At 44.8% G+C, this 57,671-nt stretch carries 47 protein-coding genes and 2 CRISPR repeat arrays (1 of these 49 running past the window's edge); of the genes, 35 read left to right on the forward strand and 12 right to left on the reverse strand.

Annotation, left to right across the window (positions count from 1 at the left end; translation table 11 throughout):
• Positions 1 to 279: 279 nt before the first annotated feature.
• The 6 genes from EV213_RS14760 to EV213_RS14785 all read left to right on the forward strand — a co-directional run bounded on the left by EV213_RS14760 (position 280) and on the right by EV213_RS14785 (position 5,119).
• Positions 280 to 498 (forward strand): hypothetical protein, encoded by a 219-nt coding sequence (locus EV213_RS14760; protein WP_133581330.1) that lies wholly within the window; start codon positions 280 to 282, stop codon positions 496 to 498.
• Between the two features lie 392 nt (positions 499 to 890).
• Positions 891 to 1,406, forward strand: a complete 516-nt coding sequence (locus EV213_RS14765) for a hypothetical protein (protein WP_133581331.1) — start codon at positions 891 to 893, stop codon at positions 1,404 to 1,406.
• 236 nt (positions 1,407 to 1,642) lie between these two features.
• A complete protein-coding gene (locus EV213_RS14770; protein WP_133581332.1) occupies positions 1,643 to 3,358 on the forward strand; it encodes an SEC-C metal-binding domain-containing protein in 1,716 nt (571 codons plus the stop codon).
• Positions 3,359 to 3,547: 189 nt separating this feature from the next.
• Positions 3,548 to 4,591 (forward strand): YecA family protein, encoded by a 1,044-nt coding sequence (locus EV213_RS14775; protein ID WP_133581333.1) that lies wholly within the window; start codon positions 3,548 to 3,550, stop codon positions 4,589 to 4,591.
• A gap of 46 nt (positions 4,592 to 4,637) precedes the next feature.
• Positions 4,638 to 4,844, forward strand: a complete 207-nt coding sequence (locus tag EV213_RS14780; RefSeq protein WP_133581334.1) for a hypothetical protein — start codon at positions 4,638 to 4,640, stop codon at positions 4,842 to 4,844.
• A gap of 17 nt (positions 4,845 to 4,861) precedes the next feature.
• Positions 4,862 to 5,119, forward strand: a complete 258-nt coding sequence (locus EV213_RS14785) for a hypothetical protein (protein ID WP_133581335.1) — start codon at positions 4,862 to 4,864, stop codon at positions 5,117 to 5,119.
• A 140-nt stretch (positions 5,120 to 5,259) separates the two neighbouring features.
• Here EV213_RS14785 and EV213_RS14790 read toward each other — a convergent pair whose 3' ends face one another.
• On the reverse strand, positions 5,260 to 6,627 hold the full coding sequence (locus tag EV213_RS14790) for a PTS transporter subunit EIIC (protein ID WP_133581336.1): 1,368 nt from the start codon (positions 6,625 to 6,627) through the stop codon (positions 5,260 to 5,262).
• A gap of 227 nt (positions 6,628 to 6,854) precedes the next feature.
• Between EV213_RS14790 and EV213_RS14795 the strand changes: the two genes are divergently transcribed.
• From EV213_RS14795 to EV213_RS14830, 8 genes are all read left to right on the forward strand, one after another.
• Positions 6,855 to 8,057 (forward strand): enolase C-terminal domain-like protein, encoded by a 1,203-nt coding sequence (locus EV213_RS14795; RefSeq protein ID WP_133581337.1) that lies wholly within the window; start codon positions 6,855 to 6,857, stop codon positions 8,055 to 8,057.
• A 63-nt stretch (positions 8,058 to 8,120) separates the two neighbouring features.
• A complete protein-coding gene (locus EV213_RS14800) occupies positions 8,121 to 8,339 on the forward strand; it encodes a hypothetical protein (protein ID WP_133581338.1) in 219 nt (72 codons plus the stop codon).
• A gap of 762 nt (positions 8,340 to 9,101) precedes the next feature.
• Positions 9,102 to 9,821: a GntR family transcriptional regulator gene (locus EV213_RS14805; RefSeq protein WP_133581339.1), complete on the forward strand. Its 720-nt coding sequence runs from the start codon at positions 9,102 to 9,104 to the stop codon at positions 9,819 to 9,821.
• Positions 9,822 to 10,502: 681 nt separating this feature from the next.
• A complete protein-coding gene (locus EV213_RS14810; protein WP_133581340.1) occupies positions 10,503 to 12,017 on the forward strand; it encodes an Eco57I restriction-modification methylase domain-containing protein in 1,515 nt (504 codons plus the stop codon).
• Positions 12,018 to 12,033: 16 nt separating this feature from the next.
• The gene (locus tag EV213_RS14815) at positions 12,034 to 13,140 is read left to right on the forward strand and encodes a DUF262 domain-containing protein (protein ID WP_133581341.1); all 1,107 of its coding nucleotides are present in this window, start codon (positions 12,034 to 12,036) and stop codon (positions 13,138 to 13,140) included.
• Positions 13,130 to 13,813: an MAE_28990/MAE_18760 family HEPN-like nuclease gene (locus EV213_RS14820; RefSeq protein ID WP_133581342.1), complete on the forward strand. Its 684-nt coding sequence runs from the start codon at positions 13,130 to 13,132 to the stop codon at positions 13,811 to 13,813. The genes EV213_RS14815 and EV213_RS14820 overlap by 11 nt, the downstream gene beginning before the upstream one ends.
• Before the next feature lie 208 nt (positions 13,814 to 14,021).
• Complete coding sequence (locus EV213_RS14825) at positions 14,022 to 15,077, forward strand: ABC transporter substrate-binding protein (RefSeq protein WP_243740189.1); 1,056 nt, start codon at positions 14,022 to 14,024, stop codon at positions 15,075 to 15,077.
• Positions 15,074 to 17,137, forward strand: coding sequence for an iron ABC transporter permease (locus EV213_RS14830; protein WP_133581343.1), 2,064 nt, complete (start codon positions 15,074 to 15,076; stop codon positions 17,135 to 17,137). Before EV213_RS14825 ends, EV213_RS14830 begins: the two co-directional genes overlap by 4 nt.
• A gap of 36 nt (positions 17,138 to 17,173) precedes the next feature.
• Here EV213_RS14830 and EV213_RS14835 read toward each other — a convergent pair whose 3' ends face one another.
• On the reverse strand, positions 17,174 to 17,443 hold the full coding sequence (locus tag EV213_RS14835; protein WP_133581344.1) for a YrhK family protein: 270 nt from the start codon (positions 17,441 to 17,443) through the stop codon (positions 17,174 to 17,176).
• Positions 17,444 to 17,473: 30 nt separating this feature from the next.
• Here EV213_RS14835 and EV213_RS20990 point away from each other — a divergent pair, with 30 nt between their 5' ends.
• Together EV213_RS20990 and EV213_RS21230 are read left to right on the forward strand one after the other, a co-directional pair.
• Positions 17,474 to 17,770: a hypothetical protein gene (locus tag EV213_RS20990; RefSeq protein WP_208112766.1), complete on the forward strand. Its 297-nt coding sequence runs from the start codon at positions 17,474 to 17,476 to the stop codon at positions 17,768 to 17,770.
• A gap of 131 nt (positions 17,771 to 17,901) precedes the next feature.
• The gene (locus tag EV213_RS21230) at positions 17,902 to 18,804 is read left to right on the forward strand and encodes a methyl-accepting chemotaxis protein (protein ID WP_279512769.1); all 903 of its coding nucleotides are present in this window, start codon (positions 17,902 to 17,904) and stop codon (positions 18,802 to 18,804) included.
• A 110-nt stretch (positions 18,805 to 18,914) separates the two neighbouring features.
• On the opposite strand, the gene EV213_RS14845 is transcribed toward EV213_RS21230, so the two are convergent.
• Positions 18,915 to 19,268: a TM2 domain-containing protein gene (locus EV213_RS14845; RefSeq protein ID WP_243740191.1), complete on the reverse strand. Its 354-nt coding sequence runs from the start codon at positions 19,266 to 19,268 to the stop codon at positions 18,915 to 18,917.
• Positions 19,269 to 20,155: 887 nt separating this feature from the next.
• Between EV213_RS14845 and EV213_RS14850 the strand changes: the two genes are divergently transcribed.
• The 4 genes from EV213_RS14850 to EV213_RS14865 all read left to right on the forward strand — a co-directional run bounded on the left by EV213_RS14850 (position 20,156) and on the right by EV213_RS14865 (position 23,949).
• Positions 20,156 to 20,356 carry a hypothetical protein gene (locus tag EV213_RS14850; protein WP_133581346.1) on the forward strand — a complete coding sequence of 67 codons (201 nt, stop codon included), beginning with the start codon at positions 20,156 to 20,158 and terminating at the stop codon, positions 20,354 to 20,356.
• Positions 20,338 to 20,889, forward strand: a complete 552-nt coding sequence (gene ssuE / locus EV213_RS14855; protein WP_133581347.1) for an NADPH-dependent FMN reductase — start codon at positions 20,338 to 20,340, stop codon at positions 20,887 to 20,889. The genes EV213_RS14850 and ssuE overlap by 19 nt, the downstream gene beginning before the upstream one ends.
• Before the next feature lie 340 nt (positions 20,890 to 21,229).
• On the forward strand, positions 21,230 to 21,949 hold the full coding sequence (locus EV213_RS14860) for a YebC/PmpR family DNA-binding transcriptional regulator (RefSeq protein ID WP_133581348.1): 720 nt from the start codon (positions 21,230 to 21,232) through the stop codon (positions 21,947 to 21,949).
• A gap of 218 nt (positions 21,950 to 22,167) precedes the next feature.
• Complete coding sequence (locus EV213_RS14865) at positions 22,168 to 23,949, forward strand: M3 family oligoendopeptidase (RefSeq protein ID WP_133581349.1); 1,782 nt, start codon at positions 22,168 to 22,170, stop codon at positions 23,947 to 23,949.
• Between the two features lie 628 nt (positions 23,950 to 24,577).
• Here EV213_RS14865 and EV213_RS14870 read toward each other — a convergent pair.
• Positions 24,578 to 25,567 carry a pectate lyase family protein gene (locus EV213_RS14870; protein WP_166639344.1) on the reverse strand — a complete coding sequence of 330 codons (990 nt, stop codon included), beginning with the start codon at positions 25,565 to 25,567 and terminating at the stop codon, positions 24,578 to 24,580.
• 458 nt (positions 25,568 to 26,025) lie between these two features.
• On the opposite strand from EV213_RS14870, the gene EV213_RS14875 reads away from it, so the two are divergent.
• The 13 genes from EV213_RS14875 to cas2 all read left to right on the forward strand — a co-directional run bounded on the left by EV213_RS14875 (position 26,026) and on the right by cas2 (position 44,073).
• The gene (locus tag EV213_RS14875) at positions 26,026 to 26,580 is read left to right on the forward strand and encodes a GNAT family N-acetyltransferase (RefSeq protein ID WP_243740193.1); all 555 of its coding nucleotides are present in this window, start codon (positions 26,026 to 26,028) and stop codon (positions 26,578 to 26,580) included.
• A gap of 79 nt (positions 26,581 to 26,659) precedes the next feature.
• Positions 26,660 to 27,469, forward strand: coding sequence for an alpha/beta hydrolase (locus EV213_RS14880; protein WP_133581352.1), 810 nt, complete (start codon positions 26,660 to 26,662; stop codon positions 27,467 to 27,469).
• Between the two features lie 342 nt (positions 27,470 to 27,811).
• Positions 27,812 to 28,747 carry an ABC transporter permease gene (locus tag EV213_RS14885; protein ID WP_133581412.1) on the forward strand — a complete coding sequence of 312 codons (936 nt, stop codon included), beginning with the start codon at positions 27,812 to 27,814 and terminating at the stop codon, positions 28,745 to 28,747.
• Positions 28,748 to 28,807: 60 nt separating this feature from the next.
• Positions 28,808 to 29,674, forward strand: coding sequence for a carbohydrate ABC transporter permease (locus EV213_RS14890; RefSeq protein WP_133581413.1), 867 nt, complete (start codon positions 28,808 to 28,810; stop codon positions 29,672 to 29,674).
• 12 nt (positions 29,675 to 29,686) lie between these two features.
• Positions 29,687 to 31,309 carry an extracellular solute-binding protein gene (locus tag EV213_RS14895; RefSeq protein WP_133581353.1) on the forward strand — a complete coding sequence of 541 codons (1,623 nt, stop codon included), beginning with the start codon at positions 29,687 to 29,689 and terminating at the stop codon, positions 31,307 to 31,309.
• A 404-nt stretch (positions 31,310 to 31,713) separates the two neighbouring features.
• A CRISPR array of direct repeats spans positions 31,714 to 33,786; the repeat unit is 32 nt; unit sequence GTCGCACTCCTCGTGAGTGCGTGGATTGAAAT.
• A 255-nt stretch (positions 33,787 to 34,041) separates the two neighbouring features.
• The gene (locus tag EV213_RS14900; protein WP_133581354.1) at positions 34,042 to 34,968 is read left to right on the forward strand and encodes a GNAT family N-acetyltransferase; all 927 of its coding nucleotides are present in this window, start codon (positions 34,042 to 34,044) and stop codon (positions 34,966 to 34,968) included.
• 205 nt (positions 34,969 to 35,173) lie between these two features.
• Entirely contained in the window at positions 35,174 to 37,588 is a 2,415-nt protein-coding gene (gene cas3, locus EV213_RS14905) for a CRISPR-associated helicase Cas3' (RefSeq protein WP_133581355.1), read from the forward strand.
• A 1,052-nt stretch (positions 37,589 to 38,640) separates the two neighbouring features.
• Entirely contained in the window at positions 38,641 to 39,354 is a 714-nt protein-coding gene (gene cas5c, locus EV213_RS14910; protein ID WP_133581356.1) for a type I-C CRISPR-associated protein Cas5c, read from the forward strand.
• Positions 39,355 to 41,241, forward strand: a complete 1,887-nt coding sequence (gene cas8c / locus EV213_RS14915) for a type I-C CRISPR-associated protein Cas8c/Csd1 (RefSeq protein ID WP_133581357.1) — start codon at positions 39,355 to 39,357, stop codon at positions 41,239 to 41,241.
• Positions 41,242 to 41,244: 3 nt separating this feature from the next.
• On the forward strand, positions 41,245 to 42,096 hold the full coding sequence (gene cas7c, locus EV213_RS14920) for a type I-C CRISPR-associated protein Cas7/Csd2 (protein WP_133581358.1): 852 nt from the start codon (positions 41,245 to 41,247) through the stop codon (positions 42,094 to 42,096).
• A complete protein-coding gene (cas4, locus tag EV213_RS14925) occupies positions 42,086 to 42,745 on the forward strand; it encodes a CRISPR-associated protein Cas4 (RefSeq protein WP_133581359.1) in 660 nt (219 codons plus the stop codon). Before cas7c ends, cas4 begins: the two co-directional genes overlap by 11 nt.
• Complete coding sequence (gene cas1c / locus EV213_RS14930; RefSeq protein WP_133581360.1) at positions 42,742 to 43,773, forward strand: type I-C CRISPR-associated endonuclease Cas1c; 1,032 nt, start codon at positions 42,742 to 42,744, stop codon at positions 43,771 to 43,773. Before cas4 ends, cas1c begins: the two co-directional genes overlap by 4 nt.
• Before the next feature lie 9 nt (positions 43,774 to 43,782).
• A complete protein-coding gene (gene cas2, locus EV213_RS14935) occupies positions 43,783 to 44,073 on the forward strand; it encodes a CRISPR-associated endonuclease Cas2 (RefSeq protein ID WP_133581361.1) in 291 nt (96 codons plus the stop codon).
• A 178-nt stretch (positions 44,074 to 44,251) separates the two neighbouring features.
• Positions 44,252 to 47,249: a CRISPR direct-repeat array (repeat unit 32 nt; unit sequence GTCGCACTCCATGTGAGTGCGTGGATTGAAAT).
• A gap of 367 nt (positions 47,250 to 47,616) precedes the next feature.
• On the opposite strand, the gene EV213_RS14940 is transcribed toward cas2, so the two are convergent.
• The 8 genes from EV213_RS14940 to EV213_RS14975 all read right to left on the reverse strand — a co-directional run bounded on the left by EV213_RS14940 (position 47,617) and on the right by EV213_RS14975 (position 56,868).
• Positions 47,617 to 47,928 carry a DUF7716 domain-containing protein gene (locus tag EV213_RS14940; protein ID WP_133581362.1) on the reverse strand — a complete coding sequence of 104 codons (312 nt, stop codon included), beginning with the start codon at positions 47,926 to 47,928 and terminating at the stop codon, positions 47,617 to 47,619.
• A gap of 320 nt (positions 47,929 to 48,248) precedes the next feature.
• A complete protein-coding gene (locus EV213_RS14945) occupies positions 48,249 to 49,661 on the reverse strand; it encodes an extracellular solute-binding protein (RefSeq protein WP_133581363.1) in 1,413 nt (470 codons plus the stop codon).
• 96 nt (positions 49,662 to 49,757) lie between these two features.
• Positions 49,758 to 50,603, reverse strand: coding sequence for a carbohydrate ABC transporter permease (locus EV213_RS14950; RefSeq protein WP_133581364.1), 846 nt, complete (start codon positions 50,601 to 50,603; stop codon positions 49,758 to 49,760).
• A 16-nt stretch (positions 50,604 to 50,619) separates the two neighbouring features.
• The gene (locus EV213_RS14955; RefSeq protein WP_133581365.1) at positions 50,620 to 51,531 is read right to left on the reverse strand and encodes a carbohydrate ABC transporter permease; all 912 of its coding nucleotides are present in this window, start codon (positions 51,529 to 51,531) and stop codon (positions 50,620 to 50,622) included.
• A 161-nt stretch (positions 51,532 to 51,692) separates the two neighbouring features.
• The gene (locus EV213_RS14960) at positions 51,693 to 52,682 is read right to left on the reverse strand and encodes a CehA/McbA family metallohydrolase (protein WP_133581366.1); all 990 of its coding nucleotides are present in this window, start codon (positions 52,680 to 52,682) and stop codon (positions 51,693 to 51,695) included.
• The gene (locus EV213_RS14965) at positions 52,663 to 53,145 is read right to left on the reverse strand and encodes a hypothetical protein (protein WP_133581367.1); all 483 of its coding nucleotides are present in this window, start codon (positions 53,143 to 53,145) and stop codon (positions 52,663 to 52,665) included. The genes EV213_RS14960 and EV213_RS14965 overlap by 20 nt, the downstream gene beginning before the upstream one ends.
• 1,270 nt (positions 53,146 to 54,415) lie before the next feature.
• Positions 54,416 to 55,399, reverse strand: a complete 984-nt coding sequence (locus tag EV213_RS14970; protein WP_133581368.1) for an Abi family protein — start codon at positions 55,397 to 55,399, stop codon at positions 54,416 to 54,418.
• Positions 55,400 to 55,857: 458 nt separating this feature from the next.
• Positions 55,858 to 56,868: a LacI family DNA-binding transcriptional regulator gene (locus EV213_RS14975; RefSeq protein ID WP_133581369.1), complete on the reverse strand. Its 1,011-nt coding sequence runs from the start codon at positions 56,866 to 56,868 to the stop codon at positions 55,858 to 55,860.
• Positions 56,869 to 57,009: 141 nt separating this feature from the next.
• Here EV213_RS14975 and EV213_RS14980 point away from each other — a divergent pair, with 141 nt between their 5' ends.
• Together EV213_RS14980 and EV213_RS14985 are read left to right on the forward strand one after the other, a co-directional pair.
• Positions 57,010 to 57,222: a hypothetical protein gene (locus EV213_RS14980; RefSeq protein WP_133581370.1), complete on the forward strand. Its 213-nt coding sequence runs from the start codon at positions 57,010 to 57,012 to the stop codon at positions 57,220 to 57,222.
• Between the two features lie 176 nt (positions 57,223 to 57,398).
• Positions 57,399 to 57,671: the 5' portion of a hypothetical protein gene (locus EV213_RS14985; RefSeq protein ID WP_133581371.1), read on the forward strand. Its footprint extends 1,089 nt past the window's final position; 273 of the gene's 1,362 nt are visible here — the first part of the coding sequence; its start codon is at positions 57,399 to 57,401; its stop codon lies off the right edge, out of view.

Below are 57,671 nucleotides of genomic sequence, written 5' to 3' on the forward strand. Positions count from 1 at the left end.
TCCATTGTAAAGGGTTTTTTCATTGTATAACGACTTGTTTATTGAACATTCTTTGTATTTTTAATGATCAGTACCTTTTAATGCAACGCTAGTGAGTCAATTTATGAAGTCAGTGCGGTGTCATAAATCAGAATGTTTCAACTAAAGATAAATGTAAAATCCCTAAACGACAGTGGATTTAGCAAAAGTAGGTGAAATGTGATGAGAATTCACGATGAAATGTCGTCAATTCCCATGCCCCATATTGTGAGATATCTAAAATTACAAGGGTGGGACAGGGTGAATGATTTCCCTTCTGACAAACTAGTGGTATTTGAAGGACCCGAGGACATCACAGGAAGCCGAATTCAGGCAGTCCTACCCGCAAGTCCCTCTTATAAAGATTATCCTGTGAGAGTCAAAGAGTTGATCTATGCATTAGCGGAGATTGAAGACCGTCCGGTTGAGGACATACTTGTTGATGTGGCAAAATGTATATGTGCCATTAAGCGTCAATGAATATAAACTCGCATGCGACGCGCACCGTGATAATAAACGCATTCAGATAGAGGGAATCGTTGAACGGACAGGAAACCAGTGGAAGCTCATGGGGGCAGAACACTTTCGCGTTGAATAAGAATTTTCTAGTGACCTTTTACATTCACATGATGATAGCCCTCGACATGGTGCACGTACAGATTCCCCTGCTTATATGCTCTGTTGCGCTTTTTTTCTGCAAAATGATAGGATGTTCTTACAGCTATAGTCTGTGATAATGTCTAGCTCTAGCGTTTTCGAATAATAGCATTGATCTATATCTTCTAAAGGAACTATATCGTAGAGAAACATAGTGGTGTTATTGAGTACATGCTAGCGTATTAAAATTTGAGATTAAGGGGAGGTTGGTGAAGGTGGGTAAAGAAAACAAGGATCTCACTAATGAATTCGTTGAGGATGCTATCGGTATAAAGGTGTACAGATACCTTGAGTCCCTTCAAATAGATGAAAGATTCATGGGCGTTACTAAACAGCTTACGTCATTAGAATTGACTATTCAGAAGCTGAGTGAAAGTGTAGATAAACGATTTGATGCCGTAGATAAGAGATTTGATGATGTAGATAAAAAATTTGATGCCGTAAATAAGAGATTTGACGGTGTAGATAAAAGGTTTGATGCCATGGACAAAAGATTTGATGGTGTAGATAAAAGATTTGATCACATGGATGCAAAGTTAGATAAAATCGTGCACATGTTCGAACAATTATCGTATGATATCAACGAGGTGAAAACGGACGTTAAGCATATCCAGTCAGATAATAACACCTTAAGAACTCATTTAGAGGACAACATCGCTAAAACGGATGCTGTGCACGATCATGTGTTTCGCAGGAAGAAAATCTATTTTGAAAAAGACCGAGAAAACTAGAAGCGAAAAATGGCCAGTACATGACTATCTGTCGGCAGTCAGCGACTGAAGCATTTTCATATAGACAAACCAGTGTGTACATGGTTTGTTTTTTTAAATTCTTGAGCAACTGAGGTTAGGTGAACATTGGTTTTCTTTTTGCCCTATCTTAGCATTTGCGGCAATCGATGTTCTATGCCAAACTGTTGATAGACTGGTATCTAGATAACAGACAAATTAGGTGAAGGAGTGTGCCAATGAAAGTTCAACGAAATGACCCTTGTCCCTGTGGCAGTGGGAAGAAGTATAAGAAATGTTGCTTGCTTATAAATAAAGAATTCGTATCCCCTCAAGAGGTCCAAATGCTTTATCAAGGGGTTCGCAAAGAATTCTACGATCTTTTTAATACGTACACACAGCCGATGATCCTCGAGAAAGCCGATGAATATGCTGAAGAAGAGCACATGTTTACGGATATGCTTCTCTATCAGACGCATCACGAAACCAACCAAACGTGGCTTGAGCATTATGTGGAGAGGACGATCAAACGCATCTCATCGGAGGGGCTTCGTACCCTTTATCGCCGCTGGCCGAATGTCGTTCCATCCGTTCTTCGCGTCGAGACATGGGTTACTCATGCACGTGTGATCGGGACCGATCTTTTTACTGGGGAAGAAAAAACGGTTCAGCTGAATGCCCCTGTGGAGAAGGACCAATTAGGGAGTGATGCATTGCTTCTTGCCAATCTCATTCCTTTTGGCGATGATGGGTTGTTTATGGCTTTTGCGAATGAATGGTTCTTTGACAGGGAGGATTGTGCCCCGCAATTGGAAGCGTTGGAGGAAGACGTCCGGGGACGAAAGCAGGCTGACATTGAAGACTTCTTGAAAATAAATTATTCTGAGTGGGTCCTCGACCTGTTGAATCCAGTCGCAGATGAGGACGTTATACAATGGAATGATCCGAACCATGTGAAGGTTTTAAATTTGTATACAACGTATCGTGAGGCAGTGAAGTCTCCGATTGATGGGGACGGTGTCGTTGGGACCATTTTCTGGCATCGCTATTGCCAAAAAGAAGCTCCGCGTATTCGTAAACCAGAACGGTATGCAGCGGGCCTGCTGTATTTTACTGATGAGGGGTGGCCAATCGAAGGACAATCTGTGAGCAAGCAAGAGGCGGCTGAGGCGTTTGGTGTCTCTCTGTCAGCGGTCGCTGATGTGGAACGACAATTTCGCCAGTTTATGGATGATGAACTTGAGCATTCCCCTGATCTGAAAGTGGACATTGATATAAATGAGGACTTCGTGCATCAATTGTTTGGTCCTTCCCATGAAGCAAAACCGCAAGAGGATACTGAATCGAGACGGATTGTCATGGAAGTTCTGGAGCAACAAAAAGACGAGTTTGTGGAGCAATTGGCAAGAGAAGAACAAACGGTCACGAAAGCGCTCCGGATGAAAAATAAGGGACGTTTATACCGCTTGAAGGAAACTCATCTGTGGTTTGATTTAAAACAGCTTATTGGGCATCTATTGGTCGCCATGGAACGTTTTCGGGAAGCAGAACGGCATTATCTCGAGCTTCTTGACGCTGATCAAAGCGATCCGCTGCACATCCGATTGCATTTACTGCGAATGTATTTGCTTGAAGAGACATGGCAAAAGGCTCAGTCCTTGCTAGCCGAAGGACGAATGGATCGTCTAATAAGTGAGTGGGTTGGCATCTACATTCGTTGGAATATTGAAGACTCCCCGGAGATTGATGACGATGACGTCCTCTGTCTCCACGAGAAAAACCCGCGCATTGCCGAAGAAATGCTGGATTACCCGCAACTTAAGGCGAAAACGTCACAAGATGAAGAGCAGCTTGAGTTGGCGATCGTATTTAGCCAGTGTTTTGGCATGCTGTTTGAGAATGCCCCTGGTTTGTGTGACTACCTTGACAATCTTTTGACGGAACGAGCACAGTAAAAAACCATCCTTGCTGACGGAAGAGATCCCCTTGGCAAGGATGGTTTTTTCATTTTCATTGAACGCTATTGAAAAAAGCTGACCTGTTTGCCTTACCCACCACATTAGTTGCGACAATAGCCTCTCTATGCCACACTATGGAGAGACAAGCACCTAATTGACAGAACAACCAGGTGAAGGAGCGTACCAATGAAAATTCAACGAAATGACCCATGCCCTTGTGGCAGCGGGAAGAAATATAAGAAATGTTGCTTGCTTACGAAGAAAGAATTCATTTCCCCGCAAGAAGTCTACATGCTCTACCAAGGCTTGCGAAAGGATTATATTGAGGATTTTGAAGGCTATTTGTCCTTTATCGAAAATGAAAGTCCAACGGAGCCATTGAACCCAATGCTTCTCGAGCAAACCTTTATGGAGAGGGCACTCTATCATTCATTACCTGACTCAAAACGGACATGGCTTCAAGACTACATCGAGGGCACAGTTCATCAAGTGTCTTCGAAGAAGCTTGCTGATCTTTATCGGAGCTGGGCAACGGCTGTCCCTTCGCTTCTTCGAATTGAACAAGCGCTTGACGATTCTCAGTTGAGTGGAACGGATCTTTTTACAGGAGAAAAGAAGGTTGTTTTGCTGAATACTCCAATTGCCGGGGAGACACTGACGAACGGACAACTTTTATTCGCCAATTTGATTCCGTTTGATGACGAGCGTTTTATGGCGTTTGCAAGCGAATGGTTTCTGACATTGACAGATATCGGTGCAAATCTCGACGGCTGGCGCAAGCAAGTTGCAGGCAACAATGTCGCTGAGATTGAATCCGCCTTGATCTCCAATTATAGACTGATGGTGTACGATTTATTGCTTGGCATCACTAAGCAGCCGCTTACGTGGTCCGATCAATCCCATAAAGACGTATCGAAGCTGTATATGGATCATCGCTTGCAGGCGGGAGGTGCCATTGATGCTGATGGGAAAGAAGGCGAGTTTTTCTGGAACCGTTTCTGTGAAAGTGAAGCCCCTGTCATTCGTATGCCAGAACGCTACGCAGCAGGTCTCCTTTCCTTCATTGATGAAGGGTACCCTAAGAATTTGAATCCGTTGAGCAAGAAAGAAGCGGCAGCGGTTTTTGGGGCCTCAGTCTCAGGCGTTGATGCGGTCGAACGTCAATTACGAATATTTATGGACAATGAGTTGGAGTTGCTTCATTCACCAGAAAAACAAAGCAACCGTTGAGCGCCGCTTTGAATTTGACGAAGACTTCCATGACGATGACGAACCTTTGAGCTCCCTCCGCGATAGCCTTGAAGAAGATAGCTATCATCTCCAGCGACGTGTGAAGAGAGAAGAAGAAAACAACGTCACACAGGAGCTCAAGGACAAGCATAAGGAAAACCTTTGGCATGTGAAGAACACAGAGGAATGGTTTAATCTCAAGCTGTGGCTTGGGGATGTATTCATCGAAATGAAACGTTATCAAGAGGCATGACAAAGAGGATCATTTGCATGCAAAAGAGTATTTGCTTGAGTCCAAATGGGACAAAGCAAAGAAGTTACATCGCCCCTGTGACGAGACAATGGATTGAACTCTTTCTCCTATGGAAGGAAGTCGACTCGCCAGACATTGAAGAGAATGTCATTCTTCATCTCCATAAAGAAAACAAACATGTTGCTGAGGAGTTGTTGTTTCTCCCCCAGAGTCTGATCAACACGGAACAGAACGAACAGAAGCTTGCTGAAGCGGATGAATTTGTTGACATGTAGGACGCCCTTTTTGAGACAACCCCTGGAAAAAAGAAATTTATCGCGGATGTTCTTGATTATCCAATAGAATCGTAAACAAACATGCCTTGCATAAAGGAGACATTCTCCAATGCAAGGCATGTTTGTTTTGTATAAAGACTCTATTCAAGAACCCCTTCGCGCTTGCGCATCGTCGCAAACGTAAGGGCAAATGCCACACCAATCGCAATGATGATGCCAATGACGGCATACATAAAGTACGGACCGACATAGGCAACGAGGCTGACGATACTGGATAGAATGTAGCCATAGATGCGAACGCCGAACAGTGCAATGAAGATGGAGGCAGCCATGCTTCCGACGGTACAAGCGATAAAGGCACGACGGTTTTTGATCAATACCCCAAACAGTGCAGGTTCGGTAATGCCGAGCAAGGCAGAAATGGCCGCTGAGAGAATAACGGACTTCTCTTTCTTGTCCTTCGTCTTGAAGAACACAGCCAACGTGGCCCCACAAATCGCCATGTTCGCCATAAACATCATCGGCATCAGCATGTCATAACCGTTGTCGACGAAGTTTTGCAGGGCGATTGGTGTCATCGCATGGTGCATCCCAAAGACGATGGCAATTGGACGAATGCCGCCAACGACAGCACCGGCAAGAATAGACGATACCGCAAACAGCCATTCAATAAAGGCCGCGAGTAAATCCCCAACATACGCACCTAAAGGACCGGCAACGATGAGCGCGACTGGAATTGCGATAAACAGCGTCAATGTTGGTGTGAACACCGTACGAAGAGCGTTTGGCATCCAACGATCGACATAACGTTCAATGTAGCTTAACGCCCAGACAGACAAAATAATCGGGATGACCGTTGCGGCGTAACTGAGGACGGGCACAGGCAGTCCGATAAATTGGTATTGCGCAATTTCCCCGGCCTTGGCCGCTTCCATGAGTGATGGATACATAAACCCACCGGCCACGGCGATGGCCAAATACTGATTCGTTTTGAAGATTTTGGCGGCTGATGCAGCTAGGAAGAACGGCAGGAAGTGGAAGACGGCACTGGCGATCAAGTCTAGGATAATCACCGTGTCGCTTTCCTCGTTCAGGACATTCAGCGCGATCAGACCAGCAAGAATCCCTTTGATCATCCCCGCACCAGCGATGGCTGGAACGATGGGACCAAACACGCCAGAGACGACATCTAAAAGGCGAGAAAAGAGGCCTTTTTTCTGACCAGAGGATGATGACGACGCTTTGTTGTCTTCTTCTCCTGTATCGCCAAGCTCGTCCATCAACGCGGTGTGCACCTTTTGCACATGGGTGCCGATGATGATTTGGTACTGATTGTTGTTCACTTGCTCACCCATCACGCCGTCGAGGTTTTTGATTTGCGCATGATCGATTTTGTCAAAATCATGCAGGTCGAGACGCAGACGTGTCATGCAGTGCCAAGCCTTTTTAATATTCTCTTCTCCGCCAACGTGACGGATGATGTGTTTCACCAATTCTTGTTCCTTCATGTGATCATTCCTTTGCTGCGAATTCATGACTCATCGTAGCACACGAGTGGCTGTTGTGAAAACGGTTAATAAAACCAATGAATTTGTGAAATCCTTTTATATCAAGGTTTCATTTAAAATTGGTATGGTATTATAGCGGTTTTCATAGGGATAATATGACCAAATTGACGGCATACTATTCTCTATGATTAAATGAGACCGAATCTTAATGTAAAAAGGAGTCTCACATGACCAATCCAACCATCATTACGGATGTAACCTGTGTCGTCACGAACCCGAAACGTCATAATCTTATCGTTGTGAAAGTATCGACGAATAAAGGCATTACCGGTTATGGATGCGCAACGTTTCAACAGCGCCCTTTAGCCGTTCAAACGATGGTCGAGGAATACGTAAAACCGCTCGTCGTTGGGCGATGTGCGGATGATATTGAAGATATGTGGCAAGTCATGCAAGTGAACGCTTACTGGCGGAATGGCCCTGTCATGAACAATGCGATTGCCGGCGTCGATATGGCGCTATGGGACATTAAAGGCAAGCTCGCTGACATGCCGTTGTACCAGCTGTTTGGCGGCAAATCGAAAAGCGCGATTGAAGCCTATACGCATGCGGATGGGGAAACGTTAGAGGAACTGTTTGCGAACGTCGACGCGTTGAAGGCGCGGGGCTTTCGGCATATTCGTTGTCAGATTGGCCTTTATGGAGGCAAGCAAAAGGAAATGCATTTGCCGAAGGAGCAGCGGACAGGGGCTTACTATGATCCTGATCAATACACCGCGACAATTGTCTCGATGTTTAAGGCGTTGCGCGAACGTTATGGCAATGAGCTCCATTTTCTACATGATGTCCATGAGCGTTTGACACCAAACAATGCGATTCAGTTTGCGAAGGACTTGGAGCCGTATAAACTCTTTTTCTTGGAGGATGTTTTGCCGCCAGCCCAAAATGAGTGGTTGGCGCAGCTTCGTGCCCAGTGCAGCACACCAATCGCGACAGGGGAGCTGTTTAACAACCCGGCTGAGTGGACGTCGTTGATTGTCAATCGTCAAATCGATTACATCCGCTGTCACGTATCACAGATTGGTGGCATTACGCCAGCGCTGAAATTGGCTCACTTATGCGATGCCTTTGGCGTGCAGCTCGCTTGGCATGGCCCATCGGATATGACGCCGATTGGTGTAGCCGTGAACACGCATCTGAACATTCATCTGCATAATGCGGCGATCCAAGAGATTCAGGAGGCAGATGACAATACGCGTGCGATGTTCCCAGGAAGTGTCGAGGTCGCCAACGGCTATATCGAACCAAGCGAACGCCCCGGCATTGGCGTCGAGTTTAATGAAGACATGGCCGCGGAATGGCCAGTGATATACCGCCGCCACGAGTGGACCGAATCCCGCTTGCCGAATGGGCGGATTCATACGCCGTAAAAGTGAGAAAACCCCTTAGCCGAGCTAAGGGGTTTTTGGGTGGTGAGGGAAGGGAGCTGAGAAGTGCTCAAAAAAAGGCTTGGTGCGCGCGGGGAAGAGATGCAGTGCTCGAACGGAAGTGTGGTGCGCGAAAAACGTACATTGGTGCTCGGAAATCCGGTTGGAGTGCGCGGAAATAGGCTTGGTGCGCGCGAAAATGGAGGTCGAGTGCTCGAACGGAAGTGGAGTGCGCGAAAAACGTACATTGGTGCTCGAAAATTAGGTTGGAGTGCGCGGAAATAGGCTTGGTGCGCGCGAAAATTGAGGTGCAGTGCTCGAACGGAGGTGTGGTGCGCGAAAAACGTACATTGGTGCTCGAAAATCCGGTTGGAGTGCTCGAAAAAAGGCTTGGGGCGCGCGAAAATGGAGGTCGAGTGCTCGAACGGAGGTGTAGTGCGCGAAAAACGTACATTGGTGCTCGAAAATTAGGTTGGAGTGCTCGAAAAAAGGCTTGGGGCGCGCGAAAATTGAGGTCGAGTGCTCGAACGGAAGTGTGGTGCGCGAAAAACGTACATTGGTGCTCGAAAATTAGGTTGGAGTGCGCGGAAATAGGCTTGGGGCGCGCGAAAATTGAGGTCGAGTGCTCGAACGGAAGTGTGGTGCGCGAAAAACGTACATTGGTGCTCGAAAATCCGGTTGGAGTGCGCGAAAAAAGGCTTGGGGCGCGCGAAAATTGAGGTCGAGTGCTCGAACGGAGGTGGGGTGCGCGAAAAACGTACATTGGTGCTCGAAAATTAGGTTGGAGTGCTCGAAAAAAGGCTTAGGGCGCGCGAAAATTGAGGTCGAGTGCTCGAACGGAGGTGGAGTGCGCGAAAAACGTACATTGGTGCTCGAAAATCAGGTTGGAGTGCGCGGAAATAGGCTTGGTGCGCGCGAAAAATGGGCGTGCAGTGCGCGAACCTCATGGAAAACCTCTTGAAGAAGGCCAAAAATGCTCGACTGAACCTTGGCGATGAAACGCTTTTCCAATATACTTCAATTAGATAAGAAAGGAGCGCTCAGACGATGCGGAAAAAAGAATTCATCTCGGAGGACTTGCTGAGCAAAATTTATCAAAACAAATACCGTCCTGGTGAAAAGCTTCCGCCTGAGCGTGAGCTTGCGATCCAGTACGGCGTGTCACGATACACGATTCGTGAGGCGTTAAAAAAGCTGCTAAACATTGGCTGTGTCCGCACTGTGCAAGGGGCTGGCATTTATGTCACTGGGTCAAATGAGCGAAATCCGCTCGTGTACAATTCATTGACGGAGAAGAAATTCAAGGACATTGATTCTCATATTGTGTACTTAAAACAGGTTCCTGCCTCTCCACAAATGGCGAAGCTTTTTGATTTTGTAGAAGAAGGGGAGACCCTTTGGGAGTACCAGCGTGTGCGGATTGTCGAGATGCAAAAGATGCAAATTGAAACGACTCGTTTGCCTGTGTCCTATTTTCCCCAGCTTGACACGTCGGTGATCGCTCAGTCCGTGCATGATTTCGTTCAGCAGCAAGGCTATCAGATTTCCCATTTTATGACCACGTATCGTGCGGTCAATATCTCGAAGGCACAAGCCGAGATGCTTAATTGTAAAAAAGGCGTCGCCGCCATGGAAATCCTGAACCGCGGCTTGCTCGATGACGGCCGAGTGTTTGAATACAGCGAGCTGATTAACCTTGATTATGCCTGTACGTATTTCACACCGTTTAACTCGAGCCGCCATCAGGTGCGAAAGGATGGATACTGAAAATTCAAGGGTTGTGCAGTTATTCAAAGTTAAATAGGTACACGTATTTGATAAATATCGTGATTCTAGTGAGTAATCGAACTCCTTATATAATCTCAGAGTAGGCACATTAGATATTTGAATGAGAGTTTGCTAATTGATGCGATATAAACGTGAATTGGTTTAGACAATAAGAGTGTGATACTTATAAAGAGGCTGTTGTCGGCGTTTAATATAAAAAATATAAAATAAATTGGAGGAACTTAACTAAAAAAGTGTTTGAATTTTATTTTGAGTTGATTTATTATGAAAATACAACTAAATAGGAGGTGTTATGAATGCCGAGATATAAGGCGAGAGTAAAATTCAATGTTTCTTTGAAAATTGATTTTTGTCGCGCTTTATTAATTCTTCTGTTGCTCAAACAGTTTGTATTGGGTTAGAGAAGAATTCCATCAGTCCTTAGAGATGATTCTCATAAAGGGGCTGATGTCGGCTTGAAATATAAAATATGCAACTAGTTGAGGATTGTAAACGAAACGTTACCCTCTATAATCTCCTTAAAACAACCTCCCTCATGTACATTTAACTCTTCAACACGACACAACTTCTCAAAAGTTTTAATTCCCTTTACTCCTGCCCCAACCGACATATCTTTGGTAAAATAACCTTATCCGTTGTGGATTAGGTGGTGAATTCTAGATGTCTACACTAGCGTCTTATGCTGAACGAGCAGCAGTTGTACTGAATCAAGACACATCTCGTTCGAACAAAAAAAATAAAGGTCAATATTTTTCGTCTCTTCATTTGGCGAAAAAGATGGCGGGTTTTGTTGTACTTGAAAATGGTCACTTGAAGGTCCTAGATCCCGGCAGTGGGAATGGCATTTTAATTGCGGCCCTTTGCGACCGCATTATTGAAGAGTCGCTTGCCGTCCATCTTATCGTCGATGTTTATGAATTGGATACTGCACTGACCTCTGCTCTCGATCAAACCTTGACGCTTTGTCAACAAGCGATGGAATCTCGGGGGTTATCGTTCTCCTACCGAATTTACACTGAGGATTTTATTCTTCATAACAAGCACGCCGTTTCTCAACATGTAAAATCCCTTAACTATGACCTTGTGATTAGCAATCCACCATATTTTAAAGTGAAAAAAGATCATCCTTATGTTGAGATTATGTCTGATTATGTTTTTGGGCAGGCCAATGTCTATTTCATGTTTATGGCGCTTGCTGAAAAGATGACGAGGAAGCATGGGCAAGTTCTATTTGTGACGCCTCGTAGTTATTGTTCGGGAGTGTATTTCAAGAAATTCCGACAGCTTTTTTTCGCTGCCATTGATCCACTGCAATTTCATCTTTTCACCTCACGTAAAAAGATCTTTGTTGATGAAAAAGTGTTGCAGGAAACGGTCATTTTCAGTGGGATAAAAAGAGAATCTACCATGACACCTGTCAAAATCAGTTCGTCATTCGATCCATATGACAAGCAGAAACATGCTCCAATTAGATTGTTGAAATCTGTATTGTTTCAAGAGAAAAATTTTGCGCTGAAGTTACCTACCTCTCAGAGAGAACTTGAAGTATTGAACATGTTTTCTGGCTGGACAAATTCTCTTCATGAGATGGACCTTTCAATCTCTACTGGTCCAGTGGTGACATTCAGGCATCGGGCGTATATTCAACCATTCTCGTTTACAGAAACGGCTCCACTACTCTATATGAGACATATTAAGGAGTCGATGGTTTCGTTTAATGAAACTGAATGTAATGAAGGCGTCGCACTCGACAGCGCATCAGATAAGTTGCTACTTGCTGCCTCCAATTTCATTCTCATCAAACGATTCTCAGCCAAAGAACAGAAAAAAAGAATCGTATGTTCAAGCTACATCGCTAAGCATTTCCCATACAAAAAAATAAGTATGGAAAATCATGTGAATTATATTTATAAAATGAACGGTGAACTATCTGAAGAGGAAACACTTGGTTTGGCTGCATTCCTTAGTTCAATGACCTTCGACATCTATTTTAGGATGAATAACGGAAATACGCAGGTAAATGCGTCGGATCTCCGTGCCATTCCGTTGCCAGATGAGTGGTTTTTACGTGATATTGGAGTGAAACTCTTGAACGGAGAGGTGGATTATACTGATATTGATATTCTTATTTATCGGACGTACGATAAGGTGCTTGAAGAAATAGAAGTTAAATAGAGGAGGGGACAATTCTATGGGGTTGCAGGAAGAGATTGATCAAAAAGCTAAGGAAATTCATACAGACAGTTACACGATGTCCATTGGTGAGTTAATGAGCATTTATGAATCGGAAGAAATTGACATCCATCCGGAGTTTCAACGCGTGTTTCAATGGTCGGATGACCAAAAATCAACGTTTATTGAATCAATATTGCTCGGTATTCCAATCCCTCCAATTTTTGTAGCGCAAGGAGAAGATGGCATTTGGGACGTGATAGACGGGGTACAACGTTTATCAACTATTTATGAATTTACAGGTTTATTTAAAGATGACGAAGGGATACAAGTCGCCCCTAGCACAATGACTCAAACCTCCTTACTCCCATCCCTTGAAGGAAAAGTATGGGAGGGAGAAAGCGAAAATGCTTTTACAAAAGAACAAAGGATTAATTTCAAACGAGAGAAACTTGATATAAAAATCATAAAAAAAGCAAGTGATCCTGATGCGAAGTATGAGCTTTTCCAGAGACTAAACACAGGTGGTAAAAAACTTTCACCACAAGAATCCCGTGATTGTTTAATCATTATGGAGGACAAGCCATTCTTCTATAAAATCAAACGACTTGCTGATCATGGGGCATTTCAAGAGTGCGTACCGCTGTCAGATCGTTTGAAGGACCAGAAGTTCGATGTTGAACTAGTGACCCGTTTTATCGTATACCGTTCTGATGAAATTAAAGCCATTCAAGGCAATGAAAACGTTGAGAAATTTTTGGATAAGTCGATTTTGAATATCATTCATCATTCTAAGGGTTTAGGTAGTGAAGTAGAAGCTTTCAAGAAGACGTTTGACTTTTTAAATCGTACGTTAGGAGAGAAAAGCTTCCAAAAATATTACGCTGATTCGGAAAGGTTCAAAGGAGGTTTTAAATTAGGTCCATACGAAGCTATAATCGTTGGATTAAGTGAGAACATTGATGATTATATAGCGAACTATGATGAAACGACTTTTGAACATAAAATTGTCGAAATGTACAAAAGTGAAAATTATAAAACCATTATGGGTAAAAATCTCAGACCAATTGCTCGTATGAAACAATTGATTGCCAACAGTAGGGACTTTTTTCATCATGAAGATTAAAACAACGGAGGATTTGCAATCAAAATTAGAAAAAGATCTTTCTTGGCGTAAGAAAGAATTAACGGCTTTGCGGATGGCGATTGAGGAGTCTGATTATGCAACAGTCAATATCCATATCCGTGGGGGGATGCTCTTGCTTTATGCCCATTGGGAAGGATTTATAAAGAAAGCAATAAAAGTGTACCTTATGTTTTTAAATGAGCAAAACCTTGATTGCGGACAAGTCGCGGACCATTTATTATTTTTGAAAATGAAAAGTGCTCTGCTGCAAGCATCAAAAGATGGCTCGAAGCGGCTGTTGCCCTATGTCGATGTCTTTCACGGCGTATTAACTAGAAAGTCGGGGGAGACCTTTAGAGTTCGTCCAGAACATATTAGCACGGAATCCAACTTAAACTACGGCGTGTTGATAGATCTTTTGTTTTCAATTGGCGTGAACAAAGCGCCTTTTGAACTTAGAAAAAATTTTATTGATTATAAGCTAGTTGATAAGCGAAATGGCATTGCTCATGGGGAGCATATCATGGTCGTTCGAGATGAGTCTGAGCAAAAGGAAGAGACTGAAGATTTTATCAGTATTTATGAAGTCATCCTTGACCTCATTGACACGTTTAAAGATGCACTTTTAACTGCAGCTGTTCAACGGACATACTTAGCACGTGCTGGATGTTGACGTTTTTTATGTCAATGCTCTATAAAGACAGAGCATTTGAGCCCTTTGGTCAGAAAAGGGCTTTTTCCCATGTGCAACCTTACCTTTCCCTGAAAAACCAATTGACAAAAAAACGGTTCAGAGATAAAATCAACACATGAGTGATAATGAGAACCATTATCATAATCGGTATAGACAATCTATGTATAACACACATACGGGGGAGCGAATGATGGTGAACGTGAAGCTGAAAATGTCAGTCTTTTTTATTGTTTTTATGTTGATTCTTGCGGGATGTGGTGGCGGTGCAGCCACTTCTGGTGAAAGTGAGGATCAAGGCGAAGCAACCACTACAGAGGAAACAGCTTCTGGTGATGAAGCTGAAGCGAGTGCAGACGCTACGGATGCGGCAGCGACTGGACCAATTACAATTGAGCATAACAAAGGCGAAACGACGTTGGACAAGCCAGCAGAACGTGTGGTTGTGCTGGAATGGTCATTTACGGAGAATCTCCTTGCTCTAGGCGTTCAACCTGTTGGAAATGCAGACAGTGAGGCATTTCCATTATGGGTGGCCACAGAGGAGCCACTTGGTGAGGATGTAACGGATGTTGGGACGAGAGCGGAACCAAATCTGGAGACCATCGCTTCATTGCAGCCGGATTTGATTATTTCACTCGATTCGTCGCATGATGCGGTGTACGATCAGCTAAACGCAATTGCGCCAACTCTTCAGTTTAAAGCGACAGGGTCAGACCTAAATGCGTATGACTATTCTATCGAGGTCTTTAATAAAATTGCAAAGGCTGTAGGCAAAACGGAAGCTGCAGAGACTTACTTGGCTGAGCTACAACAAACGTATGATGACGCGAAGGCGACGCTTGAAGAAGCAGGCAAGGCAGGATTGCCCTATGTGATCACTCAGGCGTTTACGAGTCAAAATAGTGCCTCACTCCGTTTGTTCAACCAAGATGCACACATCGTGCAAACGCTTGAGAACATCGGCTTGGAAAATGAATGGGTCACTGACGAATATATTGACTGGGGCTTCACGACATCTACGGTTGAAGCACTTCCGGCGATTCAGGATACGAACCTTATCTACATTGTGCAAGATGACGACAATGTGTTTGAAACGACGTTAAAAGGCAATTCGATTTGGGAAGGCTTGAATTTTGTGAAGGAAGGACGCACGTACCAAATTGATGGCTCGACATGGACCTTTGGCGGCCCAACATCCTCAAAATTTCTTGTTGAACGTGTCGTGGAGGCGCTGACACAATGAGTGTCGCTTTAGGCAAGAAATCACTGATAAAAGCCATACCTTTTCGGTTGGCAGCGATTTTCGGGGGCGGTTTATTCGCCCTCGTTCTTCTTATGTTTGCCAGTCTTTGCATCGGTGAAGCTCCAATTCAAGTCGGCACCGTCGTTGATGCCCTAATGAATCGGCAGGACACGATGGATCACAACCTGATTTGGGACATTCGTTTACCGCGAATGGTGCTTGGGCTTTTTGCTGGTGGAGCGCTTGCGGTTGCTGGGGCGTTGTTGCAAACGATCACACGTAACCCACTTGCTGCTTCCGATACGCTTGGCATCAATGCGGGGGCATACTTTATGGTCGTCCTTGGTACGATCTTTTTTCCGAGCGTTTTGCAGGCTTCCCCATTTTTGATCGCTGTGCTTGGTGGAACAGGGGCGGCAACGCTGGCGTTTGTGATGGCAGGCGGACCAACGGCCAATCCTATTCGGCTCACGTTGGCTGGCATGATCGTGTCCCTTGTCATTGCATCGCTCACGAGCGCACTGCATATTTTTTTCTCCGAACAATCCAAGTCTCTGTTTGTCTGGGGCGCAGGGTCGCTGAGTCAGATCAACTGGGACGGGGTGCTCTATGTCTGGCCTTGGATCGTTGGGGGCATTCTCCTCGTGTGGCTTTATAGTACACAGTTTGATATTTTACGAATGGATGAGGCAACGGCCCAATCTCTCGGGCAAAAGGTGAAACGGGTAAAAATGACGGGACTCGTGCTGGCGATTCTATTGGCGGCGATCGTCGTCAGTGTCGTTGGACCGATTGGTTTTGTTGGGCTCGTGGCTCCTCATTTGGTCAAGCTTGCCGGCTTACGCACGTATCGTGTCATGATACCAGCCGTTGTCCTCTGGGGGAGTGTCCTCATTACGGGTGCGGATGTGCTTGCGCGTTTCGTGCGTAGTGGAAGCATGGGCGAGCTGCCTGTAGGTGCGGTGATGGCCATTATCGGCGCGCCATGGCTGATTTGGTTTGTGATGAGAAAAATGCAAGGTCTTTTCAGCAATGTCGGCAACGTGTCGATGAGTGTCGGCTCCAAACCCCTCCGTTTGCCATTTAAACGATTGTTCATTGGAGGAGGTCTTGTCATCGTGGCGCTTATTCTCGTGAGCATGACGATAGGGGCGACCCAAGTTCCATTGATACAGCTTTGGAAAAATCTCATCGGAGCTGGGGCAGAGGATCAATTTTCGGTGCTCTTAAATCTTCGCCTACCACGAACATTGGTGGCTGCGGGGGCTGGTGTGGCGCTTGCGGTGAGCGGGGTTCTTATCCAGAGCTCCGTGCGTAACCCACTCGCTGACGCGTCCATCGTTGGGGTGACGTCTGGTGCAGGGCTTGCGGCATTGCTCGTCATGGTCGTTTGGCCGGAGTTACCATCAGCATTGCTTCCAGTCGCAGCGGTGATCGGTTCGGTCGCTGCCGCGGCGATTGTGTTTGGCTTGGCGTGGCGAAGAGGCATGCATCCGTCGGTTTTAATTTTGCTCGGTATCGCGGTGTCAGCTGTCGGTGCGGCTGGCATCCAGGTGTTGATTATCCGCGGGGCGATTTACGGCAGCTCGGGCTATGTGTGGATCACTGGCTCCACCTATGGCCGCTCTTGGGATCATGTCATGATCATTGCAGGCTTTCTCGTCGTGCTTTTGCCGATCGCGCTTATGCTAGCCAGACGGTTTGATTTGCTCGTCTTTGATGAAGACAGTGCGTCTGGCCTCGGGCTGAATGTGCAGCAGACACGGTTGTGGGCCATTCTTGTCGGTGTTCTCTTAGCTGCAGGAGCGGTCGCTTGTGTAGGCACTGTCGGTTTTCTTGGGCTGATCGCACCACATGCCGTGCGCGTGTTGATTGGACACAATACGAGGCAGTCCATTTTGCTATCGTCCTTGCTCGGCGCCTTTTTGCTCGTCATGGCCGACACAGTCGGTCGGACGGTCATGGCGCCAACGGAAATCCCTTCAGGCATATTGATTACGCTGCTTGGTGCGCCTTACTTTCTATATCTTATGGCACGTAGCCAACGACATAGTGCATAGATGCATAGAAAAACGCTCCCAGTTCGGGGGCGTTTTCTACTGTTCATTATCAGTCACTTTTTTTAAATGAATGTCATGAACGAGGCGAATCGTCGGGCGAATAAGCAGTAGTGCACTTCCGACAACGAAAAGCCAAGTGCCAGCGTCTATCAACGTGTCCTTGAAAAAGAAAAAACTACCAATAAGAAAAATAAGACCGATTAAAAAGTCATTGATCGTGTACAGCACCTTGTAACGCTTTTTGAAGAACAGCTCATACCGACCAATGCGGTGATCAAATGGATGGTTCTGTGAATGATTTGCCATGAAAAATCCCTCCATAGTAGGTTTACCCACTTGAAGGATGAGGTAATCTTTAATGGTTTGTGCCGCGAAAATCGGTCATTTGTGCGCGGAAAGTCGATGGTAGTGCGCGAAAACCTATGGTGCCCGCGCGAAAATCAAAGGTTTTTGCGCGAAGTAGAGAAAGTGCGCGAAAATCGGTCATTTGTGCGCGGAAAGTCGATGGTAGTGCGCGAAAACCTATGGTGCCCGCGCGGAAATCAAAGGTTTGTGCTCGAAAAAGAAAGAGTGCGCGAAAATCGGTCATTTGTGCGCGAAAAATGGATGGTAGTGCGCGAAAACCCAGGGTGACTGCTCGAAAATCAAAGGTTTGTGCGCGAAAACTCAATTCGTCAGTGGTTCAAAGAGTACAAATGGGCTGGATGTGGTATAGTTCATATGACCTAGGTAAAAAGTACCTTAGTCTTATAAGGAGGATGAGAATGAGCGTTACGGTGAACTGGTCAGATTCCATATTGTTAAAGGCGTTGGAAACAAATGTTGCTGTGATTCGCTTTACTGTGGATCGACGTGTAGAGCATGTGAATGATTTGTTTGCTCGAGCGATGGGGTACACCACTCAGGAAATGATAGGCATGCACCACCGTGAGCTTTGCTTTTCGGACTTTGCCTATAGCAAGGATTACGAAGTTTTTTGGCAGGAGTTGCTTGCAGGGAACAGAGTGCAGGATAAAATTAAACGCAAAGGCGCACAAGGACAACGCTTGTGGCTAGAAGCAACCTATATGCCTGTCTTGGATAACGAAGGCAACGTTGTTGGGGTGACTAAAATTGCGACCGATATTACGAAACGAGAAGAAGCGGTGAATCGCATCGCCAGCAGCCTACAACAAATGGCAGAGCAGTTGAACGAGCATGCCTCTCTCGGAAACAATCAGAGCGAGAAGCTTCTAAAAAGCTTTCAGCAGATGTCACAATACCTTGATGAGAATACATTGGCTCTTAAAATGTTAACAGCCAAAGCAGAGAGCATTCATAACGTTGTGAAAATCATTCGTGCGATTTCTTCGCAAACGAATCTGCTTGCGTTAAATGCAGCGATTGAAGCGGCAAGAGCTGGGGAGCATGGGCGAGGGTTCAATGTGGTTGCCCAAGAAGTGAAAAAGTTAGCACATCAGGTGGATGACTCCATCGTCGGTGTGCGTGACAATATAGACGACATGACGAAGGAAGTGGAGTCGCTCTCAAAAGGAGGGGCACGGGCCATTCTTCTTTCGAAACAAAGTCAGCAAGATGTTCAAGAAACCCTCTCCGTCTTCGAGACCATGTCAACGAATGCAGAGCTATTGGAAGAGCAGGCTAAGCAATTCAAGCAGATCATCTAAATGATGAATGGATATAAGATGCATTAAAAGCCCCGCAAACGATCTGCAGGGCTTTTTTCATTTAAGAAAACAGGCACCAGTATAAAGTGCCTGTTTTCTCGGTTAATGACTCAAACGGCCTTATCGCTACGAGTGGCGATAATTTTTCTTGCAATGCCTTCTTCTACTTCGCGATTGTATTTGTCAACCCATCCACTTAGTAGCAAAGCGTCGACAAACCACCAGATGCCTAGTGCGAAAAAACCAACTAAGCCAACAACAAAAATGAGTAGGATCCAGGAAGTGATGTTCAGCAAGAGCTGGCCAATTCCGACACCCGTTCTTCCCATGTAAAAATGATGAACACCTATCGAGCCTACAAAGAACCAAAGCAAGTACGCAACAACCTTGTCCTTCCCATAATTCTTTACCTCTGATTCAAGAAGCATAAGCTCTCGAGTATCCAGGTTATGCTTTGCACTCACAAAATCTCCCCCTGTTTTAACTGTAGTGATACGACGTGAGTACGCTATGGTTCTACCGAGAATTGCAAAAAGCGGCGCATCATGAGATTGCCAACAATCATGTTTGAACCAAATCGTGGTGTTTGTGACCCCAGTTTTATACCATTAAGTATATCGGCGATTTCCAGAAAAATTTAACAACACTTTCTCATATTTAGCACTTTTTTGAAGGGGGTTTTCTTGAAATCGTAGGAATAAAGGTTGATGTACAAGGAGAAATGCAGCGGCAGCCTAGCCTAAGGGACTACTTTGCTACGTTCGGGCACACAACGTCGATTTTCGGTCACTTTATGGTGATTTTCGGACACTTAGGCATGAATATCGGGCACATTGCATCGGTTTTCGGTCACACAACTACGTAATGTATTGCAAAAAATGTCGAGCATTCTTTTGAAAAAGGTGGTTGACGAATGCTAGTCCGTTATACTATTATTAATCCTATATAAAAAGTTGGTTTAAGTGCACGCTTGTACTGATCAGACCTCTGAAAGTACAGCTCCCGTCTTGAATGGGTAGCTGTGTGGGGGCGATCGGTCAGGCGTGCATTTTTTATTTCATAGGAGATAGGGGTGCTCGACATGGGACGGTTACGATGTAGGCAGGATGTGCCTGGGCACATCCTGAACGGCTGATGAGAACCATTCGCTTTTGCCTTGTTAAAGGATATGGCAACCAAGGCTTTGCGTGTAGATGAGATATCCAGCCTGATATTGTTTGATGACAAATGCTTTCTTCTTTTGAAACTTCGCCTTGTCCAGTGCTTAATGTGGAAGGCTTTCTCGCCTTGATGTGTACAAATAGAATTTCCCATACATTCATTATGGGATAAAAAAGGGAGCGAATGAACAATGATGAAAAACAGACTGCGTGAAGCGGTCGAACAGAAACGGAAACGTTTGATACAGGAGATCAGCGTTCTGGTGGATACTTCAACGGAAGGGTTGGATACGCTGACGTTAACCGACTTGGAAGTCGAATATAGAAGCGTTAAAAAACGGCAGCTTGACTCTACACGAAAGGATGACGATCAATGGCAAGCATTACATTAATATATGGAGGAAACACACGTAACTCCAGGGTTCATGGACTTGTGGACCGAGCGACGCAATTCTTTCAGACGAAGGGCATTACGTTACACACGATTTATGTGCATGAGCTGCCGGCGGAGGATTTGCTCACAGCCAATTTTGCGAACCCGGCGTTTGCTGAAGCCCATAAAAAGGTGGACCAATCTGATGGTGTCATTGTAGTGACACCAGTGTATAAATCGTCATACTCTGGCATTTTAAAAACGTATTTGGATCTACTCCCGCAAAAAGGCTTGGAAGGGAAAGCAGTGTTACCGCTCGTGGTTGGCGGTACGTTTGGTCATCTGTTAACGATCGATTATGCGTTGAAACCAGTGCTGTCCTCGCTAGGCGCGACGACTATTCTCAATGGTGTGTTTGTGCTCGACAAACAAATTGAACGCAGGGATCAGCTAGGCTTTCATATTGAGTCGGAAGCTGCTTCGCGGCTTGATGAAACCTTTACGCTCCTGCAGTTAGAGATAGAGAGAGTCTACACGCCATTGGCCCAATGACAAACGAAGATTGACCTTTGCCCTATCACGGCCCCCCGCGTGAAGGGCTTTTATGTAGTCTTTGTGTAAACAAACGGTCATATAATGTACAGGGAAATTATCAACGAGGTGATTCAACATGAAGGAGAAAGATGTGGACGACCGTATCAATGAAACAATTGAGCAAGGGCGTTCGTTCATGTTAACTAGACGCGGAAAGATGCCAACTACAGCCTACTGAAAAAACCTTGCCTCCTAATTCCTGAATATTTATTACGATCCCTTTTTTGAAAGCTCCCTCCCTTTTCATGTATACTTACACTATACAAGCTTAAGAAACATTGAAAGAGAGTGTTCAGTGATGGGACGTAAATGGAACAATATTAAAGAAAAGAAGGCGTCTAAGGATGCCAATACGAGCCGTGTGTATGCGAAGTTTGGCCGCGAGATTTATGTTGCAGCGAAAAAAGGCGAGCCCGACCCTGAGTCAAATCAGGCGTTGAAGGTTGTGCTTGAACGTGCCAAGACGTACAGCGTGCCAAAGGCCATTATTGATCGCGCGATTGAAAAGGCGAAGGGCGGCACGGAAGAAAATTTCGATGAGCTGCGCTACGAGGGCTTCGGTCCAAGTGGGTCAATGATTATCGTTGATGCCTTAACAAACAACGTAAATCGAACGGCGTCTGAAGTTCGGGCGGCGTTTACGAAGAATGGTGGCAACATGGGCGTGAGTGGTTCTGTGGCGTATTTGTTTGATGCGACAGCCGTTATTGGTGTGGAAGGTAAATCGAGTGAGGACGTGCTTGAACTATTGATGGAGGCGGACATTGATGCCCGTGACATCGTGGATGAAGATGGAGCGGTGATTATTTATGCGGCGCCGGACGAATTTCATGCGATTCAAGAGGCGTTGAAACAAAACGGTGTAGAAGAGTTTACTGTCGCAGAGCAAACAATGCTTGCTCAAACAGAAAATGCCCTTGATGCTGAGGCAGAAAAGCAGTTTGATAAACTCATTGACGCACTTGAAGATCTCGAAGATGTGCAGCAGGTGTATCATAACGTGGATTTAGAAGGATAATAGAGAGGGCATAGTGTCTTGTTTGCAAAGACGCTATGTCTTTTTTTGTCTTATTTTCGGAACATTTTTAAGGTTCGTTGAGGAAATTTTAGGGAATCAATCAGGTGAAGTATTTTCCAAACGGTTTTATCATTTTAAACAGCGTTTGTAGCTTTACGTCATCCAAAGATCAGTAAGCAGAATTGAAAAAACCACATTCAGAAAAGGAGAGGAAGAATATGACCTACGAAATGACGTGGGACATTGAGACGTTTTTTGCTGGGGGAAGCGACTCGAAGGAATTTAGTGCCTATCTCGATCAAATCAAACAGGGCATTGAACATATCCAGCACGTGCCACCAGGAGCGCAAACGTTCGAAAGCTTTTGTCAGACGATTGATCAGTTTTCTAGCCTGCACACCTCTCTTCGGGAAGCGTTCGCATTCACTTCCTGCCTTGTTGCTCAGGACATGACAGACGAAAAGGCGAAAGCGTTGCAAGGTCAGCTTGTCACGCTGAATTCACGGGCAACGAATGCCTTAACCGTTTGGGAAAGTTCACTGACGACGATTGGTCAGACCACATGGGATGAATGGATGAGGTCGGAGGAACTTGGGGCCATTGCCTTTCCATTGAACGAGATACGAGAGACGCGTGCTCAGAAATTGTCAGATGCAGAAGAAACGTTGATCAATGCTCTGTCAATGAACGGCTATCAAGGCTGGGAACTTCTATACAATACGCTTGTGCAGTCAATCCGTGTGCCGTTCGAGGAAGATGGACAAACGACGTGGCTGTCTGCCGGACAAGCTGCGAATGCGTTGTCTTCTCCAGATACAGAGGTGCGTGAGCGGCTCTTTGCCTCATGGGAAAAAGCATGGGCGGATAAAGGAGCCTTTTTTGCGGAAACGCTCAATAATTTCGGTGGCTTTCGCCTTCAGGTGTATGGGGCGCGGGGCTGGGATAGCATTATGAAGGAACCCTTGCAGCACAATCGGATGAAAGAAGAGACCTTGGACGCAATGTGGGGTGCGATTACGAAGCATAAACAACCGTTTGTTCAGTATTTGCAGCGAAAGGCAGAGTTGCTAGGGAAAGCAAAAATGGACTGGCAAGATGTCAATGCCCCGCTTGGTGAAAACAAAAAGGATTGGAACTATCAAGCTGGAGCAGAATTTATTCGCAGGCAATTCCACCAGTTTAGCGAAGCCATGGGCGATTTTGCAGAACATGCCCTTAGTGAACGTTGGATTGAGGCAGAGGACCGTGACAATAAAAGGCCGGGCGGATTTTGTACGACGTTTCCTGAAAGCAAAGAATCGCGCATTTTTATGACATACGCAGGAACGGCATCCAATGTCTTGACGCTTGCCCATGAGCTTGGCCACGCGTTTCACAATTATGTGCTCCGAGATCTACCGCTGTATCAACGTAGCTATTCGATGAACGTTGCTGAAACAGCTTCTACTTTCGCGGAGATGATTGTCACGGATGCCGCTGTGAACCAAGCCTCTTCAAAGAATGAAAAAATGGCCTTATTGGATGACAAGCTTCAACGCAGTGTTGCCTTTTTCATGGACATTCATTCGCGCTATTTGTTTGAAACGCGGTTTTATGAGGAGCGTAAAAATGGTTCCGTCCCTTATCAGCGCCTGAATGAGCTGATGGAAGAGGCTCAACAAGAGGCATTTGCTGGTGCGATCGGCAAAACGCATCCTCATTTTTGGGCATCTAAGCTCCACTTTTACAACACAAGCGTGCCCTTTTATAATTTTCCATACACGTTCGGCTACTTGTTCTCCTTAAGCGTTTACGCACGCGCTCAAAAAGAAGGCAAAAATTTTGAGGAAAAGTACATGGATCTGTTAAGAGACACGGCGTCCATGACGGTCGAGGATCTTGCGATGAAGCATCTACAGGCAGATATCACGAAAGAAGCCTTTTGGGAAGAAGGCATCGCACTTTGTATAGAGGATGTTGAAGAATTTCTTGAATTGACGGAAGGGGAATCCGCGGAGTAGCGTGCGAAATTGCTTGAAATCAGGCTGGAGTGCTCGAACGGAGGAGTAGTGCTCGAAAACAGTACAATAGTGCGCGAAAATCAGGTCGTGGTGCGCGAAAAAAGGTTGGTAGTGCTCGAAAATCGGCCTTGAGTGCTCGAACGGAGGAGCGGTGCGCGGAAATCGTTCATTAGTGCGCGAAAATTAGGCCGGAGTGCGCGAAAAAAGGTAGGAAGTGCTCGAAAATCGGCTGTAAGTGCTCGAACGGAGGAGCGGTGCGCGAAAACCGTACAATAGTGCTCGAAAATCAGGCCGGGGTGCGCGAAAAAAGGTAGGAAGTGCTCGAAAATCGGCATCGAGTGCTCGAACGGAGGAGCGGTGCGCGAAAACCGTTCATTGGTGCGCGAAAATTAGGCCGGAGTGCGCGAAAAAAGGTTGGTAGTGCTCGAAAATCGGCCATGAGTGCTCGAACGGAGGAAAGGTGCGCGAAAACCGTACAATGGTGCTCGGAAATCAGGCCGGGGTGCGCGAAAACTGGTAGGAAGTGCGCGAAAATCGGACTCGAGTGCTCGAACGTTAGAGAAGTGCCCTACAATTCATCAAAAGAAAGAACGTGCCACCCGGCACGTTCTTTCCGTACGCTCCGCAGTTACGGATTTACAACACCAACGCCGGCGTATTGCTGGACGAGGTTTTTGACGTCGCTTGTATCATCAAGGGTGTAGGAGTAGTCTGGGGTGAACGATGTTGTGGACGATGATGGGATGCTGCCTGTGCTATTAATAAATGCATTGCCTGACTGGTTCCAGTACCCTTCATCATCGCTGTACCAGGAGCCGATTGGGTTTTCGGAGTTTTCAAAGACGTTGTTCTCGATAAATAGTTCTGCACCCATGCGTGAGTTGACGCCAGTATCAATGATGTTGTTCCAGTAGTTGTTGTACAAATGAGCGACGCCATGGCGAACTGCAGGAACACGGGAATTAATACTGTCAAACCAATTGTGGTGGAATGTGATGTTGCGATAATCATCATCCCCGTCTGAGCTGCCCATCAGCATGCCTTTCCAGCCATCATGGACGTAGTTCCAGGAGAACGTGATGTTTTCTGCGTCTCTTTTGACATCAAACAACCCATCATAATAATCCTTGTCCACGTCTAGACTTTGGTAAAGCTCGTTGTGATCGACCCAGATTTGGCTTGATGGGCCTTCAATACTCACAGCGTCTTTTTCGCCAGCTCTGACTTCATGGATCGTTAGGTTGCGAATAATAATATTCTCTGCGCGCCAAACCTTGATGCCGATGCCGTCGAGTTCCCCATTCGTGCCAACCCCAAGAATCGATACATCAGCGACATCCTTTACATTAATCTTGCCTTCAGACGTATTGGCAGGGGTAATTGTACCGTCAACATAGACGGTCAATGGAGTGCCTTCATCCTTGTCCTTTAATGCATCGTTCAATGCGTCCCCAGTAGAAACTGTGATCGTATCACCCCCTTCTCCTCCAGTCGTTCCTTCGCCATACCCTTGAACACTAAAATCGGGGGCAGCCAGTGTCGTCTGAAACGGTGCAACAATAAGCCCAATGACAATCGCCAGAACAGCAAGTGCGGATACAGCTTTACGTTGTTTCATTTTGATCAAATCTTCCATCTCCTTTTTTAGTTGGTTTCGGCAGCTCCGTTAGTAACAATAAAGTAAGCGCTATCATTTTGACGGAGCATGGGACAGAGCGACGCGGCCCTCCTTTTATTTGGGATGATCGTAGCGTAACACGAGACGTTTCGTTTTCGGAATGTTCATTTGCTTAGATAGGCGTTCTATCGATACAACAAGTCTCAGAAAGATTGTCGTATGATGTAAGGATTATGATGTTTTTCTTATTTTCGGAATAGTTGTATAGTTCGATAGATGTAATGTCTAACCCAAAATAAGGAACATTCGACTACTCCTCGAGTGTAAGGATTATTTTGGGAAAGAGAATGGAGTAGGAATGATACAAGCTGTAGCCTCATTCAAAAGCCGCCACTATGCACACTTTACCGAAGTCTCTGAATTCGTTACTATGGAAAGGAGAACAGGGGGCGTTTAGTGTGTCTACAACTTCAAAGCTAACAGGCAAGCACATTTATTTAAGACCGCTCGAACTAAAAGATGCAGCACTTATGGCACATTCCATCAATAATGATGAAGAAGGGCGCCGATTGACGGGCACACATAAAGTGTTTACCGAAACTGACATCGAGCGCGCCATTGAGGCGTTTTCACAGGACCCGTCACGAGTAGACTTCGGCATCGTTCGTCGTGAGGATGACCGCCTCATTGGAGACATTGTTTTAAATGAAATTAGCGCCATCAACCGCGATGCCGGGATGAGAGTGGCTCTGTTTGATAAATTTACGGGAAAAGGCCATGGCACCGAGGCCATCCAACTCATGCTTGAGTACGGGTTTGGCATCTTAAACCTGCATCGGGTGGATCTTGAGGTGTATTCGATTAATCCTAGAGCCATTCATGTGTACGAAAAAATCGGCTTCAAAAAGGAAGGCGTTAAGCGCCAAAACTGGTATTACAATCACGAGTATTACGATACAGTGTTAATGAGCATTTTGGAGGATGAGTATCGCGAACGGTATGTGGAGCAGTGAGGATGACAGACCCCTTTTCCGTGGGGGTCTTTTTTGCAGTTAACTGCATTTTAGAATAGAAGAGGAGGTTTTTTTAAACATGCGTCATACATTCGATTATCCAGTCATAGAAAGACCGTACAAATCGGTAGAAAATAGAGAACTAATGCTGTATATATTCGATTCGAATGTGCAGCAAAAGAATCGACCAGCTATGCTTTTCTTTAATGGTGGGAGTTTTAAAAAGGACCCGAAAACGCCGGTGCAATTTCAGCATCAAGCGGATTATTTTTCTTCAAAAGGCATGGTGGCCATCTGTGTGGATTATCGAAACGGATCAGATGAGGGCTTCGTGCCTACCCAAGCGATCTGCGATGTTAAATCTGCTGTTGGGTACGTGAGGGGGCATTCAGATGAGCTCGGCGTTGATCCAGACAACATTGTCGTGTGTGGTTCATCAGCAGGCGGCTACATTACGGTTTCCTCGATCATGTTTGCTGCGATAAACGATGATGAAGCATACGATCATCAAAACAAAGCCCATCTACCGAATTACTTAATTATTTTTGCTGCAGGGATGGACGGCGTCGACATCATGAAAAGACGGTACCCGCAGCTCATTGAAGAGGCGAATCAACTGTCACCAATTCATCATATTCAAAAATGTTTACCGACAACGTTATGGGTATGTGGCACGGCAGATGATCTTTATGAACAGAACAAACGTTTTATCGAACAGATGAAACAAGCGGGAAATGACATTACTCTAAAAACATATGAAGGCATGGAACATGGCTTTTTTAACTACGGAAAACATCAAAATAAGTACTTTCACTTAACCAAAGTTGAGATGGAGACGTATTTGAATTTGATGAATGTGATTGATAGCGATGCATCTCTCTCTAAGTGAACTTGAAATTTGATGGATGTGACATGTCACTTATGAACGTTGTAAGTGCGGAGGCACGCTTTTTTGAAACTTTCTTCTGATTACTGTTTGTCAACCTACCTGAGCCTAGGTGGGTTTTTTAGTATGGAGATGTTTCTTAATCACAAAAAGATATGTTGACATACCAAATATGGTTATGTAGAATACATTTAAATGTTGCAACCGCTTTCAAAGATGATTTATGTACGTAAAAGACTAATTATTTAACGAATTCTCAAAAGAAAGTATTTTCGAACGTTAACGAGAGAGGAGAGTGTTTCCTTGAGAAAGCAAACTGATTCGTCTTCGCAGTCATTGAAGCTAATGGAACATCTTACAGACAAACGGACGATTCGAAAACGAAGAAGGCGAGACATTTGGCAGCAACGGGAGCTCTATGTGTTTCTCCTACCTGCCTTTCTCTATTTTCTTATTTTTCATTATTTCCCGTTGTATGGCTTACTCATTGCCTTTAAAGATTTTGTTCCATCTTTGGGCGTGTGGGGAAGTGAATGGGTTGGTTTTCAATGGTTTACGGACTTCTTCAACTCCTATTACTTTTGGGATCTTATCAAAAACACCATTCAAATCAGTCTCTATTCCCTCTTTGTCGGGTTTCCCATGCCAATTATCCTGGCGCTAGCAATTAATGAAATTAAGGACAACTGGTTTAAGCGAAGCTTTCAGACGATTACGTACGCGCCACATTTCATATCCCTCGTTGTCATGGTTGGGATGATTATCGCTTTTCTATCGCCGCAAAGTGGGATGGTCAATCATTTTCTCGGGCTGTTTGGCATTGAACCAATTGCGTTTATGTCAGAGCCTGGTTGGTTCAAAACTATTTTTGTTTTGTCGGGTGTTTGGCAGAACATGGGGTGGGGTGCGATTATTTATTTGGCTGCGCTCGCTGGGGTTGATCCACAGCTTCATGAAGCCGCAAAGGTGGATGGCGCATCACGGATTCAGAGGATTTGGCATATTAACATACCAACTCTAATGCCGACGATTATCATTCTGTTTATTCTCGACATGGGCGGCTTGTTGTCCGTAGGTTTTCAAAAAATCCTCCTTATGCAAAATCAACTGAATATGGAAACGTCTGATGTGATTTCAACCTTTGTCTATCGTGCTGGGATTCTGGATGCCAACTATAGTTATGCGACCGCTGTCGGCTTTTTCGATGCCGTCATTAATGCCGCCATTTTGGTTGGAGTCAACTACCTTGCGAAAAAACGCAGTGGCACAAGTTTATGGTAGTGGAAAGGAGGGGGCAACGTGAGTGTCATTAAGGAAAGTCGAACGGATCGTGTCTTTCAAATGTTTGTTTACGTCTTTCTGATCATTATTTTGATTATGGTTCTTTACCCATTGGTGTACGTCATTAGCGCATCGATTAGTGACCCGAAGCTTGTCCATTCAGGAGAAATGTGGTTATGGCCAATGGGGTTCAATGTGGAAGGCTACAAGCTAATTTTGGAGTATGAGCAGATTTGGGTAGGCTATCGCAACACGATTCTTTATACGATTTTAGGCGTTTCCATCAATTTGTTTGTGACGCTCCCCGCGGCTTTTGCCCTAGCGCAAAACAAACTCGTTGGCCGCAATCTGTTTATGATGATGCTTGTGTTCACGATGTTTTTTAGTGGAGGGTTAATCCCAACCTACTTGCTTGTAAAGAATTTAGGGTTGATCAATACGGTTTGGGCGATGGTGTTACCGAATGCTGCCGCTGTCTGGAACATCATTTTGTGCACGACCTTTTTTAGAGTCACGATCCCAAAGGAACTAACGGAAGCAGCAGTGATCGATGGCTGTTCAACGACGAAAATGTTTCTACGCATTGTCCTGCCACTTTCCATGCCCATCATTGCCGTGATGTCGCTTTTTTATGGCGTAGGGCATTGGAATGAATACTTTAGTGCACTCATTTACCTGTCGGATGAGTCCAAATACACGTTACAGCTGGTGCTACGACAAATTCTCGTGCTCCAGGAGCTTGGCAATGACAACGTCCAATCGACGATTACAAGCACGACCGCGGAGGCGATGCAGCACCGGCAAACATTGGCTGAAATTATGAAATATTCCGTGATCATTGTCTCGACACTGCCGATGATTATCGCGTATCCGTTTCTACAACGTTTCTTTGTGAAGGGTGTCATGATCGGGTCACTTAAAGGATGAGGACCTGTTGTGATGTTCAATAATAAAAAGGGGTTGAATCAATTGAAGACATGGGGATGGAGTACCGTATTGTCCGTCAGTCTTTTACTGACCGCATGTTCTGGAGGCGGAAGCAGTGAAGAAGTTGCGAACAAAGAACCGGCAACAGGATTTAACGAAACGGGATTTCCGATTGTGAATGAGCCGATCACGTTGTCGATGTTTGGTCCGTTGGCAGGGGAAGCGCCTTGGGAGGAACGAGAATTTTTCAAAGTGATGAAAGAGAAAACAAACGTGCAATTTGATTTTACAACACCACCACGAGCAGATCTGACGACAAAGAAAAACCTACTTTTGGCAAGTGAAGACCTTCCAGACATTTTCTTTGGCTCTGGCTTTACGCAAGAAGAGATGGTGGAGTATGGAAATCAAGGCGTGATTTTGCCTTTGGAAGAATTGATCGAAAAGCATGCACCAAACATCCAACGTATGCTTGAAGAAGAACCAGAAGTTAGAAAGGCGATTACGACCCCAGAAGGGCATATTTTCGGCTTGCCAATGGTGAACGATGCGCCGTCATTCTGGCATCTTTGGTACAATGGCGAATGGCTGGAAAACCTGGGGGTTGAGGAGCTGCCAAAAACGACAGAGGAGCTGTTTGCCCTTCTGGAGCGGTTTAAAAACGAAGACCCAAATCAAAACGGGCAAGCCGATGACATTCCTCTCAGCACCCATTCAGGAATGGGCGGATTGCGCCACATGTTTTTAGGAGCGTTTGGTGTGCAAGGGCAAGAAATCACAATAACGGATGGAAAGGTAGATTATGGCGCCATTCAGCCAGGGTATCGTGATTATTTGGAATACATGAATTCGCTTTGGGAAAATGAACTGATCGACCACGAGTCCTTTTCGCAAAACGACAATCAGAAAAAAGCGAAGGGCCAAAACAACCAGCTCGGTCTCTTCCCAGACACACGTCCGTATTTCGTCCTCGGTGGCGAGTATGACAGCACGGAGCATCCCGTGATGGCACCAGTGACCGGACCAGGTATTGACGAGCCAGTGCTCACGCTGCCGAAAAAATTTGGTCCCGACGGCCAATTTGTGCTTACGAAGGTGAATGAACATCCCGCCGCCTCGATTCGTTGGGCAGACTATTTGTATTCGAAGGAAGGTGCTGACTTTCAGCATAATGTCACGGAAGGACTATATTGGGAATGGAAGGACGATAGTCAAACCGTCCGCGTGATCAAAGATCCACCGGAAGGGTTTGAAAATGCGGAGATGTACCGCTCCGCCATTTCACCAGACTGGGGCATCGGCGTCCCGATTTGGCGCACGCCAGTCGAAGAACGCGGCTGGGAGTGGGACGAAAGCAAATTTGAGCAGTGGCTAAAAGCCGAAGACGAGGAGAAATTGCTGCCATATGCCAAGCCTGGATATCCACACGCGTTTTTTACAAAGGAAGAAACGCGCACGGTCAGCCGCATCAATCGCGATCTGAAGAAATACATCGAGCAGATGGAAGCCAACTTCATCACCGGCGAAACGCCGTTGTCTGAATGGGACAGTTATGTGGAAACGATAAAAGGCATGAACGTTGACGAGCTAGTGAAGATCAATCAAGCCGCGTTTGATCGATATGAGGAGAAGTAAAAGTTTTGGGTGAACTGAGGGAAATTTAAGTAGAGAATGATGGACCGAGTAAAACGATGATGGACGACTTCCGAGGTTGAGGGGAGTCGTTTTTTTTGTGAGGGTAGGGAGAGATCTCTTTGTTGATGAACGGGGTATGATTGATATCCTCCTAGGACTTGGGTATGATGGAATGAATGGGATGTGGCTGATGCTCCTTTCGATGAAATCGTTGGAAATAGCTCAGCGCGAACCCTAAGCGCACATGAAATCCCTAGGAGGTTCGCGCTTTATAATTAGAAATTTGACTGATTGTTTTTTCCTTTAATTGCATTTTCGCATTGTTAATCGTTTGATAACTAATTTTTCAGGCGGAATGCACACTGAAATGAAGAAAATCGCCATATTTTAGGTTGATTTTCGCTGTCGCACTCCTCGTGAGTGCGTGGATTGAAATGGTAGGGGAGCGGAACAAAAAAGAATCCCTACCCGTCGCACTCCTCGTGAGTGCGTGGATTGAAATTGCGTCAACTCCGCGTAAAGCCGTAATTTCGTCGTCGCACTCCTCGTGAGTGCGTGGATTGAAATCTGATCTGTCCCATCGGTCACGCCCAACTTGACGTCGCACTCCTCGTGAGTGCGTGGATTGAAATAATGGTATAACTATAGTCCGTTTCCTCTTCCATGTCGCACTCCTCGTGAGTGCGTGGATTGAAATGTATAATTGCAACCTCCTACACCGACAGCAAAAAGTCGCACTCCTCGTGAGTGCGTGGATTGAAATCCTAGTTTCCAACTAATACCCTCTTGATCTAGTCGTCGCACTCCTCGTGAGTGCGTGGATTGAAATAAGCTTGTGAAGGCGTTTCAGACCCTCCAAAGGGTCGCACTCCTCGTGAGTGCGTGGATTGAAATTTACGCATGGGTATCACAGCAGGTCACAGCAACGTCGCACTCCTCGTGAGTGCGTGGATTGAAATCTTCCTCTCCGTTCTGATCGGTGCCGATGCCTACGTCGCACTCCTCGTGAGTGCGTGGATTGAAATGTAAGGTCGCGTGTCGTGGTGGAATCGTTGACAAGTCGCACTCCTCGTGAGTGCGTGGATTGAAATACGCGCTGATAGTCCGGAAACCTGCGCCGCCTGCCGTCGCACTCCTCGTGAGTGCGTGGATTGAAATATTATGAAACTTTTTGAGGTCGTTGTGGTGCTCGTCGCACTCCTCGTGAGTGCGTGGATTGAAATTTCGACCGCCTTTGCGAATACCTCGCGCTGCTTGGTCGCACTCCTCGTGAGTGCGTGGATTGAAATGCATCGCGGTTGGATGTTTTATCAACACGGATATATAGGAGTCGCACTCCTCGTGAGTGCGTGGATTGAAATGCATCTTGAATCTTTGGTTGGTAGTGAAGTTGAGTCGCACTCCTCGTGAGTGCGTGGATTGAAATAAAACGGATAAGGCCGCGGAACGTGCGGAGCGTAGTCGCACTCCTCGTGAGTGCGTGGATTGAAATGTTGCGCCAAAACTCTACTGTTACGTATGCGCGTCGCACTCCTCGTGAGTGCGTGGATTGAAATAACCACAAATGGGGAGACAGGGAAATGTTGCTAGTCGCACTCTATGTGAGTGCGTGGATTGAAATATCTCAGCATCTGGTGTGTGCTCCTGTGACTCAGTCGCACTCTATGTGAGTGCGTGGATTGAAATGAGGTGCTTTATTGCGTCTTGTTGATCCACCTGACGTCGCACTCTATGTGAGTGCGTGGATTGAAATAATAACTACGAAAACAGCCTTAATTTAGGCATATGGTCGCACTCTATGTGAGTGCGTGGATTGAAATTTTTGTTAGCCGTTCGCCAACGGGAAACAATGTCGTCGCACTCTATGTGAGTGCGTGGATTGAAATATCGGCTCACCTCAGCGATCATGACTTGTCGGTGTCGCACTCTATGTGAGTGCGTGGATTGAAATCGTTAAATCTACAGACGATTTGGAAAGGACAAATGTCGCACTCTATGTGAGTGCGTGGATTGAAATTCATCCGGTGTTTTTTTGATTGCGTGAGATATTGGTCGCACTCTATGTGAGTGCGTGGATTGAAATGCTAGTACGACGTTTGCTAGCGCATATAGACGCAGTCGCACTCTATGTGAGTGCGTGGATTGAAATAGATGGGCAAACGCTGCGTCGATGTCGACATAATGTCGCACTCTATGTGAGTGCGTGGATTGAAATAAAATGTCGCGGCTTTTTCTCAATCGAAAACTAGGTCGCACTCTATGTGAGTGCGTGGATTGAAATGGCTATAATTAATAATAGATCGGTGTGTTTCCTGTCGCACTCTATGTGAGTGCGTGGATTGAAATACCATTATTCATCTCCTGTATTCTCGTTTTATAGTCGCACTCTATGTGAGTGCGTGGATTGAAATTCTCGATGCCGGAATTGATTGTCCTGTCGTGCAAGTCGCACTCTATGTGAGTGCGTGGATTGAAATGGTATGAGAAACTCTTATTTGCTTTTATGCGTCGTCACACTTCTTCGTGAGTACCTGGATTGAATCATCAAACAGGCAGGCAATGCAGCTGCCTGCTAATTGTTTTGAGTAAGGACTTATTATTGAACGTAGTGTCAGAAATAATAGCGTATTAAAATTAATCCCCTTCTAACGATTGAAGAGCATGTACTCGAAATGGGTTGTAAAATCATAGAACAGTGTGTTCTAAACGGAGTTCATTAAGGAGTGATACTTATGTTAGATGTTAAAAATCTCTCTAATGCTATTTTAGCTAATGAAATTTCACTTAAGAGAGCAAGTAATAGAGAATTCGCAAAATATTTAGCGATTTATCGTGAAAATATTTGGTTTAGAGATACATGGGAAAAAAGAATTGGGATTGTTGATGATTCTGATCATTATTTTTGGCTAATTCAGAGAAACAGCTGTGTAGGGGGAGTCGTTCTTGAGGAGACCTCATTTATGTCTTTGTTTACCATTCCTCCTTTTAACGATGAATATATATTGTTAGAAAAAATAGTTAAGTTTCTCATAGGTAATTCAGCAAAAAACGAGGTCATCAATGCTTATGGGATTTTGCCGTCTCAAGCTGAGCATTTATTAAAACTCGGGTTTAATCCACAAAAGTCGAGACGTTGTATGATAAGACCTACCGAGATATTCGATGATATTCAATGGGAAGATAATTTAAAAATTGTACGTCCAAACAATCAGTATATAACAGATATATCCAAGTTATTCTTCGAAAACTATGACAGTTTAGGTTTTGACGGAGTGAACACTTTAGCTGAGCAATTTGAGTCAGTAACTAGGTACTTTCGTGATAATAGTAATGAAAAATTATTGAATGATGCATCTAGTATCATCCTTGATTCGAACAATGACGTTATTGCTGCCTGTTTGATATCTTCATGGGAGGGTGTCCCACTGGTCTATGATTTGGCAGTATCTAGTGTATATCGTAGGAGTGGACTCGCAACGAAAATGTTAAAACATTCATTAAGTACTTTAAAAGAGAAATATGATTTTGTACGTCTTTTTGTGTATTCTGGAAATCCGGCAGAGTCAGTATATTATAAACTTGGATTTTTTTCAGGTACTAAAACGACTAACTTCTGTTTTTCCATGGATCGGAAAGGTGTTTTATCAAACTCCACGTGAGTAAGTAGAGTGTATCGGATCAACATCAACCAGGATTAAAGAAGTTCGGATTGAAATCTCACATTCTAGCACACACTTAATGGAGAAAGAATACCCTGGATAATTAATCAGGTGGCACTACTACCATCAATTGACTTTTTGCCAAATGATAGGTACGATAGTCTTATAATCTCGTGCACTCAACTAGGTAGAAAGGGATGGTATTTTGGAATCTATCGCCCATATTCGTGAGAGTGATCACAAAATTCAATCTGTTGAGCAACATTTACTAGATGTGAAAAATCTTGCCGAGCAATATGGTGAGAAGATAGGGATTAAGCATATAGCTGGTCTGGCAGGTCTTCTTCATGACTTTGGCAAATTCACTCTTGAATTTAAAGCGTACATAGAACAAGCTGTCTTTCATCCAGAGAATCCCCCACAAAAAGGCAGTGTGGATCATTCAACTGCTGGCGGTAAGTTCATATATGATCTACTGCATTCTCCATCTAGCACTCCATATGAACGAATCCTTGCTGAAGTAGTAGGGAACGCCGTTATTTCTCATCATTCTTATCTCCGTGATTTTATTGGTCCATCACTGAATTCAGCCTATTTAAAAAGGGTAACGGATTCAGAAGGCAAGTTGAAAGAATATCATTTTTCGAAAGAATGTTTTTATCGGTATGCGATGTCTGAAGGTGAGTTTGCCGAATATGTAAACAAAGCCCTAGTAGAGCTTAAATCGATATTGAATGAGTCACCAAAACAGATTTTTTTCTTATCAAAGTATATTTTTAGCGCTCTTATAGATGCGGATCGAACCAACACGAGACAATTTGAAGAAAATACTGAGAATGTGTCTTCATCATACGATCGATTGTTTGAGGACTACTACGGAAAATTAAATGCTCACATAACTACATTGCGAGAATCTGATCAAGCCGATCATCCAATTAATGTATTGCGAACGAAAATGTCCGAACAGTGTGAAGAATATGCTCGAAAACCATCGGGAATCTATAAACTCTCGATCCCGACCGGCGGCGGGAAGACATTGGCTAGTTTACGGTATGGACTAAAACATGCCTTGACTCATCAAAAGCAGCGAATCATTTATATTGTGCCGTTTACGACAATCATTGAGCAAAATGCCGGAGAAGTACGTCGGATTTTGAAAGACGATCACAATGTATTGGAGCATCATTCAAATGTTATTGAAGATATAAATGAAGACATCCTCGAAGAGCAGGAAGAGGCGGAGCAAAACAAAAGAAATAAACTAAAGCTTGCACGGGATAATTGGGACAGCCCGATTATTTTTACGACGATGGTGCAATTCCTGAATGTCTTTTATGCAAAAGGAAATCGCAATACGAAGCGGTTACATAACCTAAGCAACGCTGTGCTGGTGTTTGATGAAGTGCAGAAAGTACCAGTTCATTGCGTATCATTATTCAATGAGGCCGTAAACTTTTTGAAGAACGACTGCAAATCAAGCATTTTGCTTTGCACGGCCACGCAACCATCCCTGCAATATGTGACACGAAGTTTGGATGTAAATGCAGAGGGGGAAATTGTGCAGGATTTAGACATCGTGGAAAAAGCATTCCGTCGTGTCGATATGATCGATAAAACCGTTGACGGTACGATGGACAATGAAGATTTAGCAGACTGGCTGCAATATCAAATGGATGTGACACCGAATATCTTAGTAATTCTGAATACCAAAACCGTTGTGCGACGATTGTACGAAAAATTGAAAGAAAGAAATGTACCCGTATTTCATCTCTCGACATCAATGTGTGCAGCTCATCGGAGAGAACAGCTAGAAGAGATTAAGACATTGTTAGAGAAAGAAGCACCTTTTATTTGTATTAGCACACAGCTCATTGAAGCAGGGGTTGATGTCAGCTTTCAATGTGTTGTACGATCCCTCGCTGGTTTGGATTCACTTGCGCAGGCGGCGGGCAGATGTAATCGCCATGGGAAGTTTGATAAGCGACCAGTGTACCTCATTGACCATGCAGAAGAAAAACTGGATAGGCTGAAGGAAATCGAAGTGGGTAAACGAATCGTTTCGAAAATGCTAGTCGATCTTCAACAGAAGCCGCTTTCTCATGGAGGCAATTTGTTATCAAATCAAGCGATGGAATTTTACTTTCGTGAGTTTTACGCTGCTTTTGAAAACGATGTGAATTATTACGTCCGAGGCTTGAGTCAAACGATGGTCACATTGCTTATGTCGAAGAAAAAGAACAATCCTTATGTGAAAGAATATTTAAGCAAACACCAATCTCATTTACCTCTAATGATTGGAGCAAGCTATCAAACTGCCGCAGAAAATTTCCGTGTCATTGACGATATAACGACTGCAGTGATTGTGCCATTTGAAGGTGGGAAAGAAATTATTGCTGAATTCAATAGTGGTGCATGGGAAAAAGACACGACATCCCTTTTCAAAAGAGCACAGCAATTCACCATCAATCTTTATCAGCATGAGTTAAAACGCTTATCAAATGAATCGGGTCTTGAAGTGTTTTTAGACGGACAAGTCTTTGCCTTACGCGAAGGGTTCTATTCTGAGGAATACGGTCTTGACTTAGAAGGAGCAGGTGGGATGGGGGATTTGTTTCTGTAGAAAAAAACTTACCTTAATGAGAATAAGATAAGTTTTTCACTATTAAGATATAAAGACAAAGCATAAAATTTCAATCCACGCTTTGCAGCGAAAAATATTCTTTATTATAACATACCTACTTTATGTAAAGGTAGACAGATAATAGATTCTTGAGTTAGCAGACTAACGATTTGCCAAAGTGTGCAAGTGTACCTCGGATCGAGACCATCCCTTCGGACTTAGAGACAGGTGTTCTTTTTAATCATGTTCATATCGCTGAAAACTGTTTTTTGCGAATACACTCAATGAATAAACTCAATCATTAATGCATAAATAAGCATAAATAATTTTTAGGTGAGTTAATTTCAAGTCAAAAGCCATTCTGTGTTAAAACTCAAGGCGCGATTATAAAGGAACTTAGGATCTATTATCGAAGTAAATATTCTTCATGAGTTGGCTCAATCTGAAAATCAGTGCTTGAAATGAATGAACCTCCCAAAATTGAACACAGTGGCGAATAAAAACTCAAACTACTCGGAAAAGCATCAAGTGATCGGTTCCAGCCCCTAACTGATCGGATAATCGCCTAAAGTGATCGGTTATCTTCACAAAGTGATCGGATGCGAGGGCAAACTGATCGGAAAACATCAATGGCCAACTCTAATGCAGTCAAAAACTCATTTTGGTAATGAACCCATAAGTTTATATTTTTTCTTGCGAAGGTGCTACGTAAAATAAACTCCAATGATTAAAAAGTAGAGAGGGAATCCAAGTTACCCTTCTTTATTCTTTGTCTTTTTAATCCTTTATAGTAAATTTTTATTCGTAATCTGTTCTAAAATGCTTATCATTTTAAGTATATATCAATATTAAGAAAAGAAAGGAGGGAGAATATTGAATAAACGATTTATTAGGAATTTTATGTTACTTAGAGACCTTTTTGTTCTCACTGTAATTTACTCCTTGTCGATAACGCTGGATAAAATTGTAGCAAGATAGGAAGTATTCGTGTATCGTTCAAAGCGAAATTTACTTTGAACGATATGCCCCTAATATTGAAAGGAGGTGAAACCATGAAAAACATCATTGAATTTGTCGTCTACGGAGATTATGCCTTGTTTACCGATCCACTAACAAAAATCGGTGGAGAGAAGCTCACGTACAATGTGCCAACGTATCAAGCGCTAAAAGGCATAGTTGAGTCGATTTATTGGAAGCCCACGATCGTATTTATCATTGATGAAGTGCGTGTTATGAATCCAATCCAAATGGAGTCAAAAGGGGTAAGGCCGATTGAGTATGGCGGCGGAAATACGTTGGCTAATTACACGTATTTGAAAGACGTCTGCTATAAAGTTCGTGCTCGTTTTGATTTCAATAAGAACCGTCCTGATTTAGCTTTTGACCGTAACGAAGGCAAGCATTTCGCGATTATGAAGCGTTCTCTTGAAGCTGGTGGACGTCGAGATATTTTTCTCGGTACACGCGAGTGCCAAGCTTATGTCGAGCCGACAAATTTTGATGAAGGTGAAGGCGCTTACGACAATATTAATGAGTTGCACTTTGGTCAGATGGTTCACGGAATTAACTACCCGGATGAGACGGGGCGGGATGAGCTTGAGGTAAGACTTTGGCCTGCTGAGATGAGAAATGGTGTAATCAAATTTCCAAAGCCAGAGGACTGCACGTCTGTTCGGAAAATCAAAGATATGGCTCCTCCAAAAGTATTTGATCAATCCAACGTCCAATCTGCGGACGAGTTAATGAAAGAGCTGGGAGGTGAATAAATGGGCTGGTTGCTGAATTTGTATAAGACCTATGAAGCCAACGTATCTCAGGTGGGAAAGATTGAGAAATCGCGATGGGACAAAGAATATACGTTGCTGCCAATCGCACATACGACACAAAACGCGCATATCGAAGTGGATATCAATGAAGATGGGACATTTCATAGTGCAGACATGATCGGAAAAGTGAACACACTTATCCCATGCACGGACGAAGCGGCAAGTCGGGCTGGCTCCAAGATAGCACCATATCCACTTCATGACAAACTGAGCTATGTTGCCGGCGACTTTGTGGCGTATGGAGGCAAAATTAAAAAGGAAGAGCCTTTTCAAGCCTACATAAAGCAATTAGGGAACTGGGCGAATTCTCCTTATGCAACGAACAAGGTCAAAAGCATCTATCACTATTTGAAAAAGGGAAGTTTAATCAAGGATTTAGTGGACGAAAAAGTGCTCTTTCTTGATCAAAACAACCAATTAATTGAGAAGTGGACGTCTGATTATGAACCCCTTCAAGGAGAAAAACCGTCCATTTTCACTGCTGTCACCGGTGGACAGGAAAGCGCATTTGTTCGTTTCAATGTTCGTATTGGTCATACCCCTGATGTATGGACGGACAAGGAAATGTTTGATTCCTTCATTGCGTTTTACAATGAAACCCTTGGAGAAACAGATTTATGCTTTGTCACGGGTGAGCAGCAACCGAGCACAGAGCGTCATGCCAATAAAATTCGTCATGCGGCGGATAAAGCGAAACTGATTTCGGCCAATGACACGAGTGGTTTCACTTATCGTGGGCGTTTTAAAACAAGCAAAGAAGCAGTAGGCATAAGCTATGATGTCTCGCAAAAAGCCCACAACGCATTGAAGTGGCTCATCCAAAAGCAAGGCAAAACGATTGATGATCGTGTGTTTTTGGTTTGGGGCTCTGACAATGAGCAGCTGCCAGCTCCTGACGATGATCCGTATGATTTTTTCCAAGATGATGATGACGAGCAGGATGTCATTGCGAACACACTCTATCTTTACGCAAATGAAGTAGCCAAGGCAATCGATGGGTACAAGAGTGATTTGGAAACGAAGGCGGATGTTAGCATCATGATTCTTGATTCAGCGACAACGGGGCGAATGGCCGTGCTTTATTATCGCAGTATGGAAAAAGAACTCTATCTCAATCGTTTAAAGGCATGGCATGCCAAATGTTATTGGGCCCATCGGCATCGTAAAAAGGACAATACACGCATCCAGTTTTATGGCGCACCAGCAACGAAGGATATCGCGTTTGCGGCCTATGGACCGAGAGCGAGTGACAAGATCGTTAAAGGTTTAATGGAGCGCATGGTTCCGTGTATTGTCGATGGTCGAACGGTTCCGACAGATATTTTGCGAAGTGCCTTTCAACGTGCCTCTAGTCCACAATCAATGGAGACGTGGGAATGGGAAAAGACGTTAAGTATTGCCTGTGCGTTATTGAATGTTAAGGAGGGGTTGGATGTGTCGCTAGATTATGAGTTGAAGGATCGGAGCTACTTGTTTGGACGGTTGCTAGCCATTGCCGATGTTCTGGAGAGACGAGCGCTTGGGAGAGAGGAAACAAGGGCAACGAATGCGATTCGATATATGAATTCTTTTTCAAAACATCCTGAAAGAACGTGGAAGACGATTCAAGAGAGTTTGCAGCCTTATCAAGCAAGGTTAGGAACGAAAGCGACCTACCTTTCACGTTTGATTGATGAAGTCGGAACGATGATTGCAATTGAGGATTTCAATAATCAGCCATTGACCGGAAAATATCTTCACGGCTTCTACAGTCAACGACAGGAATTGTATAAAAAGAAGGCTGATGTTTCTGAAGATCAAGAAAATACACAAAGTGAGGAGCAATAAACGATGTCAGTCTTAGACCACAAAATTGATTTCGCCGTCGTTCTTTCTGTTTCTAAAGCCAACCCTAATGGAGATCCACTAAACGGGAATCGTCCTCGCCAAAACTATGATGGCTTTGGTGAGATCTCAGATGTTGCCTTGAAGAGAAAAATCCGCAATCGTCTGCAAGATGCTGGAGAACCGGTTTTCGTACAGTCTGATGACCGTAAAGTCGACGCATTTAAAAGCTTACGAGATCGTGCGGGCTCAAATGAAAAACTTGATAAGATGCTTAGTGCAAAAAACCCGTCAACGGATGAGTTTGCCACCATTGCCTCACAAGAATGGATTGACGTTCGTAGCTTTGGTCAAGTGTTTGCGTTTAAGAATACGACACTTTCAGTTGGGGTGCGTGGACCTGTTTCCATTCATACCGCAACTAGCATCGATCCGATTGATATTACGAGCATGCAAATTACGAAAAGTGTCAACTCTGTCACTGGTGAAAAGCGTGGGTCGGACACAATGGGGATGAAGCACCGGGTCGACTTTGGTGTGTACAAGTTTGTAGGGAGCATCAATGTCCAGCTTGCTGAAAAGACGGGATTCACGACAGAAGATGCTGAGAAAATTAAGCAAACTCTTGTGACTCTATTTGAAAATGATGGCTCATCGGCACGACCTGATGGCAGTATGGAAGTTCATAAAGTCTACTGGTGGGAGCATTCCTCCAAGCTAGGGCAATATTCTTCAGCTAAAGTCCATCGTTCGTTGGATATTAAATCAAAGGTAGAAACACCGAAAAGCATTGAGGATTATGCCATCGAGTTAACGGCGCTAGACAATCTCTCTGTAGAAGAAATTGATGGCCAATAATAGCGAAGAAACGTATTTGATGCTGTCTGGCTTGCAACATTTTCAATTCTGTAAACGACAATGGGCGTTGATTCATATTGAACAACAGTGGGAAGAAAATGTGAAAACAGTGGAAGGGCAGCATCTTCATCAAAAAACAGATCAACCGTTCATTCGTGAAAAGCGTGGAGAGAAGCTCGTTGTCCGCGCAATGCCAGTTCAATCGCGAGAATTAAAACTAAGTGGAATTTGTGATGTCGTGGAGTTTGTTCAAGATGAGAGTGGAGTGGAACTTCATGACTCCCCGGGGAAATATATCGTTCATCCGGTAGAATACAAGCGGGGGAAGCCGAAGAAAAACGATGCCGATTTGGTTCAACTGGCAGCACAAGCCATTTGCTTAGAGGAAATGCTTCTGTGTAAAGTGGATGTGGGCTATTTTTTCTATAATGAAATTAAGCGGCGTGTCGAAGTGTCTCTAACAGAGGAACTAAAAGACTCTGTTAGAGACATCGCTAGAGACATGCATCAATACTACGAGAGGCGACATACTCCAAAAGTAAAAACGGGGACCTTCTGCAAAAGCTGTTCTCTTCAGCACATATGCTTGCCAGGGCTAATGAGTAAACGGTCTGTGAAAAGCTATATTGAAGGGAGTCTAGCCGAATGAGAAAATTGCTGAACACGCTTTTTGTCACACAACCAGACGTCTACCTATCACTTGACGGAGGAAATGTTGTGATGAATAAAGAGCAGGAGAAGCTGCATCGAATCCCTCTTCATAATTTGGAGAGCATCGTTTGCTTCGGCTATACGGGCGCAAGTCCTGGACTCATGGGGTATTGTGCAGAGCGGAGCATTTCGATTGTTTTCCTGACTATGAACGGACGTTTTTTAGCCAGAGTGATCGGCGAAAGCAAAGGCAACGTGACGTTACGAAAAACACAATATCGAATCTCAGACGATGAAGAAAAATCTGCCGAAATTGCGAGAAACTTTATCGTTGGCAAGCTATTTAATAATCGATCGATCATTGATAGAATGGCAAGAGATTACCCAATGAGGGTTGATGTTGAGCAATTTAAGAAAGCATCAAAGTCTCTCTTATCTTCAATTCGAGAAATAAGAGAATGCACAGATCTTGAACTCTTGCGGGGCTGGGAAGGTCAAGCCGCCATCAGCTACAATCGTGTGTTTGATGATATGATCCTTCAGCAGAAAGACAATTTTTATTTTCGCCATCGTTCTCGGAGACCACCTAAAGATAATGTCAACGCCATGCTGTCTTTTGCCTATACATTGCTAGCGAATGATATGGCCGCGGCATTAGAAACAGTTGGTCTTGACGCTTACGTCGGTTTTCTGCACCGCGATCGACCAGGAAGAGCTTCATTGGCGCTAGACGTTATGGAAGAATTGAGAGGCGTGTATGCAGATAAATTTGTCCTGTCGCTGATTAATCGCAAAGAGATGACCGCAGACGATTTTGTTAAGAAAGAAAACGGTGCTGTCCTCATGACAGATGAGAGCAGAAAGACGTTTCTATCAGCGTGGCAAATGAAAAAGCAAGAGAAAATGACGCATCCATATTTGAATGAGAAAATGTCATGGGGGCTTGTTCCGTATGCACAAGCCCTTCTGCTAGCGCGCTTCTTACGAGGGGATTTGGATGAATACCCACCATTTTTATGGAAGTAGGTGACTTGGATGCTTTTGTTGGTGACGTACGATGTAAGCACAACGAGCAGCGGTGGGACGAAGCGGTTAAGACGGGTTTCAAAAGCATGTCAAAGAGTTGGGCAGCGCGTGCAAAACTCAGTGTTTGAATGCATCGTCGATTCAACACAATATACGCAACTTAAGATAGAATTGGAAGGCATTATTGATAAAGAAAAGGATAGTCTGCGATTCTATCGATTGGGAGACAATTATAAATCAAAAGTAGAGCACGTGGGCGCAAAAGATTCTCTCGACGTGGAAGCGCCATTAATTCTTTAGCGCGAACCCCAAGCGCACATGAAATCCCTGGGGGGTTCGCGCTTTATAATTAGAAATTCGTTCGACTATGATTTCCTTTAATTTCATAATTGATGAATGGAAGATTTGATAAATACGTTTGACGGTCAGAAGATGGATAAAATAAAGAAAATCACCATATTTTAGGGTGATTTTCGCTGTCGCACTCCATGTGAGTGCGTGGATTGAAATTTTGCCATCCCACTTTAAGGGTTTCAGATAGTCGTCGCACTCCATGTGAGTGCGTGGATTGAAATGATGATTACCGTACAGTCGTCGTGAATTCTCGTTGTCGCACTCCATGTGAGTGCGTGGATTGAAATTCCGCTTTTCCCTTGCCGACGACGCGCAGCTTAACGTCGCACTCCATGTGAGTGCGTGGATTGAAATGCCATCTACCGCCCTTTGCCGACGGTCAAGCGCCGTCGCACTCCATGTGAGTGCGTGGATTGAAATCTTCGGCTTGCTCATTTAACCGCCTCCCTTCGCGGTCGCACTCCATGTGAGTGCGTGGATTGAAATTTTTAACGGAAGGAGAGCGCTTAATGGGCGAATTGTCGCACTCCATGTGAGTGCGTGGATTGAAATACCTCTGCGAGGCATGACGGCAATTGCGCGCTCGTCGCACTCCATGTGAGTGCGTGGATTGAAATATCATTTGAGCCAGATTCTTGGGACGGAGTTACCGTCGCACTCCATGTGAGTGCGTGGATTGAAATCCTCATAATGTCTATTTGATTGAGAGTGGTGGCGTCGCACTCCATGTGAGTGCGTGGATTGAAATTCGCCTTGTCGTCCAAAATGACAGGTATTTGGGTCGCACTCCATGTGAGTGCGTGGATTGAAATCCGAGTCAGAGCGACTCGCTGAGATCGTGCATGGTGGTCGCACTCCATGTGAGTGCGTGGATTGAAATTTTACCGTGAGTCTTGACTTCTAAAATCATTTCGGTCGCACTCCATGTGAGTGCGTGGATTGAAATCAGCCTGCAGCTCGTAAGCTCGTCCCTGGCTCGGGTCGCACTCCATGTGAGTGCGTGGATTGAAATAAACCTACTGGCACAGGGCAATACAGACGACCAGTCGCACTCCATGTGAGTGCGTGGATTGAAATAATGTAGTCATCTGAACCACGGACTCGTTTTATGGTCGCACTCCATGTGAGTGCGTGGATTGAAATGACTTGCTCTCAGTTGGTTTGCTTTCTTTCTTTGTCGCACTCCATGTGAGTGCGTGGATTGAAATACACCACTTTGTCTGCGGTGTACAATTTCGGGAGTCGCACTCCATGTGAGTGCGTGGATTGAAATTAGTTAGTGTGCGCTCCAGCCATGTTCGCTCGAGTCGCACTCCATGTGAGTGCGTGGATTGAAATAAATGGATATGCTGCGTTTGACGGACAGTCTAGTCGCACTCCATGTGAGTGCGTGGATTGAAATTAACAATCCAAGTCCGACCAATAATTTCACCGTGTCGCACTCCATGTGAGTGCGTGGATTGAAATGTTACCTCCCCTTTCTCAATCTGATTCCAGTAATCAAGTCGCACTCCATGTGAGTGCGTGGATTGAAATTTTGCTGCGCTCTCTGCCCGGCTCGAACGTCGGGTCGCACTCCATGTGAGTGCGTGGATTGAAATTACTGTTGCACTCCTTGTGGGTGCGTGGATTGAAGTCGCACTCCATGTGAGTGCGTGGATTGAAATTATCCAAAAAACCTTAATCATAGAAGGAGGTTAGTCGCACTCCATGTGAGTGCGTGGATTGAAATAACTGGGAGACATTAGAGCCTGTAACAACTCTACGTCGCACTCCATGTGAGTGCGTGGATTGAAATTGCCCTCATAGTTAGAAAGGGGTGCTGTAGTTGTGTCGCACTCCATGTGAGTGCGTGGATTGAAATGATTCTGCTTCATGCACAACTCCTGATACTGGTGGAGGTCGCACTCCATGTGAGTGCGTGGATTGAAATAGTAACATAGTTTGGACACATAGAAGAAAATAAGAGTCGCACTCCATGTGAGTGCGTGGATTGAAATCGCTTGGCGTATTCCTGCTCACCACCCCGTCAAGTCGCACTCCATGTGAGTGCGTGGATTGAAATCACACAGGCGATCCTGATTGAGTAATAGTCAAGCGTCGCACTCCATGTGAGTGCGTGGATTGAAATCCGATCTCAAACAGCCCTGTAGAGGCTAAACCTGCCGTCGCACTCCATGTGAGTGCGTGGATTGAAATCCCAATAGTGTCTGAGTATCGGATTGATACTCGGTCGCACTCCATGTGAGTGCGTGGATTGAAATGGCCGTTAAATTGTCCTCAGACGGTCGAGGATCGGTCGCACTCCATGTGAGTGCGTGGATTGAAATTCCAGGATACACTAAACTATATATTAAGTAAAAAGTCGCACTCCATGTGAGTGCGTGGATTGAAATTTTGCGTATCCCATGCTTGTGAACGCGGCAAAAGTCGCACTCCATGTGAGTGCGTGGATTGAAATATCGCTATTGTCACGGTTTTGCAACCATAAACCAGGTCGCACTCTACGTGAGTGCGTGGATTGAAATCGAATCAAGACCTAGCGCAATTGCATAAGCGCCGTCGCACTCTACGTGAGTGCGTGGATTGAAATCCCTGACATTACGGATATTTTCAGGAATTTTGCTGTCGCACTCTACGTGAGTGCGTGGATTGAAATCAGCAAACCGCCTGGGTCTTGATCTTGCGACATGGTCGCACTCTACGTGAGTGCGTGGATAGAAATTCTTATTAGCCGTTCGCCAACGAGAGACAATGTCGTCGCACTCTACGTGAGTGCGTGGATTGAAATTATTATCCTCATTACTTCCTGGAGACTGGACAATTGTCGCACTCCACGTGAGTGCGTGGATTGAAATCCTGCATATTGCGATTACTACAGTAAGCAGAGGAGGTCGCACTCCACGTGAGTGCGTGGATTGAAATCAATTGATTCACCCCCTCTAAATGTGATTGTACCAGTCGCACTCCACGTGAGTGCGTGGATGGAAATCGTGTCAACATAGTCACGGGAACCGCCCATGTTGGTCGAACTCCATGTGAGTGCGTGGATTGAAATGTCTTACTCTCCCAAGGATTTACGACCCTTAAGTCGCACTCCATGTGAGTGCGACAATTGAAATTGTTTTGCATTCAGGTGGCGGAAATAAAGTGCAATTCTTTGTCTAACCGCCCTTACTATCGTTGTCGCACTATCCATCTTGAAAAAATTGCGATTCATGCCCTACTCACCGTCCCCATCGTTCCATAATAATCTACAGCTGCCAAAACGAAGGTAACAAAAAACAGGTCAATCATGGTGGGATCTAACCATAATTAACCCGTTCACTGTATCGGCATAGCGCTATTTAGGTTCGTTATACAAGTACTCCATGTGTTAGATGTGGTATTCGTTGAATGATGGTTTCATCCTGCACTGGGTAGCCCGCTTCATAAAAAAAGAAACCTAGAAAGGCATAAAGCCAATCAAGGTGAATGAATTAACTTACATTAAAGCACGATGAATGCATCATGTTGATAGTAATGCAATAAAGCTTTTAGTAAATCATCATCAGTGCATTCCGGATGTTGTTCACGAATATTCATAACGACCCCTTGTACGTCTTGAATGGTGAGGGCGTCTTTCAAGTTGTTGTCAATGGCGAATCTTGGTTCTTCTTCATCGTCTAAATCGTCCGTATTTAATATAGCACAGTTCGTATCCAACGACCATGTTTCCGTTGGGGGGAGGAACAAGGAATCTTCCCAAGAAAACTTCTCAACATTGACAAGTACTTCACGTAAGTCAATTAATTTTTCCATGGTTTCTTTACCTCCAATCGTTATCTGCCCATCCCATAGCTCGACCTCCAGGATGTAAATAGTCCGGCTCGCCCTATGTTGGTTTCCTTCTTACAAGTTGTACCAACTCTTCCTCATAAGGGTTATGATGCCATATTACCTCTTTTGTTGGAGCACGTCGATAGAATGCTCCCTTTGCTCTGGTTTAACTCCAGCTGCATCTCGAGAGGACATGTTTTATCTGGTGCATAAATTGAACCCTTCAAGCAACAATCAACACACGACAAATCCAAAAAGCGGAGCCCCATCGTGGGACTCCGCTTTCTTCAAAAACCAGTCTGTTACTGTTGGCTGCTCAGCCATTTCTCGGCTTCTTCCTGAGCAGATGTCAAGCCTTCTTCAGGGGTGATTTCGCCGAGGAGAATGAGCTCGATGTTTTCCGACAGGATGTAGCGTGGCTGGCCGGCGCGGTATGGATAACGTGGCGCCCACAGCTGACCCATCTGTTTCAAAATAACGTCCATTTGCGGGATGGCTTTTACGCTTTCCCAGTCTTTGGCTGCTTTAATGACGGGCATGCTTTCGGTGCGTCGTTCTTCCCACATGTATTTCTGGAAGAAGTCGCTGCTGCTGAACTTGAGCCATTCCCAGGCAAGTTCATGGTTCGTGCTGGATTCTCCAATCGCAAACGGGCTTCCTGCAAACATGCCGCCCATGCCTTTGTCGGTATTTTCAAAGAGAAGCGTCGCTTGATAACGGTCTTGGGTCCCGAAGGTTTCTAGCGAATTAATAAAGCCAGGTGGCACACGCAAGTTGATGGCGACGTTGTTGTCCTCTGTAAAGAAATCCTCGCTGCCTTGGTTCACAAGAGTGCCTTCAGGTGCGTATTGGTTTGCTTCGACCATCATTTCGGCTGCCTGGATCATCGTTGGCGTGTCGAATTCCACTTGCATGTCCTTCCACAAAAATCCAGTTCCCCATTGGCCGCCAAGCGATTCGTTAATGTTCATGACCGAATCCGCGGCATCGGATCCTTTAAAAGTGATCCCATAGTTTTGCTCACCGGTTTCGGGATTGGTGCCCGTCATTTTTTTCGCTTTTTCCAGAATTTCTTCCATCGTTGGTTCTTCGGACAGGTACTCGACGCCCCAATCATCAAAGAGCTTTTTATCATAGACAAGAACGCGTGCATCGCCAATGAATGGCAAGCCGTAAATCTCAGGCTGTTCATCTTCCGGCCCCATCGCTCTCCAGCCATCGATTTGGCCGTTTAAATACACATCAAGGTCAAAGCTGTCTTCTTCAATAAAAGGCTGAAGTGGCTCAAGCAAGCCTTGCTCTGCAAATGTGGCGATACCAGGGAGTTGGTACACATCCGCTGCGTTGGACTGAAGCATCGTCTGCGTTTTTTCATTGTAATTGTCCCAGCCCATCAGCACGAATTCGACTGTAACGCCGGGATACCTTTTTTCAAATTCTTCTTTCAGCACATGGACGCCTTTTGATGTGACACCTGTTACTGGGTCCGTTTTGTCATCAAGCGAAAAGCTGCCGATGAGTTGAACTTTCAACGTGCCAGAGAACTCGGAAGAAGCGTCGGTTTCAGATGAGCTGTTCGATTCACTGCTCGGAGCAGTGTCGGTCGCAGAGGCGCCAGAATTGCTTGTTGTGTCTGAGCTGGCACATGCACTGAGGATGACGACCATCATCAGCATGAGAATCAAGGATAGAGATCTGGATTTTAATTTAAACATGGTTTTCCCTCCGGAATGGTTTATTGGTCTAGCGAGTGATGACTCAGAAGATAAGGCATTACTAGCGACTTTTCTTGACAACATCTCCTGCTCCTATCACTCTCCTTTCAAGCCGCTTAATGCGACACTGCGAACAATGTATTTTTGGAGAAAGAGAAACACGATCAGAATTGGCAGGATGCTCATTGATGCTGTGGCCATCGTGACCCCGAAGAGCCGGCTGCCGTTTTCCGAGGAAAAGCTGGACAAGAATAAGGGGACTGTTTTCAACATTTGGTCATTGATGACGACGAGCGGCCAAATGAACGAATTCCAGCTGCCTTGAAACGATAGAATCGCCAGCGTTGCTGTAATCGGTCCGGTCAGCGGCAAGAAAATGGCGAAAAACGTTAAAAATTCGCCTGCGCCATCCATTTTGGCGGATTCTCGAAGGCCTTCGGGAAGCTGGTCAAAGTATTGCTTTGCAAGAATAATACCGAGCGCATTCACGATAGATGGCAGAATTAGTGGATAAAATGTGTTGATCATGCCAAAATCGTTGAACATCGTGAACATCGGAATCAACGTCGTTTCAAATGGAATCATCATCGTCGCCAGCACCATGAAGAACAAAAAGCGCTTCCCCCAAAAAGTGCCGCGCGAAAAGGCATACCCGCCAAGCAACGCTGAGCTGATACTCAAGATGACGCTGAAAAACGCGATGATAAGGGAGTTCCAATAGGCGAGAAGCAAACGGTTGTTTTCAAACACTAGGGTGTAGTGAAAAAAGGTGAATTCCTCTGGGATAATTCTTGGAGGAAAGGGCAACGCAACATTGGCATTTTGCTCGAGACTGACGCTGATCATCCAAAGAAACGGATAAATCGCTACACCTCCGAGCAAGGCTAATAGAACAAAGATGCCAGCATTCATCAATTTTTCTCTATCTTTCGAGCGCAGCATGTCTGATCTTTCCCTTCTATATTTTCATACGTAACAGTTTTGTGGAGAGAAACGTAAAGATCAAAATAAAGATGAATAAAATATAAGCGGCTGCTGAGGCAATGCCGTATTCACTTCCGCCAAAACCTCGTTCGAAAATGAAGCCGACGACGGTATGGAGTGAGCGGGCAGGGCTTCCTTGTAGCCCACCGAGCATATACGCATCTGAAAAACGCTGCAGCCCGCCGATCCAGCCGAGGACGAAGAGAATTGTCAAGCTTCCGACCATATTCGGGATGGTGATCCAGATCCATTGTTGGATGCGGGAAGCGCCATCCATGGACGCAGCTTCGTAATATTCTCCTGGTATGGCCTGGAGGTTGGCGAGCGTCACGATGATGACAAAGCCGAGCCAGTGCCATACGGATAGAATAATCGCACCCCATTTTGCTGACAACGGTTGGGAGAGCCATACAACCCGTTCAAACCCAAGCAATTCCACCACATAGTTCAATGGGCCGTCGGGATGAAGGATGGCAAGGAACACCGTAGCCGCCGCAACCATGGACGTCGTGTTCGGTATGTAAAACAAAATCTTAAAGAAATTAGAAGTTCTCCGTAAGCTGTTAATCAAACAGGCGATTAGAAAGCCAAAGGGGATAGCGAGTAACAACTGAAAAAAGGTAATGTAAAATGTGTTATACACCGCGTACCAAAACGTATCAGACAACAGCACATTAGCATAGTTTTGAAACCCAACATATTGTTCACCCACTCCTCGTGTAAAGCTAAGGCGGAGCGATTCAATCAACGGGTATAATGTGAACAACAAAATGCCTACTATCGTCGGAAGCAGAAACACGTACCAGATGGCATGTGATTCCCGCCTAGGAGCCAGCTTCCAGCCAACGACCGGCTTAGCCCGTGGTTTTTGTTTCGTCTGTAACATGATGAACGGACAGCAATGAGGCTGTCCTCCCTCCCATTCCTTGAAATCCTTCGCGCAATGATGCTGGACAGTGGATCATCCTTCTGATTGTGCGAAGAGCGTTATGCTTTGTAAGGCTTGAAATAAATGATAAAAATGATTGATGTATGTACATGTACGGTTTACTTCAAGGCCACATAGATCGGGTTCGTAAAGGCCAGCGTTGTGCTTCCGCCATTCAACACGCCCGTTGCTCTAACACGAAGCCAGCGGATGCCTTCCAAAGAAATCTCCTGCACGGTTTTCGCAGGCACTTCGGGAGAGGGGAGCACTGCAAGTTCGCCCAGATTTGATTCGACAATGAAATTTGTCACAGGCATGTCCTCCGGCGTACGACCGGGCAGGGTGGATGGGTCCAGTTTGATCAGCAATTCGAGTGTTCCCCTGTTGGATGGCACGATCTCGTCGCCGATGCCATAGGAGGTGTTCTCTACAATTGCTTCGACCTGCAACATCGGCCCCATGCTGACGATACAGCGACCGTGCCGGACGGCTTCCACAATTGAATTCGCCGTAGAAGGGTCGGCGCCATTTGGCACACCAATGTACGTAAATGCAGGGAGCTCGCGTTCTTCGGAGTGGTGCCAATCGCGTCCGGAAGTTGCCGTCAAGCGGAAGCCGTTGTTTAAAACATCCGTCCATTGCTTGTAGGCCGGAGCATTGTGGTGATTGTAGGGAGGGAGCAGCCGATGCCACACTTCGATATAATCGATATCGTTCCAGTCTGTAATGGCATAGTCCCAGTGACACCCTGTACAAATTGGGCTGCCCCAGCTGAAAGGATGGGCAATCCCGACGATGCCTCCAGCTTGGTGAACCCGTTCAATGCCTTTATGGATGTCCCCAGGGCCAAGATCTCTCCACTCGCAATAGGGGGCCCCAAGCGTCAGCATGTGCCCATAAAACGTCGTCCATTCCATACCAGGAACAATCGTGACCCCGGTTTCTTCCTGAACGTCTTTGGCGTCCGCAAGACCGGAAATGGTGTTATGATCAGTCAGCGCAATGCCGCTAAGACCGAGCTTTGCTGCTTCCCGGCACATCTCAAGCAATGAATGCTTCCCGTCACTATGGTACGTGTGGGTGTGTAGCTCAAAGGGCTCCCAATTCATGGTCATCCCGTCCTTTCTTCACGGATAAACGATACATACACGTTGGTGTGACAATACAATGCACACTGATGGTAATTTTCCAAATGCCGCTTTGGACAGGTCCAGCGAGAAAGCCCGGCGACGCTTCATCCGACGATAGAATATGGCGCTGGTCGGGAGAATGGCGGTGGGCCGATCCTCGGAACCCTGCCGGATCGTCGATCGACACCGTCAGCAAATTTTGAAGTGGGAGAAACTGTTCCCATTTCTCCTTCTGCAATTCAATAGCCGAAGGAGAGGCAAAAGACGCGATCGCCTCCAAAATAAGCGGGCGAGAAGCCTCTTTGTCATCCAACACTTTCGGACTGTATGTAAAGTCGACGACAAGAAAAGGACACGGTTCACTTAGATGAAACTGGTACGATATATGTGTTTTGGAACTAAGCGGAGTCAACGATCCTTCCGCAATCATCAGCTCGTCCATTGTTCAATTCACCCTTTGCAACATTGATATGGAATCGTTACCAGATTTAATAACATGTCCCTTATATTAGAGCTCTTTTGTAAAAACTGTAGCTTGTTTTTATTGATATTCTGTAAATTTTCACAACGAAAAGGCTTTCACAAAAGCCCTTTTATGCAAAAAACCTCGAGGCAATAGCACATGTCTCGAGGTTTTTTGTGTTTTATATTAAAGTGGAGGTTTTGAATGGAGGTTAAATGCCGCTCTTTACTTTAGAAATAATATCCTCAGTAAATTTCTGAAAGTAAATAGTACACCATTAAGAACGTATTTATCACTATTGTGATTACTGGAATACATCAAAATGACAGCTAGTGCCCTTTCCACTACCTTAGTTGGTCATGGTCGAAATTAAACAAGGTCTATCTCATTTCATTCGTTCTTCACAATAACCAAAAGCGGTCACAAGTGAGACTCTAGCAGAAAAGAAAACACGACGAGGTCTTTATGGATCGCTGCGTCAACATACTTCGCTTTCAGTGGGGCACGGCTTCAGCTTCCTCGAAAAGGCAGGCTATTTCGAGGGGATCTTCAGCTCGCGCTGATCCCACTAGAGTCTACGTATGTTGACTACGCTGATGTTTGTTTCTGCGTACATTGTTCTAATGTGGGTCGGTCTCGTATAGAGGGTAAAAGCCGTGTGGCAGCCAAATCAGGCAAGTACGTGCAATGTTTCAAGGCAGATCACTTGGTGCCTTTTCCACGAATGTCGTTTGGTAAAGGAATGAAGTGAACCCAAGAAGGTCGGTCTCATTTGATTTGCCCTTTTTCATAAACCAAAAGCGACGACTAGCGAGACTCCACGACTAAGAAGTCATGACGGGGTCTTTTCGAGTCGGTGATGCACTTGTGCCCTTCAGGCTGAACACGAATGTATAGCCGTTTGCCTAGAGAAAATGATTTCAAAATGGGCATTTGTAAGAGAACACGCACATCTTTTTTTCTAAATAGAATAAGGTCTACATTACCTGATGGGGCACTAGTGTTTGCTTGATGGATTAAGAACGCAGTCATCTATATCACGCCATAAGGAGCTGTCAGAGCGTCATGTCTTACGTTTGCGTGAATAGTGTCGTCGATAAAAATTGCAGATATGTCAGTAATGTAAGGGCTTGATGGATAGTTGTAGGTTTTTTGGTTGGATTATACTGGAAGATAAGGAAGGCGAGGCATCAGAGTTACGCCTTTCCTCTCATAACGAACACCTCTTATATAGTGGGAATTGTATTTTCTATCTAAGTAAGTGAATCCCATTAGCAGGAAAACCCATTTCGTTTTTTATAAGATCGAAACTGATGAATCTTGAATTTTTTGAACGCGAATTAAATGCTTGCTCCATTATATCAAGTAGCAATGTGTGTTCGGACTTATCGATAACTAGCTTCAAAAAGGCGACAAGACTAAATATATCACCATTATTTAGTAAGTTTTCCTGAATATTCAATGACTTTGGGATTAAATTCAAGGCCCCTGCCTTATGCACTTTATAGCTGAAAAAGCGTTCCTCGTGCGCGCAGACATTTCTCAAAAAGTTTGCGGTTTTTAGAATGGTCTCCATCATTTGCGGAGTGAAATGAATCTTTTGATTGTAATCTCTATAAAAATTCTTTGCAAAATCATTAGCAATAGTATTTTTAAGATCATCCCCGAGACATTGATAAAAATTATTAATGTTACCCATTGTTAAGTAGTTGACAAGAACCCATAAAGGAACAGCACCGTGTTCATCAATATAATGCTTGATTGGTGAATTATATGAATTACTACCCTTGTCTGAAATTGCCTTAGAAATTGTAGATATTAATCTGAGAACTTGCTTTATTTTTTTGGTATCTCTTGTGAAATTTTCGATTATTAAATACGCATGAGGCTCGTTAAATGCTTCTGAAAATCTGTATGAAATAGTTGATTTTATATTGCTCTCAAAGATGAGTATGAATCTGAGCATGAAATGTCTAAGTTCTCGGTCAAAACAAAATAAGTTATGTATATCTTCGATAGTAGCGCCTGCTTTATATGTATCAGGAACAAGGAAATTACCATGCGAATCTGTCTCTAAAAACAGGTCTTTATATCCGTTGATGACGTTATAATAATTCTCGCGTTCGAAAATACGCAAAGCCACTGAATCGTCAGCTATAGTTAATCCTCTATCCCTCAGTATCTTGATTTGTTGCTGATGTGTTCTAAACGGCTTCGGAAAATTTTTCGTCAAAAAATCACCTCATAAAAAAATAGCCCAGTCCTCGTAAGGAACATGGGCCTGATCACTTAGATCATTATATAATATGTGAAATGCACTCGTCAATATTCAAAAAACATTATTGGCAATTAAAATAATGAGAGCCTTTAGGGTAAAGTTTGCAAGGTGGCATGTTATCGCCCCTTCATAGCAATGTTTACTTACATGAACTGGATAAGGAACTTGAGAAAAGAGGTCACCCAGATATTTTGGTTGAAGAACCGCAAGCAAGGAGATTAGCGTGATAAGCAGGACATTGAGCATTCTGGCGTGATGTCAGGTCTATCCAACGAGGAGTTGAGGCATCTGCAGGCTCCGACGATAACACCTGATCAAAAAGAGGCACTGGTTCAAGCTGCTAAAGAAGAACTCGCAAAGGATTCTTTTCGCCCTTATAGGAAAGCCCACATTCTAAAATGTACACCTGAAAACTATAAAAGCTCCCGGCTACTTCCTCGGAGGACGAGCTGATGAGGCAATATGATATCTTCATCAAACGTAAAATCAGGATTCACAATTAATTGATGCATATAGTCTACCGCCTGCCTCCCAAGTTCCCCCGATGGCTGTTCCATGGATGTAATGGACGGGCGGACCACCTCAGTAATTTGGCTGCCATCATAACCGACAATCGATATGTCGTCCGGCACTTGAAAGCCATGATCCAGCACGCAATTGAGTGCGCCAACGGCCATATCATCGCTCGCCGCAAAGACGACGGTGGGGTGTTCTTCAAGTTGGACGATCTCCTCCATTAACGCACGACCAGAGGCCAGCTTATAATTTCCGAATTTGACGAACCGTTCGTCCAGCTCCAATCGGTGTTTCTTCATCGCATCAATAAAACCACGATACCGATTTAATCCGGACGTGATATCCTCCAGATCCCCGCTTAGAAAAGCCACTTTCCGATGTCCAGACCGGATCAGATACTCCGTCGCGTCGAACGCTGCCCGATAATCGTCAATCATCACTGACAGGTATTTCGATGACGGCCCCTTTACGCTAAGAAATAAGATCGGCATTGAAGCATTGGCGAAGAACTCAAGGATCTGTTCGTCAAACTTTTGATGCATGACAATAATGCCGTCTACTCTCATATTTTGAAATATCCGTAAATACTTTAGCTCTTTTTCCATACTTTCCGCGATATTGCCGATAAGCAAATTGTATCCCATCGTGGTTGCAGTTTCTTCAATGTGGCTTATGATTGTTGAAAAATATTGATTTGTTAAGTCCGGTACAATGATGCCGATGGTATTTGTCTTCTGCATTTTCAAGCTGCGTGCGATGTGGCTCGGCGAATAATTGAGCTCTTCAATCGATCGATTGACTTTCTCTAGCAGCGCCTTGCTAACATACTTCTCGCCATTCAACACTCTGGAGACGCTGGTCACGGAAACACCGGCTCTCCGTGCAACGTCTTTAATACTTGCTCCCACCTTGCCACCCCTAACAGATTACGTGCATACTACAAATACGATAAGATATGCTCGTCCATTCGTCAACCATGTGCAGAGTGGGCGATCATGCAGTTTCACTTCCCGGATAAACAGATTCCACAAATCCAAGGAGGCCATTTAATGAAAATCGCAGATTACTCATTCAGGATTCTCGTTGCCACTTTTGGTTTGCTTGCCATAGTAACAGATGTCAAAAGCGCAGCTACTTTATTTGTCATCACGTTAACCTCGTATTTCCTTTTTCTCTTTTTCAAAGACGCTGAAAGTAAGCTGAAATATCTCAGCCTCATTCTTGCCGTTTTATTCCCCATGACATGGATGTTTTTATCGTGAAACTGCAAATTCGCTTTCGTTGCTTTTAAAATCCTCGCTGTTGAAAAGTTCCTCATTCTATCAGAAGCTCCTTTAATTCAAACGGCAATCATTTGCACGTTCACCTCATCCTAGACAATCCATCTGATTCTTCTTAAACTAAACACAACGACTTGCAAACCTATAGGAGGCCTGACATGACCAACAAAACAGATCTCGATCTTGAATCGCTTACGAAAAAGCAACTTTTTGAAATTCTTCATCGTCTTTGCGAAACGGATCCTCAGATTGAGGAGAAACTGCAGTTTATGCTTTCGACATCAGAAGAAGATGAAATATCCACGAGTCGAAAACTCATTTCACAATACATTCAAGAGGCGAAACATCAGGGATTTATTCATAGAGGGAACGCCTATCATGCACTGCAAGGGGCAAATATGGTCATGGACAAGGCGTATGATTTGATTCAG

Origin of the sequence: Aureibacillus halotolerans, assembly GCF_004363045.1 — a bacterium.
Lineage (GTDB): Bacteria > Bacillota > Bacilli > Bacillales > DSM-28697 > Aureibacillus > Aureibacillus halotolerans.

What these genes read in the sequence shown, in the direction of transcription:
- EV213_RS14835 (WP_133581344.1), bottom strand. Translation starts at nt 17,443, where the DNA reads ATGGCAAATCATTCACAGAACCATCCATTTGATCACCGCATTGGTCGG.
- EV213_RS14900 (WP_133581354.1), top strand. Translation starts at nt 34,042, where the DNA reads ATGTTAGATGTTAAAAATCTCTCTAATGCTATTTTAGCTAATGAAATT.
- EV213_RS14810 (WP_133581340.1), top strand. Translation starts at nt 10,503, where the DNA reads ATGTCTACACTAGCGTCTTATGCTGAACGAGCAGCAGTTGTACTGAAT.
- EV213_RS14895 (WP_133581353.1), top strand. Translation starts at nt 29,687, where the DNA reads ATGTTCAATAATAAAAAGGGGTTGAATCAATTGAAGACATGGGGATGG.
- EV213_RS14880 (WP_133581352.1), top strand. Translation starts at nt 26,660, where the DNA reads ATGCGTCATACATTCGATTATCCAGTCATAGAAAGACCGTACAAATCG.
- EV213_RS14815 (WP_133581341.1), top strand. Translation starts at nt 12,034, where the DNA reads ATGGGGTTGCAGGAAGAGATTGATCAAAAAGCTAAGGAAATTCATACA.
- EV213_RS21230 (WP_279512769.1), top strand. Translation starts at nt 17,902, where the DNA reads ATGAGCGTTACGGTGAACTGGTCAGATTCCATATTGTTAAAGGCGTTG.
- EV213_RS14850 (WP_133581346.1), top strand. Translation starts at nt 20,156, where the DNA reads ATGATGAAAAACAGACTGCGTGAAGCGGTCGAACAGAAACGGAAACGT.
- EV213_RS14805 (WP_133581339.1), top strand. Translation starts at nt 9,102, where the DNA reads ATGCGGAAAAAAGAATTCATCTCGGAGGACTTGCTGAGCAAAATTTAT.
- cas7c (WP_133581358.1), top strand. Translation starts at nt 41,245, where the DNA reads ATGTCAGTCTTAGACCACAAAATTGATTTCGCCGTCGTTCTTTCTGTT.
- cas1c (WP_133581360.1), top strand. Translation starts at nt 42,742, where the DNA reads ATGAGAAAATTGCTGAACACGCTTTTTGTCACACAACCAGACGTCTAC.
- cas8c (WP_133581357.1), top strand. Translation starts at nt 39,355, where the DNA reads ATGGGCTGGTTGCTGAATTTGTATAAGACCTATGAAGCCAACGTATCT.
- EV213_RS14825 (WP_243740189.1), top strand. Translation starts at nt 14,022, where the DNA reads ATGATGGTGAACGTGAAGCTGAAAATGTCAGTCTTTTTTATTGTTTTT.
- EV213_RS14775 (WP_133581333.1), top strand. Translation starts at nt 3,548, where the DNA reads ATGAAAATTCAACGAAATGACCCATGCCCTTGTGGCAGCGGGAAGAAA.
- EV213_RS14770 (WP_133581332.1), top strand. Translation starts at nt 1,643, where the DNA reads ATGAAAGTTCAACGAAATGACCCTTGTCCCTGTGGCAGTGGGAAGAAG.
- EV213_RS14790 (WP_133581336.1), bottom strand. Translation starts at nt 6,627, where the DNA reads ATGAAGGAACAAGAATTGGTGAAACACATCATCCGTCACGTTGGCGGA.
- EV213_RS14860 (WP_133581348.1), top strand. Translation starts at nt 21,230, where the DNA reads ATGGGACGTAAATGGAACAATATTAAAGAAAAGAAGGCGTCTAAGGAT.
- EV213_RS14870 (WP_166639344.1), bottom strand. Translation starts at nt 25,567, where the DNA reads ATGAAACAACGTAAAGCTGTATCCGCACTTGCTGTTCTGGCGATTGTC.
- EV213_RS14945 (WP_133581363.1), bottom strand. Translation starts at nt 49,661, where the DNA reads ATGTTTAAATTAAAATCCAGATCTCTATCCTTGATTCTCATGCTGATG.
- EV213_RS14890 (WP_133581413.1), top strand. Translation starts at nt 28,808, where the DNA reads ATGTTTGTTTACGTCTTTCTGATCATTATTTTGATTATGGTTCTTTAC.
- ssuE (WP_133581347.1), top strand. Translation starts at nt 20,338, where the DNA reads ATGGCAAGCATTACATTAATATATGGAGGAAACACACGTAACTCCAGG.
- cas4 (WP_133581359.1), top strand. Translation starts at nt 42,086, where the DNA reads ATGGCCAATAATAGCGAAGAAACGTATTTGATGCTGTCTGGCTTGCAA.
- EV213_RS14830 (WP_133581343.1), top strand. Translation starts at nt 15,074, where the DNA reads ATGAGTGTCGCTTTAGGCAAGAAATCACTGATAAAAGCCATACCTTTT.
- EV213_RS14865 (WP_133581349.1), top strand. Translation starts at nt 22,168, where the DNA reads ATGACCTACGAAATGACGTGGGACATTGAGACGTTTTTTGCTGGGGGA.
- cas2 (WP_133581361.1), top strand. Translation starts at nt 43,783, where the DNA reads ATGCTTTTGTTGGTGACGTACGATGTAAGCACAACGAGCAGCGGTGGG.
- EV213_RS14980 (WP_133581370.1), top strand. Translation starts at nt 57,010, where the DNA reads ATGAAAATCGCAGATTACTCATTCAGGATTCTCGTTGCCACTTTTGGT.
- EV213_RS14960 (WP_133581366.1), bottom strand. Translation starts at nt 52,682, where the DNA reads ATGAATTGGGAGCCCTTTGAGCTACACACCCACACGTACCATAGTGAC.
- EV213_RS14795 (WP_133581337.1), top strand. Translation starts at nt 6,855, where the DNA reads ATGACCAATCCAACCATCATTACGGATGTAACCTGTGTCGTCACGAAC.
- EV213_RS14820 (WP_133581342.1), top strand. Translation starts at nt 13,130, where the DNA reads ATGAAGATTAAAACAACGGAGGATTTGCAATCAAAATTAGAAAAAGAT.
- EV213_RS14940 (WP_133581362.1), bottom strand. Translation starts at nt 47,928, where the DNA reads ATGGAAAAATTAATTGACTTACGTGAAGTACTTGTCAATGTTGAGAAG.
- EV213_RS14950 (WP_133581364.1), bottom strand. Translation starts at nt 50,603, where the DNA reads ATGCTGCGCTCGAAAGATAGAGAAAAATTGATGAATGCTGGCATCTTT.
- EV213_RS14955 (WP_133581365.1), bottom strand. Translation starts at nt 51,531, where the DNA reads ATGTTACAGACGAAACAAAAACCACGGGCTAAGCCGGTCGTTGGCTGG.
- EV213_RS14885 (WP_133581412.1), top strand. Translation starts at nt 27,812, where the DNA reads ATGGAACATCTTACAGACAAACGGACGATTCGAAAACGAAGAAGGCGA.
- EV213_RS14965 (WP_133581367.1), bottom strand. Translation starts at nt 53,145, where the DNA reads ATGGACGAGCTGATGATTGCGGAAGGATCGTTGACTCCGCTTAGTTCC.
- EV213_RS14785 (WP_133581335.1), top strand. Translation starts at nt 4,862, where the DNA reads ATGCAAAAGAGTATTTGCTTGAGTCCAAATGGGACAAAGCAAAGAAGT.
- cas5c (WP_133581356.1), top strand. Translation starts at nt 38,641, where the DNA reads ATGAAAAACATCATTGAATTTGTCGTCTACGGAGATTATGCCTTGTTT.